Source organism: Tenacibaculum sp. 190524A05c, assembly GCF_964036595.1.
In the GTDB taxonomy this organism is placed as follows: domain Bacteria; phylum Bacteroidota; class Bacteroidia; order Flavobacteriales; family Flavobacteriaceae; genus Polaribacter; species Polaribacter platacis.
Genome location: NZ_OZ038523.1, coordinates 3,761,005 through 3,818,675 on the forward strand (window position 1 = coordinate 3,761,005; position 57,671 = coordinate 3,818,675).

Genomic DNA, 57,671 nt, shown 5'->3' on the forward strand with positions numbered 1-57,671 from the left:
TTAGGAAACTCGATATTTAGCATGCTCGAAATAGTAGGAGCGATATCGATGATTTCATATTTAGTTTTTGAAGAACCTCTTTTGATTCCATTTCCATAAAAGATTACAGGAATATGAGTATCGTAAGAATATCCAGATCCATGCGTTGATCCTTTTTTAGGATATATAATTGTTGATGGATTAGGAATCAATAATACATCTCCAGATAATTTTTGATTATAACCTTTTTGAAGAGAATTTAATATTCCGTCGCCAAAATAAGTAGATTGCATTGTTTTCGCAGTAATCGCTTTATAAATCCCAGGAAAATTAATAACTTCTTCTACAATAAAATTAGAAACTTCTTCTACAGAAAGCTTTTCCTTTTTTAAGTTTTCTTTACTCAAAAATACTTGGAAGTTTGATACATTTTCAATCAAATCATTTGACTTGAATTTTTCAGAAGTTACTTTCTTAATAAAATCCGTTAGCTTTTTCCCAGCTAAATAATTTGCAGGAATTTTTACTGATTTCAAGTATGCAGGAACTTGTACAGCAGCGTGATCGGCTGTTAAAAAGATAGTATAGTTACCTTTTCCTACTTTTTCATCTAAGTTGTTGAATAAACGCTCTAAGTCTTTGTCAAGTCTTAAATAAGTATCTTGAATTTCTTTTGAATCTACACCAAATTGATGTCCCACATAATCCGTAGAAGAATAACTTAAAGTTAAAAAGTCGGTATGTTTATTTTGACCAAGTTGTTCTCCTTCAATAGCGGCGATTGCAAAATCGGTTGTAATAGCATTTCCAGCAGGTATAGCTTTTATAATACTATAGTTGTTGTTTTTACTTCTTAAATTAGGAATATCATGCGGAAATACAGGTTTGTCTTGACCTTTAAACGTCTCTTCAAAATTGTTGTCATCCGCAATACTTTCGGTATATGTATTTATATCATATAAAGTTTCCCAAGGTTGATTTAAATATTCATCTGCCTTTCCTGAATTATTAAACTCATTAACCCAATTTGGTAAAGCCTCTAGATAAAAAGAAGAACTAATCCAATGTCCAACGCTTCCTCCGTCAAACCAATAAGCAGCATCAGCAGTATGCCCAGCAGGTAAAATAGCAGAACGATCTTTAATACCAATACCAATTGTTTTTCCTTGCATATTTTGCGCAAGTTTTAATTGATCAGTAATTGTGGTTGTAAACATTCTATAAGGAGATTTCTTTCCTCCTTTACCATCATTTCCAACAGTTTTATAATTGTCATCATCCACACAATAAATAGTTTTCTTTAAGTATTTATCGTACCAATGGTTACTAATAATTCCATGATTATCTGGCGTTGTTCCTGTAAATATAGAGGTGTGTCCAACAGCTGTATACGTTGGGATATAATTGTAATGTGCATTTTCTAATGAGAATCCATTATTCAACAATCTCTTAAATCCGCCATCTCCATATTTATCATTAAATCTAAATAAATAGTCGTAACGCATTTGATCTACAACAATACCAACAACTAATTTTGGTTTGGAAGAATTTTGAATTGCTTCATTTTGTTTGATATTACAATTTGAAAGCAATACGAATACAGTTAACAATAATAGTTTATAAGTGTACTTCATGATTAAAATATAAGTTTTCAAAATTAAGTAAACTATGCGTAATAGAATGGAAAATAATAGATGTTAATCATTTTTTAATCTTATAGAATCATGTATTCAACTAAATATTCTTTTAGTACTTTAGCAGAACAAAAAGAAAATAGATGAATTATATCGAGCACGTTGGAAAGTATTTTATGATGCTTGGTCAAGTTTTTAAAGCTCCTCAGAAATTTCGAGTTTTTTGGGAAACACTTTTTCGTGAAATAGAACAGTTAGGTCTAAAATCTATTGGAATTATTGGATTCATATCGTTCTTTATCGGAGGTGTTATTGCTTTACAAACTGCTTTAAATATTAGTGATCCTTTTATACCTAAATGGTTAATTGGATTCGCAACAAAAAGATCAGTAATCTTAGAGTTTGCGCCAACTTTCTGTTCTATTATCTTGGCAGGAAAAGTAGGTTCTTATATAACCTCAAGTATTGGAAGTATGAGAGTTACGGAACAAATTGATGCACTTGAAATTATGGGTGTTAATTCATTGAATTATTTAGTGCTTCCAAAAATCATAGCTACAGTTTTATTTTATCCTTTTTTAATAATCTTAGGAATGTTCTTAAGTATTCTAGGAGGATGGGTAGCAGGAATGGCTACAAATATGTTTTTTGTTGAAGATTATGTCTTTGGAATTCAATACGATTTCAATTCATACTTAATTGTATACGCACTAATCAAAACAGTAATTTTTGCGTTTATTATTGCTACGGTTCCGTCTTATCATGGATATTATGTTAAAGGTGGTTCATTAGGAGTTGGTAAAGCCAGTACCCAGTCTGTTGTTTGGACTATAGTAATTATTGTTATTGCAAATTATTTCTTAACTCAAATGTTGTTAACTTAATATGATAGAAGTAAACGATATACATAAAAGCTTTGGTGATACAAATGTTTTAAAAGGGATTTCTACTTCATTTGAAGAAGGAAAAACAAGTTTGATTATTGGTCAGAGTGGAGCAGGGAAAACAGTATTTCTAAAAAGTCTGTTGGGTTTACATACGCCAGAAGAAGGAACGATAACTTATAATGGTAAAGTAAATACTGAAATGACTATTGAGGAGAAAAGAGACTTTCGTCAAGAGTTAGGAATGGTATTTCAAGGAAGTGCGTTATTTGATTCTTTAAATGTAGAAGAGAATGTTACCTTTCCTTTAAAGATGTTTACTCAGCAAACAAAAGAAGAAATGCTAGAGAGAGCAAATTTTGTTTTACAAAGAGTAAATCTTGAAAATTCAAATAAAAAATTACCTTCTGAACTTTCGGGAGGAATGCAGAAAAGGGTTGCTATTGCTAGAGCAATTGTAATGAATCCGAAATATTTGTTTTGTGATGAACCAAATTCTGGTTTAGATCCTAGTACATCTATTTTAATTGATAATTTAATTAAAGAGATTACAGAGGAGTATAATATCACAACAGTTATAAATACACATGATATGAATTCTGTTATGGAGATAGGAGATAAGATTGTTTTCTTGAAAAATGGAATTAAAGCATGGGAGGGAAGTAGTAAAGAGATATTCAAAACCGATAATAAAGCAGTCGTTGATTTTGTATATTCTTCGAATTTATTCAAAAAAGTTCGTCAAGCTTATTTGAATGAGTAATTCTTAAATAATTGATTTTTAAGTTACTATTTTTTAAAGAAAAAATTATTTAAAAATTATTCATTTTTTGTTTGGCGGGAATGTATAAAGTTTCTATATTTGCACTCGCAAAACAAGACCGGGTAGCTCAGTTGGTAGAGCATCTCCCTTTTAAGGAGAGGGTCCTGGGTTCGAGCCCCAGCCCGGTCACACATAAAGCTTCTCGCTTGAGAGGCTTTTTCTTTGAAAACATTGGGGAGATTCCAGAGCGGCCAAATGGGACGGACTGTAACTCCGTTGTCTTTCGACTTCGCAGGTTCGAATCCTGCTCTCCCCACTTTTCAATGAAACACAATTTTTAATTAGGGGATAGATAAAAGACGTTTGGCAGGCAGATGATGTGAGTTGGGCGTTTTTTCGTTTAATACTGTTTCTACTTCATCATTCCCGAATATCTTTTAAAAAATCAAAAATGTTTTCAGCCAAAAAAAACTTTAGAGCTATTTCTTTTGTTGAGTAAAACTTAAAATAAGGTAATTCTAGTTTGGAATAGGTAATGTAAAATGGAATGTTGCGCCTTCACCTTCAATTGAACTCACCCAGATTGTTCCATCGAATAAATCAACAATCTTTTTTACTATAGATAATCCAATTCCTGTAGAGTTATGATGATCATCTAAAGTTTCGAAAATTCCAAATACTTTTTTGTGGTACTTTTCAGGTATTCCTTTTCCGTTGTCGCTAATTTGAAATTCCCAGAAGTTTTCATCAATAGTATCGTAACTAATAGTTACTTCACCATTTTCCGCTTTTGCATACTTAACGGCGTTACTAATTAAGTTTTGGAATAATTGATGAAGCCTAAATTTATCTCCTTTAGCTATCGGTAGCTTTTTTGGGATGTTTACCTTAACGTGTTCAGGAACGTGAATTGTATCGAGAATGATTTCCACCACTTCATTAAGATCGATCTCTTTTTTAGGGTGTTCAATTTTATCAATACTGGCATATTTAAGAATTCCATTAATAAGATGATCCATCTTATCAATCTTCTTTAGTAAAAGTTGGAAATTCTCTTTTATATTTTCGTCTTCCGTAAGTTCTAAGCAATCTTCTTGAAGCCAACTAACCAATGCATTCATGCTACGCAATGGAGCTTTTAAATCATGAGAAACAACGTGAGCAAAGTCATTCAATTCTTGATTGCTCTTTCTTAAGTTTTTAAGTAGTTGTTCTCTTTCTTTTTGGTCGTTTAATCTTTCTGTAATGTCTCTAACTACTCCTTGAGCAAAAGTTGCTTCTCCAGTTTCATCATATACAATGCTAGAATTGATCTCAATCCATCTAACTTCTTTTTTACCGTTGTAAACTCTGGCTTTAAAATTCTTGAATATCCCTTTTTCCAATAATTCATAGTAGGCCTGCATAGCGTAATCTACATCATCTGGATAAAGAGTTGAGGTAACATTAAATATTTCTTCGGAAGTATATCCAAAAAAATCAGCTGCTGCGTCATTCATCTTAACTACATTTCCATATAAATCCATAAGGATATATGGATCAACAATGGTTTTGAATAAACTTTCTAGCTGAATATCTTTTTCGTTAATTACTTTAATAAGGTTCTGATTAGCTTCTTGAAGCTCTAATGACCTTTCTTCAAGGTTCTTTTCTGCTTCAATTCTTGCGTTTTTCTCTCGTTCTAACGCCTTTTCTAATGCTTCTATGTTGTTAGTAATCACAGTATAAAAATATAAATCTAATTTAAAAGAATAGACATAAAACCACAAAAGTTTAATGTTAATCTATTTCAATGTTTTCTTTAAAATAAATGCACGGATAGTAAGGGAAAGTATTTAATATTTCAGGGGAATGAAATTATCTATTGTTTTTCAGGGTTTTAATTCAATAATTCGTTGTTTGTCCAATAATCTAGCATCGTAGTAATATTTTTTGTGTAATCTTCAAAACGAAGAGGTTTTATAATATAACCAGCAATACCGAGTTCATAACATGTTTTCAAATCGCTATGATTATCAGAACTAGATAGAATTACTGTTGGGATATATCTTAATCTATTATCAGCTTTTAAAATTTTTAAAAACTCAATACCATTCATTTTTGGCATGTTTAAGTCTAAAAAGATTAAGTCTGATGTAGGGTTCTCTAATTTAGAAAGCGCATCTTCTCCGTTTACAGCTTCTATAACAGTAGGATTAAAGTTACTGTTATTACAAACTCTAGCGAATTTCATTCTTTCTACTTCATCATCATCAATAAACAAAATGTTTAATTTCTTCACCATAAATTTATCGTTCTAAATTAATACCGGTCGAAAATTATAAAAAATATCCCCTTGTTCTTTGATAATTATGTAATTCGAAGCGGTGTTTAGATTAACGGTCATTATCTATAGACGAACGTTTTTGTCTTACTTTTCGTATATTTCGCGGCAAAAGAGAACAATTATATGGAAGAAATTAAGAAGGAAGAAATAGATAAGTCTAAAGAAGCAGTAAAGCAGGATGCAAAGGGTTTATGGGAGAGTGTAAAGACATTCATGAACGAATTACTTGATTTTAGACATGATACAGATCAAGAAGCAACTATTGAGGCAATAAAGAATGATATTCCCTTCAAAGGAGCAACTGCATGGATTTTAATATTTGCAGTATTTATTGCATCGATTGGATTAAATGTGAGTTCTACAGCGGTTGTAATCGGAGCCATGTTAATATCACCTTTAATGGGACCAATATTAGGTATAGGAATGTCTTTAGCTATTAATGATATTGATACGTTAAAGAGTTCGTTTGTAAACTTATTGGTGATGGTGATTCTTAGTGTTGCTACGGCTTATTTATACTTTTTATTATCACCGTTAACAGAATTAACTCCTGAATTAGAGGCAAGAACTCAACCTAATATATTAGATGTACTTGTGGCGATATTTGGAGGTTTAGCTTTAATTGTTGCAAGAACAAAAAAAGGAACTATTGCATCTGTAATATTCGGTGTAGCAATTGCTACAGCTTTAATGCCACCTTTATGTACTGCAGGATATGGATTGGCCGTTGGAAACATGAAGTTTTTCTTAGGAGCAATGTATTTATTTGTAATTAACACTACATTTATTGCGCTGTCTACCTTTTTAGTATTGAAAGTATTAGGATTTACAATGATTCGTTATGTAAATTCTAAAAAGAGAAGAAGAATTGCCCAATTGGCTACATTTTTTGGTTTGGTAGCAATGATTCCAGCTGTTTGGACTTTTTTAAATGTTTTAAAGAAAAGTAATTTTGATCGAGATTTAAGAGGTTTTATTAAAAACGAAATTGAAACTAATGATGATTTGTGGTTTCAAAGGCATAAAGTGAAAGAGGATGAAAATGAAATTACATTATATTTTAATGGAAAAGTTCCTCAAGCTACAATCACGGATCTTAAGAACGAATTAAAAAATTACGATAAGATCAAAAACTTTGATTTAAAAATTAATTCAAACGAGTCTAGAAGTGCAGATGATATTTCTAAATCTTTAGAAAGAGCTTACAGTAATTTAGATCAAAAAGATAATATTATTAATGGTTTACAAAAGGAAATAGAAGATTTGAAATCTGAAATTTCTAACTTAAATGTAACCATTGAAAAAACGGATAAAAACAATATTCCGTTCAGTTCAATAGCTAAAGAGGCTAAGATTAGATTTGGAGATATTAAAGAAATTCGTTTTTCAAAAGTGTTATCTACAAAGGATTTTATTAAAGTTGATACGATTCCAGAAGCAAGTGTTATTTGGAATAGTAAATTGAAGGAGAAGTACATTGCAAAAAAGCAATTGGAATTGCATAAATGGCTTCAAAAAGAAATGAAATTAGATACATTATATATCAAGTAAAAAAAAGCCCGCTGAACAGCGGGCTTTTTTTTAACTCTTTTTACATTGTTTTAAAACTTGTTGAGCTCTATCTTTTCCGTATTTCGGATAAAATTTAGGCAATTCTTCTTTATCAAATAATTCTATAGATTTCTCTACATCTTTACAGTATTGATCTACAGGTTGATTGAAAAATCTTGCAGCTCCCATATCCCATTCAGCTTTTCCTAAGACTACTCTTGGGTTATTCGGAGCAATTTTTAGCGCTTCTGCGTATAACATTGAATTCTTTCCAGATAAAGTCATACCGTATTTTTGTCCATCAAAAGCTATGTATGCTGTATTTAACAATGCTTGATTGATAATGATTTCAGGATTGTTAGGAGATAAGCTTTTAGCAATATCTAAATACTCTTGAGCTTTCTTTAGCTTGTTGTTTAATTTAGCTTCATCCTTAATTCCAAAGCTTCCTAAAATTTCTAAAGTTGCTACATAGTAAGGAGGTAACCATTCTTCAGGTTCAGCTTTTGTAATTCTTTCAAATAATTGACAAGCTTCAGTTGTTTTTTGTTGTCCCCATAACTGGAATGCTTTTTCCATTCCTTTTTCATATTTAGTTTGTGCAGCGATATTGGTAGTAATAAATACTACAAAAAGTAAGATTATTTTTTTCATGACTTTGTGTTTTTTAGTTGTTTATTTTATTGTTATGCTTAGTGAAACATCAGCGTTTACAGTAAACTTTGCGTCTTTATATTTTGGAGGACCAAAGAAACCTTTAGCATCATTTGAAATTCCGATAGGTTCTTTAGGAATTCCAAAAATCTTTGTATCCATTTTTTTATTGTCGTTTGCATCATGGAATGCAGAAACCGCATATTCTCCTTCAGGTATATTTTTAAAAACTACAGTAGCTTTTTTGTCTTTTACTTGTACGATATCTCCTTTAATCGACTTCTTTAAGAAATCGTCTTTTGAGTTGTACAAGGCTACATATAAATCACCTTTGTCAGATTTCATTCCTGTGAATTCAATTGTAATAGAATGATTTTCTTGTGCTGTGATTTGTTGAATAAAACTGAAAAGAAATAAGCTTACTGTTATAATAATTCGTTGCATGTTTTTACTTTTTTTATTTGTCCAAATATCTATTGTTTTCTCTTGATAACCTCAAAATTCTTACCGAATTGTTATTTTTTATCACTGAATTGTTGTAATCCCAGTTGAAGGTTTGTTTTCTAGTGTAACATTCAGGTTTACAAAGTGTTTTGTTTTCTGGTTTTTTTCTTAAGATTTTATAAATTATCTAACTGATTACTTTTATTATCATCACTAATAGACCAGAAGAATCCTACGAAAAAGAACTGATCGGCATTTGGACGTAAGGCTTGACGCTCAAAAACTCCATTAGCATTAGGTTGATTTTTATAATCATATCCAAAAACGTTTTCAGTACCTAAAACATTGTTTACCGAGAAATACAATATTTTTTGTTGACTAATTAAGTAAGCAACGTTTAAGCTTACCGAATTGTAATTTTTTGTTTGTTCATTTAAAAATCCGTTGATATTTGGATTCGTATAAGTTCTTCCTGTAGCGAATCTATATGAAAGTCCAACCTGAGTTTTCCATGAATCAACCCAGTATTTTCCAACTACAGAAAGATTATGTGTTGATGCAAAATTTGGGGTAGCTTTTGTTGGATAGTTTTTAAAATCACGCTCAGTATCTAAGTATGAGTAAGAAACCCAATAGTCTAAATTTTTAATATTTTTTCCATCTCGCCAGAATACATCAATTCCTTGAGCATAACCATCTCCAGTATTTGTGAAATTAGAGAATGGAGTAGCAACAGTACCATCATATTTTACAAGGTTATCATACTTTTTATAATATCCTTCTACTCTAAATTGCTGTCTATCTTTTATGAATTGATAATTGGCAATATAATGAGTGGCTTTTTCAGAAGTTAAATTATCAGCAAACTTTAAATATTCGTTTCTGGCATTCTGATAAAACTGTCCATAAGCCAAAGAGAATTGATCGTTCTTTCCAGCTTTATATGCAATAGAAGCTCTTGGTGAGAAAGTAAATTCATTTGAAAATTCATTATTCTCTAATCGAACTCCAATTTTAGTTGCTAGTTTCTTAGAAAAGAAAATATCTGCTTCCGTAAATACTCCGAAGATATTATTGTCAAAATTATAATTGAAAGTGTTAGAAGTAGCGTTTTGTAAAAAATCCTCATTAAAATCAGTAATGAAATATTCTGCGCCAAAATTGAATTTCAATCTGCTTGAATATCTCTTTTGTGCTTTTACTTTAAAATGAGCAGAATTTTCTGCGTTATCAACATTGTCGTTATCTAAATTAATATCAGAAGTATCATTTGTATAACCGATTCCGCCTGAAACTTTCCATCCATTTCCTAATCTCTGTTTATAGGAACCATTAAAGTATAAGTTTGTGTTTTGTAATCCGAAATTGAAACCATTTTCAAAATTGATGTTTTCTTGAATTAGGTCAAAATTCGAGTAACTAAATGCTCCATATAGTTTTAATAACCCGTCTTCATTCGGTTGATATCTGTACACCATCTCTCCACTTGCTCCTTCATAAGGTTGATTCCATTGATTTCTATCTGGAAATGCATACTGATATGGAGCTAAATTGATATAAGAAGTATTAATGCTGAATGAGTTCTTTCCCCAAATTTGAGTGTTTCCAACGCCTAAACCAACAGTCATAAATTGAATGTCTGTTTTTTCTTGGGTTGGTTGATCAATGGTATTTAAGGCTAATACACTTGATAATGCTTGTCCGTATTCAGCTGAATATCCACCAGTAGAGAAAGACATTCCTTTAAATAAGAACGGAGAAAAACGACCACGAGTAGGAATATTATTTCCAGTTGGAACAAATGGATTAAACACTCGAATCCCATCAATAAAAATCTGTGTTTCCTCAGCATCTCCACCACGAACAAATAATCTTCCGTCTTCATCATTTGCTGAAGTTCCTGGTAAGGTTTGAAAAGCACCAACTACATCTCCTAGTGCACTTGCTGTAGTAACAATATCTAAAGGTTTTAATGCAACAGCTCTGGCTTTTTCACCTGCATCAAAAGTTCCAGCATTTATAACAACTGCATCAAGTGTATTTACGTCTTCCTTTAATTTTATAGAAAGGTTTCTTAAATTTTCAACTTTATCAGTTTTCATAAAAGTCTCAAAAGAAACGAACGATACTACTAAAGTTTGTAAATTTTCTTCTGAAGTGGTAAAACTGAAGTCTCCATTTTTATCAGAAGAAGTTCCATCATAGGTTCCTTCTAAATATATGTTTGCGCCTTCAATTGGATTTCCTTTTGCATCAAGAACTTTTCCTGATATACTAGTCTGCGCAAAAGAAAAAAAGGTTGTTAATACTACTAATAAAGTAAAAATAGGTTTCATGTTAATTGTTGTTTTATGCAACAAAAGTCCATCAGAAGTGTGTCTTTTTAAAAAAAGAGATACCGAACTGTAAAAAAAATAAGATGAATTGTTTATTGAACAGGAATGTATACCGTTAGGTTACATAGTTTTTCTGGATGCTCATTAAAATTGTTGTGGTATTCATCGAAAGGATCGCGAGTGTCATCTACTTTAAAACCTTTGTCAAAAATCCAAACGAAAATAGCTTCATATGTCTTTTTGAATTCATGCATGCCTAAAGTAAAAGTTGCGCTAACATATTTCCCTGCGGAAATAGTTCGAGTATTGATTTCAGAAGTATCTACCGAAGTATTTTCAATACTTATACAAGCGCTCATTTTTAATTTTGATTCTTCTGTTACTTTCGGACTATCGTGATATATCGACATTATTTTGGGTTGTCCGTTCATTAAACCTTTAGGATATGCCCATTTAAGTAATTTTTCAAAAGCAATTCCAACATTATCAAAAGGACCAATATGCGGAACGTATGCAACAGAAATATCATCAATAGTAATAACTTCAATTTTTGAAGCTTTTTCGTCAATATAATTTACAAGATTTTTCATGTTGTAAATGTATTGTTCAATCTCTGTATCGACTTTTCCATTCTTGCTTTTCGTTTTACTAATCTTGCTAAATCTACTCGTGCTTTTATTTTTAAAATCGGTTGGACTTATTCCATAAAACTTTTTAAATGCTCTTGAAAATGATGAGATTGTATTGAAACCTGTTAACTCTGTAATTTCGGAAATACTTTTTTCGCTACTATGTAATAGAAAATTAGCAGCTCGTTCAATTCGTTTACGAGTAACAAAATTGGCAAAAGTTTCGCCAGTAATAGTTTTAAATATTCTATGAAAATGATAAGGAGAAAGATAGGCTTGCTTAGCAACATCTTCTAATAACAATTTTGAAGAACTATGTTCTTCAATGTACTGTATCGCATTATGTATTCTTACAGATAGATGATTATTTGAATCCTTCATTTTCATGTAAACAAATGTATAAGATTTAAAATGAACTCGTAATTATATCGTATTTTTACCTAACAAAAATGAAATAAATGTCGCAAGATTTAAGTGATTACAGAAAGTCATATGAAAAAGGGCAATTATTAGAACAGAATTGTCCGGAAAATCCATTAGAATTATTTAGAGATTGGTTTTTACAAGCCAATGAATCGGAGATGGTTGATGAAGCTAATGCAATGAGTATTTCGTCAATTGGACTTGATGGGTTTCCAAAAACTCGAGTTGTGTTGCTTAAAAAATATACTCATGAAGGATTTATTTTTTACACCAACTATAATTCAGAAAAAGGAAAGGCAATTACAGCAAACAATAACGTTTGCTTGTCATTTTTTTGGGCGGGTTTAGAACGTCAAATAATAATTAAAGGAAAGGCTGAGAAAATTGCAGAGAATTTATCTGATGGATATTTTGAGTCTAGACCGGATGGAAGCAAATTAGGAGCTTGGGCTTCGAATCAAAGTGAAGTAGTAGCTAATAAACAAGTTTTACAAGATTCATTAAATGAATTTGAAAATAAATTTAAAGGAGTTGAAATTCCAAGACCTTCGCACTGGGGTGGATTCATTGTAAAGCCTGTGAGTATCGAGTTTTGGCAAGGTAGACCAAATCGTTTACATGATAGAATTCGATACACATTATCAAAAGATTTTTCTTGGAAACTTGAACGATTAGCTCCTTAATGCTATATTTGAGAATCTTTTTTATACTGAATGAAAACCATTTATATAGTTCGTCATGCTAAGTCTTCTTGGAAGTACGTTAGTGTCAAAGATCATGATAGACCACTTAAAGAAAGAGGTATTAATGATGCACACCTATTATCTAAATATTTGGCGAAAAACATAAAAAGGCCAGATGTTTTTATTTCTAGTAGTGCAAACAGAGCTTTACAAACGGGTATTATTTTCTGTGAAAACTTCGGTTATCCAATGGCCAATTTAAAAATTAGTAAACAGCTTTATAGTTTTAGTGATGGTTATTTGGTGAAAACAGTTAAGGCTTTAGATGATAGTTTTGATAGTGCAATTATCTTTAGTCATGATCATGGTATAAATACTTTCGTAAATAAATTTGGTAGCCAACCCATTGCGCATGTTCCTACTTGTGGAGTTGTTGGAATTCAGTTTAAAGAAAAACATTGGAAAAACATTAAAAAAGGATCAACCGTTTTAGTGGAATTCCCTAAACACCATAAATAAAAACTAATTTCTTTTGGAAATAAAAAAATATGGAGCCATTGATATTGGTTCAAATGCAGTTCGACTTTTAGTAGCAAATGTAATTGAGGAGAAAGGAAAGGAAACTAAATTCAAAAAGTCTTCTCTTGTTAGGGTTCCAATTCGATTGGGAGCAGATGCATTTGTTGAAGGTGAAATTTCCGAAAATAATATAAAAAGAATGGTAGACGCCATGCAGGCTTTCAGTTTACTTATGAAAGTTCATGGAGTCGAAAAATATAAGGCATGTGCAACTTCAGCCATGAGAGAAGCCTCTAATGGAGATGAAATAGTTAAGAAAATTTATGAAAAATCTGGTATCGAGATTGATATCATAAATGGAGCGAAAGAAGCAGCAATTATTTCATCAACAGATTTAAAGTATTTGATAAACTCAGATGAAACCTACTTATATGTAGATGTGGGTGGAGGTAGTACAGAGTTTACCTTATTTTCAAGAGGAGAAATAGTCAATTCAAAGTCTTTTAAAATAGGAACTGTTCGTTTGATTAATAATTCAAAGGAAAAGAATAAAAAGATATTTTCTAAAGTCCAAAATTGGATTGTAAAGAATACTAAAGACTACAAAAGAATATCATTAATTGGTTCAGGAGGAAATATCAATAAAATCTTCAAAATGTCTGGTCTGGATCCAGGAAGACCAATTTCTTATGTCTATTTAAATGCACAATTAGAGTTTCTTAAAAAGATGACTTATGAGGAAAGAATTTCTGAATTAAGTTTAAACCCAGATAGGGCAGATGTGATTGTTCCTGCAACAAAAATTTACCTTTCAGCAATGAAATGGAGCGGTGCAAGAAGAATTTACGTTCCTAAGATTGGTCTGTCTGACGGTATTGTTAAGAGCTTGTATTTTAATACGATATAAATTTTTTTAACATCTCTTTAACAAAAAGTTTTTTCGTTATATTTGTTAGGTATGTGACTTTTTACCCCCATTAGTGTCATACAATTAGTTAAAGCTAAGTAATCAAAACACAAATTTTTATTCATTATGAAAAAACTAATGTTATCCGGTGCATTAATTGCAATCGGGCTTACGGTTTCTGCTCAAGATCTACCAACAAATGCAGAGCCAGGGAAGTGTTATGTGAGATGTAAAACACCCGAAGTATGGAAAAATCAGGATGTTACCATAGAAGTGGCTCCTGCCTATAAAAGAATTGTTTCTTACCCTGCAAAGTACAAAACAGTTACTGAAAGAGTTTTAGTTGATGAAGGAGGAGAACGATTAGTTTTAGTTCCTGCAAAATATGAAACACAAAACTTTACTGTTGTAACTAAAGAAGCTTCTAAAAGACTTGAGAAAACTTTAGGAAAACCTTCTGTAGAAAACCAAACAGTAGTTACAAAAGAAGCTTCAAAACGTTTAACAGTTGTTCCTGCAAAATATGAAATGCGTGATGTTACAGTTACGGTAAAAGATGCTTACAAACGATTAGTTTCTGTTCCTGCGAAATATGAAACTCGTGATGAAGTTGTTGTTATTAAGGAAGCGTCACAACGATTAGTTGTTGTTCCTGCAAAAATGAAAACAATTACAGAGGAAGTTACGATTAAAGAAGCTTCTAAAAGATTAGAAGTGATTCCTGCAAAATATGAAATGCGTGATGTAACTGTTACCGTAAAGGAAGCTTCTAAAAGAGTTGAGGTTGTTCCTGCGCAATATGAAATGCGCGATGTTACGGTTACAGTGAAAGAAGCTTCAAAAAGATTAGAAGTTGTACCAGCTGTTTATGGAACTGAAGTAGTTTCTTATCAAAAAAGACAGTATGGAAATAAGATGCGAGTTATTCCAGCTTCTTTCTCTAGAGATAATGAAGTAATTGAAGTAAAGGCGAAATCTGCGAAGTGGCAAATGAGTGAAAAAGCTCCTGATTGTACATCTTCTGATCCTAACGATTGTCGTTACTGGTGTTATAAAGAAGTTCCTGCTCAGTTTGAAATCGTAGATAAAACTGTTTTATCTGCAGATGCATCTGTAGTAACTACTCCAGAGTGTAACGAAGCTACTTCTTCTACGCAATGTGGAAAAGCTACTTATGTAAAAAGAGTAATGAAAACTCCACCAACAACAAGAGAAATAGATATTCCTGCGGTGACTAAAGTGGTAAAGAAAAGAGTTATGGTGACTCCGCCTTCTACAAAAACTTTTGATATTCCTGCAGTAACAAAAGTGGTAAAAAAGAGAGTTATGGTAACTCCACCTACTACAAGAGAAATTGAAATTCCAGCAGTTACTCAAACTGTAAAAAGAACAGTTGTGGATGTTCCTGCTAGTAAAAAAATCATTGAGATTCCTGCGGTTACTAAAATCGTAAAGAAAACTGTTATGGTTACTCCTCCAACAACAAGAGAGGTTGAAGTTCCGGCAGTTACTAAAGTCGTAAAGAAAAGAGTAATGGTAACTCCACCATCAACGAATGAGATTGAGATTCCTGAAGTTACAACAATTGTAAAAAAGACAATACCTGCTGAACAAGGAACAAGAGAAATTGAAATTCCTGAGGTTACAGCAACGATGAAGAAAACAGTAATGGTAAATGCTCCAACTACTAGAGTTGTAAAAATTGATCCTAAATACGGAACAGTTAAGAAAACAGTTTTAGAAAAAGATGCGTATTCTACTGAAAAATCAGTTGAGGCTAAATTTAAAACAGTTACTAAAGAAGTTTTAGTATCTAAAGGAGGTTTAACAACTTGGAAAGAAGTAGAGTGTAAATTAGTTCAAAATACTCCATTACCAATTAACTGGAATTTAGGAAGTGCTACGTTAACTTCTGGAGCTAAAAGAATTATTGATGCACGTTTATTACCAATCTTAAAAGATGGAGTTGCTGTTGCAATTGAATCTCATACAGATTCTAGAGGTTCTAAATCAAGCAACCAATCTTTATCTGAAAGAAGAGCACAAGCGGTTGTGAATTACTTAATTTCTAAAGGAATTAACGCAAGTAAGTTAACTGCCAATGGATACGGAGAGAACAGATTAACAAACAGATGTGCTGATGGTGTATCATGTACAGAGCGTGAGCATGCAGCAAACAGAAGAACTACATTTAGAGTTATCGATCAAAAATAATTCTGAGTACTAGTACTATAAAATATAGAAAAGCCCAAGCGAACTGCTTGGGCTTTTTTCATTTGCTTTTTTTAAAAAAAAGCGACAATCAAGTTGCCGCTTTCATGGTTCTAACGTACATTTCATAGCAATTTATAGAACGTATAGCAATTTAAAATAATTGGCAACCTTTGTACCGATTATTTACACTACTGTTCATAAATTGGTAAAACGTTACCCTCTTTTTTTGAAAAAAAATAAAATAATTGAAATAAAGGCTACAAAGCCTAGTAAATAGAAAAGATAAGACGTTGATGGATATGTAGGAGAGGTGTCTCCAATAAGTACAAAAGAAGCCCAATAATAAGGCGATTTATCAGAAAGAGAATGTTCTTTTAAATACTTACGTTTAGCATTATTTAATGCTTCAGATTTTGATTGATGATGATCAAGGTTAGTATAAAAATCTTTCATAATACTAGAAGTAGAAACATCATTCACATTCCATAAAGAAGAAATTACAGATTTAGCACCAGAATAGAAGAATCCTCGAGATAGACTAAATACACCTTCTCCTTTTTTGATTTCTCCCAAATTCGTTTCACAGGCACTTAACACAACCAAATCAGCATTTGTTTTATGTGTATACAATTCATGAAGCTTTAAAGTGTCTTTAGAAAAATAAATAGCAGGATTATTAGAAGAGCTGGCATGAGTTGCCAAATGTAAGATTTTATAATCTCCACTGCTGGTTAAGAAATTATTTTTAGTTGCTTTAGTTGCCGTGAAAAGATCACTATCAATTTGGTTTTGTATAGTGTTGACTTCAGATTGTGTTGCTTCTAATGATTTTTGATTTGCAAAAGTAATAGGAGCGTAAGCAGCTAAGTTTTTTGAAGTTTCTCTTTTAAGAGCATTATTGAACTCTAAAAAAGATGCTGAGTAAGCATAACTAACATTATGGTCTTCTATTAAATATTTTACATCAGAAGTATTGGTATTTAAAGCTTCAAAAGGAATGTTCTGTAAAATATCATTGGCGATAACGATAAAACTTTTCTTTTCAATGAATTGTTTAGATTCTTTTGTAGGGAAAAGGTAGTTATACAAAGAATTTGAGGTTGTATAGAATTCTTGCAATTCTGATTTTTGAATTAACGACTTGGAGATTAGTCGTTTGTAATTTTCAGCTACTTCGTAAAATGTTGAATCTATTTCCTTTTTAAAAGAATAATTACCCGTTTTAGAAGTAAATAACCCAAATAAATTATTGTTGTTTCTGTCTAAATGATAAGATAGTATAACAGATTTTGAATCTAAATTGGTTTTAATGTGTTCCAGAGCTAATGGTTGAATATTATTCCTTTTTGAAAAGTGTTCAGGATATAGAACTGTTATTGAATCTTTAAATCGCTCAAATTCTAATTTGATATTAAATAATGAATCTTTTTGTTTTTGAGAAGTTGATTTTTCCTCAAGAGAAAATATAGAGTTTTTATATGTTTTTAGCTGTTGTTTTACATTGTGAGGTAATGCAATCTCGGAATTATTTTCCTTAATACTTTGAGTCAATAAAAAAGCTTTGTTTTTTTCTATGATAGAATTTAAAAGCTCATGATCATTCAAATTGTAAGCTGCTAATACACCATAGTTATATATTTCTGATACATCGTCTCTCCACAAGAATTTGGTGTTAATTTCTGTACTATTTTGAATCGTATAATTAATAAAGGCATCACAAGTATTAACCGTTTCAATAGATTCTCTTAAATATTTTGGATCTTTAGTTTTATTATAAATTAGATTAAGAATTTCAACTTTTCCTTTAAAAGCTAGAACTACATTTCTTCTAGATATTACTTTTTCGAAGTGATGATTATTTAGTAGCAATTTTTTTTCTAATGGAATATTAAAACTGGTTTTTAGAGACTTATCAATATGCTCAAGAGCAGAATGGTATTGTCTTTTATCTTTATAACATCTTGAAAAATTCCTAAATATTTCTGAAATTAATGCATTCTTATCATAATTGTTCAATTTCAAAGAATATTTTTGACTATTCTTTAGATAGTAGAGTGAGCTATCTACATTCTTTTTTAAATATAATTCACCTAAATTTAATTGTGCGAGACTAAAGATGTAGTTGTTTTTTTTCGTTGAACTAATTTTGAGTGTTTTCAAATAATTCTCTTTAGCTTTCTCAAAGTTGTAATTATTTTCTATTTGATATAAATTCCCCAAGTTATTGTACAGATAACAACGATCATCTCCATTTTTTAAATTTATATCATTATTAATAATACTATCGCATATTCTAATGTATTTAATTCCTAGTTGAGCAGATTGCTTCGTTTTTATCTGGTTACAAGTAAGGGAAAAATTAATTATGTGGTTTACTATACTAATATTTTTTCCATGTATAAATAAAAGTTCTATGCCATTTTTGTAATAATTAAGAGATTTATGAAGTTCTCCTTTCATTCTATAACAGTGTGCAAGTTGACATAGAGATTGTGCTATTTTTTTTGGATAATAGTCTAGTTTTAGAGCTTTTTTGTAATAAGAAATAGCAGAATCTATTTGGTCATTCCACATGTAATACTTTCCTATCAGGTAATAGGATGTATGATAATGTTTTGGAAATAGATTGAATTTTTTGGAATATTTGTTTTGAATTTTAGCGTATTTAATTGCTAGTTGGAGGTTATTCTGTTTATAAAATATTCTTGAAAAATCAAATGCCTTTTTTATAATTTCAGATTCTGTTAGATTAGTTTTGAAAAGAATACTATCGGCTCGTTTCTCTGGAATCTTAAGGTCTGGTGTTTTTTTTAAGTTGTAATTGAATTCACTTTGTCCATGAAGATAGCAGGAATTAAAAAATATTACGAATAAGAAGGTCAGCTTAATTTTCATTCTGTAATTTCATGTAAAGAGTAGAACTTTTATTATATAGTAGTTCTCAAACTAAAATGTTACCTGAGCAAAAGTAGATTTTTTTATGTTTTGTTTGTAATGCTTTTCTTTAGAAGCCAGAAAGAAGTGATGGTTTTAGAGAGGTTTCAAATATCACACCTTACTAAACCACTTTGTAGTATAATGTGAAACACAATCGTTTTTGAAATATAAATACAAAAACTTCTTTTTAAATAATTTACTCTTATTGATTTTGTATACCCAAACATTTCCAAAATGATTCTTATAACATGTCCCTAAAATTTTCTTTACATAAGACTTTTGCAGGTTGATAAGTGAATCAAAATTTTTAGGAAAACTACTTGGTTTATCTTCAAAACCAACTACAGTAGTTGTCTGTAGAATTTTTTCAAAAAGACTATCATTTTCTAATTCACAGTCAGAAGTTTTGGTGAGTTGTTTGGTATTAAACATACTCTCTTTTTCTTCAGGAATTATAGGTGCTTCTGAAAGTATTGGTTCTTTTGTAATAATTTCTCCGGCTAGTTGTAAATAGCATTTTGCTCCGTCACTATTAATGTCAAATTCTAAAACACTTTGTCCGTAACCAGGAGCTTGTGTGATTTTAGAACTTCTATTAATTATGGTATTAAACACTAAATCATTAAAATAATTCTTCATGTAACTAGCAACCTGATTGGAGAGGTTTAATCTCTTATTATACATGGTTAATAGAAACCCTTCGATATAAAGATCTTTATTTAATTTCTTTTGTGTGAATCGTATTGTTTTTAAAAATTTATGCAATCCTTCCAAAGCATAATAATCACATTGAACAGGAATTATAACCGAGTTTGATGTAGTTAAAATATCAAGATTTTTAGCTTTAAAAAATGGCACACAATCAATAATCACATAATCATAAGATTTGTGAATAGATTGTAAAGCAGAATTAAACTTTGAAACTTCTGTTGTTCTTTTAAATAAGTTTAAATCTTCAATAAAAGGCAGTAAATCTACATTCGGAGAATTTGTTTTAATAATGTTGTTCCTAATCACAGAAGTAAAATCCATAAACTGTAATGACGGATTATTTAACTTCTTAGAAGAAAACCCAAAAGATGTAGAGGCATTTGCTAAAGGATCTGTATCGATAACTAAAACTTTTTTTTCAAGAACTCCTAAAGCAGCGGACAGGTTTACACAGGTAGTAGTTTTACCTACACCTCCTTTTTGGTTACAAACGGAGATTATTTTGCCCATTTTTAAGTTATCGGTACTATTTTAACATTCAACACGCTTAAAAGTACTAAAATATTTGATAATGAGCGGTTTTCATTGAAAACTTTTTTAAGTTTATGTTAAATAATTATAAATCCAACCATTTTTTAAAGTTTGAAGTTCGTTCTCTAGAAACAATTACTTGTTCTTCTTCTTTGGGTTTTAATTTCAATAATAATCTACTATTAAAGTAAGAATGAATTTCATTAACAGCTTTTACAGAAACCATGAATTTTCGATTTACTCGGAAGAAGAATATAGGATCTAAAATTTCTTCAAGTTGATCTATAGAGTATTCTATTGGGTAGTTTTGGTTGTTGTGTGTATGCAGAAAAATAGTTCCTTCATGAGATTTGAAATAGGCAATTTCTTCTACGTTAAATGTGTTAAACTGATTGCCAACTTTAATCATGAAGCGTTTTTTATATTCTTTTGAAAATAAACTCTTTATTTTCTCATATTCGTTATTTCTTTGAGTAGTATTTTCTTTGCTGTGGTTCTTACGGTATTTTTCAAGAGCTCTTTCTAAATCCTTTTTATCTATGGGTTTCAATAAATAATCAAGACCGTTGTATTTAAACCCTCTGATTGCGTATTCGTTATAAGCAGTGGTAAAAATAACTGGAGGATGATCTTCTAAAACATCCAGAATATCAAATCCGTAACCGTCATTTAATTGAATGTCGAGAAATATTAAATCTGGTAAATCATTAGAATTAAACCATTGCAAACTGTTTTCAACAGAAGTCAACTGGTCTATAATTTGAATTTCAGGAGCAATTTCCTGAATTAACTTTGCCAATCTTCTTGAGGCAATATTTTCATCTTCTATAATAACAGCATTCATAATTTAGGAAGCTTTAATTATTGAAATTTCCTTTATTTCTTTCGAAAGTAAAGGAATAGTAACAGTGAAATGTCTTTCATCCGATGTTACAATTACTTCATCTCTGGTATAAAAGGCGTATCTATTTTTAATATTTTTCAATCCTAGTTTAGTTGATTCTTCTTCTGAAGTTCTAACCTGTATGTTATTTTGAATTTGAATACTATTTTCGGAATTAGAACTAATAGTGATTAATAATGGTTTTTCTTTAGAGTAATAATTGTGTTTCAAGGCATTTTCTACTAACATTTGAAGTGTTAATGTTGGAATACTGAAATTTCTAGGTTCAATTGTGATGTCGCTTTTTATAGTTAGCGCACCTTCATGACGAACTTTCATCATGAAAATAAAGGAATCTAAAAAGTTTAACTCTTTTTCTAAGCTAACTAAATCTTCTTCTCTGTTATCTAAAATATATCGATAACAAGAAGCTAATCTTGAAACAAAATCGGAAGCTAAATCTCGATCTTCATACATCAAAGACGTTAAAGTATTTAAGCTATTAAATAAAAAGTGCGGACTAATTTGACTCTTTAAAGATTTGTATTTTGAGGTTAATGCTTCTTTCTCCAATCGATTCATTTTGTGTTCTAGCTCTCTTTTTTGATTCAGTGCAAAAGAGAACATATTAAAAAGAATTGCGGAAAGGCCTAAAACAACGGCTCGGAAAAAATCAATTCTAAATCGAAGCCATGGATTATCAGTTTCTATTTTAAAAAGATCTCCAAATTCAAAAATACCCACATAGTACACAATTGCTATTAAAGGAATACAAACTATAGTATTGATAGCCAGAATTTGCATTCCGCTTTTAACGTTGAGTCCATTGTTTACATCATTTTTTGCATACTTTCGAATCAACCAATCATTCAATTCCCAAGTGGTCATCAAAAGAAAAAAAGCACTGAAATAATAGAATATAGCTTGTGGATGAAATGCGCCATCGTGTTTAACTTTATGATCTAATGTCAGCTTCACCAAGAAAAAAATAATATTCACAATCATCCATCTTATGGCGAATACTTTTAAATAACGTTTCGATATTTTTGGAAAGCTCAACTTCATTATATAAAGATACAGAACTCATAAGACATTTAATTTATACTAACTGTAAGTTGTTATAATACTCTTTGAACTGTAATTTATTCAGGTTGATTTGTAACTCGAGTTTTTTCTGATGAGTTAACCGTTTGTCATAAAATACTTCATTCCAATAGAATATTTAACAGTTCAGAATAATTGACTTTCTATTGCAGGAGTTTCATTTGATTTTTGAGGAAACATTAAATCTTAATCGTATGAAAAATTTTCTTCTCGTCGTATTTCTTTGTTTTCAAGTTCTAGTACAAGGACAAAATAACGGGGTTATTAAAGGAAGTGTTATTGATAAACAATCTGAAATTCCTTTAGTAGGAGCAACGGTTGAATTATTAGGTGCTGAACAACCAACTGGAGTATCTACTGATATTGACGGATATTTTAAATTACAAAATGTTCCATTAGGTAGAAGAACTGTAAGAGTAAGTTTTGTTGGTTATGAATCTGTAACTATTCCAAATGTTGTAGTTACTTCAGGTAAAGATGCTGTAATCAATATTTCATTAAAGGAAGCATTTGATAGTTTAGAAGAAATCGTAATTAGTTCTGCTACCAAAAAGGACAAAGCAATTAATACCTTAACTTCTGTTTCAGCAAGGCAGTTTAGTTTAGAAGAGGTTACTCGTTTTTCTGGCGGACGTGCTGATGTAGGAAGATTGGCAGCTAATTTAGCAGGAGTTTCGTCTCCAGATGATAGCCGAAATGATATTGTAATTCGAGGAAATTCTCCTGTTGGATTATTATGGAGACTGGAAGGAATTCCTATTCCAAATCCAAATCACTTTGCTGCTTTTGGAAGTACAGGAGGTCCAGTTTCTGCTGTAAACACAAACATGCTGAAAAACTCAGATTTTATCACTTCAGCTTTTCCTGCAGAATACGGAAATGCAATTGGAGGTGTTTTTGACCTTGGTTTTAGAAAAGGGAATAAAGATGAATATGAATATACACTGCAAGCTGGAGCGTTTTCTGGTCTTGAAGCTATGGCTGAAGGTCCGCTAGGAAAAAATAATGGCTCGTTTTTAGTTGCCGGACGATATTCATTAGTTGGATTAATTGGAGCAGGAGCTGGTGGAGCTTCTTCTGCAACACCAAATTATTATGACATTTCTTATAATATAGACTTCGGTAAAAGTAAATTCGGAAACTTTTCATTGTTTGGAATCTTTGGGAATTCAGATATTGACTTTTTAGGAGATAGTATTGATGAAGATGATTTGTTTGCAGCAGAAGATGAAGATTTATTTGTGAAATCAGGATTAGGAGTATTTGGTTTGAAGCATCAAATTACAATTGGTGAAAGTTCTTATTTAAAAACTATAATTTCTAATTCGTTTACAAAAAGTGATATTTTCTCAGACCGATATATTAATAAAAACACTGCGCAAGAAAGAGTAATTAGGTATTTGGAAGCTGACAACATAGAAGATAGGTGGTCATTTTCTACATTATTTAATTCTAAGTTGAGTAATAAAAACACACTAAGAGCTGGTGTGTTGGTTGAGAGTTTTAACATCGATACAACGCTAAAGGATAGAGAAGGACAGCCAGATTTAAATAACGATTTAGATCCTGATTTAGTAACAATTCGTGATGTAGATGAGAATATGACTATTGTTCAACCATTTGTTCAAGGTCAGTTTCGCTTTACCGAGAATTTAACGTTGAACGCTGGATTACATAGTCAGTATAGTACGCTTAATGAACAATTTGTAGTAGAGCCTAGAGCTGGGGTGAATTACAAGTTGTCTAAAAATCATAGCATAAGTTTTGGATACGGATTGCATTATCAACCAATTTCGTCAGCTATTTTATTTTTAAATGAAAATGTAAACGGACAATCAGTTCAAACGAATAAAGATTTGGATTTTGTTCAAAGCAATCATTTTGTATTAGGCTATGATGCTAAGTTGGGAAGAAGTTGGAGAAGTAAAGTAGAGGTATATTATCAAGATATTTCCAATGCGGCAGTTGAGCCTTTTTCTTCAAGTTATTCGTCATTAACAGAAGGCGCAGATTTCGAGTTTGATGATAATAGAGTTTCCTTAGTAAATGATGGGACTGGTTTTAATCGAGGAATAGAATTGACTCTAGAAAAGTTTTTTAGCGATGGATATTACGGATTGTTAACAACTTCTTTTTTTGAAAGTAAATATAAAGGAAGTGATGGTGTTGAAAGAAATACTCCGTTTAATAATGGTTATGTTGTAAATCTATTAACAGGTAGAGAATTTAGTATCGGTAAATCTGGAAAAGATGTGTTGTTTTTCGATACGAGGGTTTCATTTTCTGGAGGTAGATATTATACGCCAATTGATTTGAATGCTTCAGTGCAGGCGGGGTTTGAGATTTTACAGGAAGATTTAGCGTTCAGTCAGCAATATGATGATTATTTCCGTTGGGATTTAAAGTTTGGAATTAAATTGAATAGTAAAAACAAAAAGCAATCGCATCAATTTTACTTAGATATTCAGAACGTTACGGATAGAGATAATGTTTTTGTAAGAAGGTATAACCGATTAACGAATGAAGTCAATCAAGTAGATCAAATTGGTTTCTTCCCAGATTTTGGGTATCGATTCCAGTTTTAGAAAAAGATTTATGTTTTATTATAAGTTTGTTACGCTATAAACATAAAGGAGCTTCAAGGAAACTTGAAGCTTTTTATTTGAGTTGATTCTAATGTAGATAATGAATTATTCGGTTCCGATCTTATCAATTTCTGACTTTCTTTTAATTGGAGTTGATTTATCTTTTTTGGCAAGAACAAGTAATAATATAAAACCAATTATAATCCCTGGCCAAAGCAAAAGTTTAAAAACAAGTTCACTATCGAATATTTTTGATATAAAACGACATAATACAGGGTACAATATAAATGCAATTGCAAGTGCGTATATTCTTTGATTATTTTTTTTACTCATTGTGGTAAGAGATGACGAGTTAATTTTTTATTTTGGATTTTTTACATTTTAATTTAGGTGATTTTTCAATTTTGTTTTTTTATCAAGAAATAAATGCTGCGTACAATACCACCATTAGAATAGTGATGGCTTTAGAAGCGTTTTTTGCTAGTTTTTGGTAGTCTTCTGTGATAAAGTATTTAATACAAATATCAATAATTATAGCGGTTAAGAAACCGTATAAGTAAACATAGTGATTCATTTTTGGAAGGTTGTTGGTTAATCGTTTATATAGGCTGTTGCTATCGAAATCACTTCATTTTTAAGCAAAATGAAAGATTTGTAATAGTAAAAATGTGTGAAAACGGAGGCATAAAGAAAAGCCTTGAAAAGCTTCTGGAGAAATGTTTTTCGTTCATAGTTTTTTAATGGTAAAACTAAGGAAATTAAGCGTGTAAACATAATTTTTTTAAAACTGAAGAAGATTTTAGGCTATGTTATGATTAGGTAGTCTGCAGCTAGTGAATATGTTAGATTGTGCTATGAAAACCATAACCAAAAGGGAAGTTTTAAAACTAAATAACCAAGAATCATTAGTATTACTGGAGCAATTAAGTTTTTCAACTTTTCTTTCAGAAATATGGAAAATAAAGCAAAAATTAGTGCTAAAATAAATGAAGAGATTGCAAAGGGTAAAATAGAATGAAGTAAATGTTTTAATCCGTATAAGGCTTTCGTTTTTCCTGTAGCTTTCATGAAGCCGATGTATAAATCAATTTGCATGATAATACCAAGGAAGACTGTTATGCCGATAAGTATAGTAGAAGTTTTAGTGGATTTTTTCATAACAGTATTTTTTAATGCATTTTGATCAAGAATACGGATATTAAATTTAATGAACTTGCCACAAAATCCCTAAAAGTAAAATTGTGATAATTGTACTCACTATAATAAAAATAGGAGTCAGTGTGAGGTAATACTTTTTTATGGCAATATTATAAAAACAAAAAAGCTTCAAGTTTCCTTGAAGCTTTTGCGGTGAAAGAGGGATTCGAACCCCCGGACCTGTTACAGTCAATGGTTTTCAAGACCACCGCATTCGACCACTCTGCCATTTCACCAGTCGACTAACGATTACTCGTTTGCGGGTGCAAATATAACAACCTTTTTGAATTAACGAAAAGAAAAAGACATTTTTTTGAGTTGTTTTTTTTGTTTGGTTTGTAAGGTGTTTACAATCAAATGTATAAAGAATGATTTTTTTTATGGATTATTTCAAGAGATTGTAGCTTTATTTCATAAATGGAAAATTCCGCTAGAATTATTACCATATTTATCGTTTTAAAAGCATTTGTTTTTTCTCTTAAATAGTTACCTTCGTTTTTTAATTTTTTAAAGCAAGTTTATGTTCAATTCTTTTGGAAATATTTTAAGACTTACTTCTTTCGGGGAATCACATGGTGTAGCAATTGGTGGAGTTATTGATGGCTTTCCTGCTGGTATTGAAATTGATTTTGACGCCGTTCAGAAAGAGTTGGACAGACGTAAACCGGGGCAATCAAAAATTGTAACTCAACGTAAAGAACCAGATACTGTAGAGTTTTTATCTGGAATTTTTGAAGGGAAATCAACAGGAATGCCTATTGGTTTTGTTATAAAAAACACAAACCAAAAGAGTAAAGACTACAGTCATAACACAAATGTGTATAGGCCTTCTCACGCGGATTATACCTATGATAAAAAATATGGAATTCGGGATCATAGAGGAGGAGGAAGAACTTCTGCTAGAGAAACTGCAAATTGGGTTGTTGCTGGTGCATTAGCTAAGCAAATGCTGAGTCAGATAGAAATAAATGCATTTACTTCTTCTGTAGGAGAAATCTTTATGAATAAACCATATCAAGATTTAGATTTTTCTAAAACAGAGAGTAATATTGTTCGTTGTCCAGATGAGAATTCTGCCGAAGCGATGATTGCTAAAATCCAAGAAATTAGAAAAGCTGGAGATACAATTGGAGGAACAATTACTTGTGTTGCTCAAAATGTTCCCGTAGGTTTAGGAGAGCCAATTTTCCACAAACTACATGCAGAATTAGGAAAAGCAATGTTATCTATAAATGCAGTAAAAGGTTTTGAATTTGGAAGTGGATTCTGCGGTGCTAAAATGAAAGGTTCTGAGCATAATGATATCTTTAATACAGATGGAACTACTCAATCGAACTTATCTGGAGGAATTCAAGGAGGAGTTTCTAATGGAATGGATATTTACTTTAGAGTAGCATTCAAACCAGTAGCTACAATTATGCAAAATCAATCTACAATTAACTCAGAAGGAGAAGCTACAGAAATTCACGGAAAAGGAAGACATGATCCTTGTGTTGTTCCAAGAGCTGTTCCTATTGTTGAAGCATTAACGGCCTTAGTTATTGCTGATTTTGTATTAATGAACAGAACAAGAAAAGCTTAAGAGAAGCTTTTCTATTTATTAATAACTCGTATTTTCTATTAAAAAATTAAGTAACTTTGTGTTACTTAAACGGATGATTTCGTTAATTGTAACGAGGTTGTATCGAGAAGTTATTTCTACTTTTTCTCGCTAAAATCATTCACTATTTATTGTTGAATTTTAAATGATTTTATATGGACTTTATAAAAGGTAGAGGTGCACAGCATAATACCCATAATCGATTTTTACAGCACAGTCATGAGGTTTTAGATGACTTTTTGAATTATTGTGAATCACAGAATGAAGAATCAGAAGACAATAAAACTTCTTACTTAGAAATTTTTCCTAAAACTATTCTAAACAAAGTAAATAGTCCAGATGTCGGATTTAGTTATTCCATGAATCCTTATCAGGGTTGTGAACATGGTTGCATTTATTGCTATGCTAGAAATTCTCATGAATATTGGGGATATTCTGCAGGTTTAGATTTTGAACGAAAAATCTTATATAAGTCTAATGCTGCCGAACTTTTAGAGAAAAAACTAAGAAGTAGAAGTTGGATTCCAGAACGTATAATGCTATCAGGAAATACGGATTGTTATCAACCGCTTGAAAAGAAATTAGAGATTACGAGAAGTATGCTCAAAGTTCTTTTGAAGTTGAAACATCCAGTGGGTATTATCACGAAAAATGCTTTAATCTTAAGAGATTTAGATATATTAAAAGAAATGGCTGAATTAAATTTAGTCAGTGTGAGTATTTCTATAACATCTCTTTCTGAAAAAACAAGAAGAACACTGGAACCCAGAACCGCGAGTATAAAAAGAAGGTTAGAAACGGTACAAAAATTAAGTGATAACGGAATTCCTGTTAATGTAATGATGGCCCCAATCATACCAGGAATTAATAATCATGAAATCCTTCCTATGGTTAAAAAAGTAAGTGAACTTGGAGTAACATCTGTTGGATATACAGTAGTGAGATTAAATGGAGCGATTGGAGAAATATTTACAAATTGGGTTCAGAAAGCTTATCCTGATAGAGCAAATAAAATTCTAAATCAAATTAAAGAAAGCCACGGAGGTTCATTAAACGATTCTAGATATGGAACTCGAATGAGAGGCGAAGGTAAATTTGTAGAGCAGATTGCGATGCAATTCAAGTTAGCAAAGAAGCTGTACTTAATAGATAAAGAGCCAATTAAACTTGATTACAGTTTGTTCGATAAACATCAAACAAATCAAATGAAGTTGTTTTAGGTTCTTTACTTAATGTCTAAAAATATTCCTCCTGAAAATGATGCGTTGGCAGCAATAATACGCCCATCAAATGCTGAATCAAAATTAGCAGAGATTCCAAAGCTTTTTGTGAAGTAATACGCAAGTTCAAATCCAAAACTACTAAACTCAATATTATTTGCAAAAATGCTCCCGTTACTGGTTATAGCATTTAGACTTCCATTTTTTAATGATTTTAAGATATTTAGTCTAGTTATAAACCATAATTTGTTCTCCAGGAAATTTATTCCTCCTTCCAATCCAGTTCTAAATTCATCAGAAAACCCTTCTGATCTGTTATTGTAGCCTAAATAAGATTTAGCATAAAAAGGTAAATCGTAGACTTTACCACTATAACCTAAATACGTTGAAATGTACTGGTTAAATTCACCATCACCAGTTTGAAAACTTCCATCGCTTCCCCCACTATCATTACCAGTGGGAAGTCCTAAAATAAGTTTTACAGATGCAGCCCAGTTGTTTTTTTGGTAAATATTATAATTAACTCCTAAGTCAATATCTCCTAAAGAACTTACAGTTTCTCCAGCGCTAATTACGCTCCCATTGGTTCCAGAAATTTGGTTATTCTGAGAAATACTTGAGTAAAAAGGTAAGAAAGTAATTATATCTAGTTTGCTGGTAATACCATATTCTCCATAGAGATTTAAGTTGAATTGAGTTCTAGTCACATTTGGATCAATGGCTCCAGTGTCCGTGTAGTGTTGATCTGATTGCAAATACCAAGCTCCTAATTTTAAATAACCGTTTCCTTTTCCTTTACTCCATTGAGCATTTACTTTTATAAATACTAATGAAAACAAGACTGCTAAAAATATATTTTTTCTCATGAACTTAACTTATTCTATTTCGGCTTCACCGACTTTCACACTAAAAGGCTTACACCAGTATAGTAAATGTGTAAAATCGTTTATTCCTGTATTTTCTATGATATAGGTATGACTTCCACTAAAAACAGGAACTGCGCCAACTTCTTTAGCGTTATTAATGGTACTTGTGTTGTTTGTTAAGTAGAGATACAAACCAGGTAAACTAGAGGAAGCATTATAGTCATCATTAATCACTAGTTCTAGGTTATTAGTATTTGCTATTTCTTTAATAGTAAATGTTCCTTCTAGGGTATAACTACTTGTGGTAATAATTGTACCAGTTTTTGTTGTTATATCGTTATTATTAACGGGTTCAGCTACAACAGAAATTATGTTGGAGTCAGAAATTGGGCCCGATGGAGCATTTACATTTGCTCTAATTGTTGTTTGACCATTACTCTGAGCTGTAACTAATCCGTTATTATCAATAGTTGCGATTGTGGGATCATCACTAGTCCAGGAAATATTAATGTCAACAGTTTTTCCAACATTATCGGTGTATCTAGTAGTGAATTGATATGTATCATTTATTGTTATTTCATTTATAGGGTTAGTAATTGTAAAAGCTTCATCAACTCTATCATCAATAATATCATCCTGGATACAACTCTGAAGAGCGAATACACAAATTAAAATTTGAAACCAATTTTTCATGAGTTAAAACTTCTTTGATTACGCCTTTGGTCGTTTTAATAACAGAAGATTTACAAGGGATTATAAAAAAATAATTTCGTGGGTAGTAATTTTATATAAAGTATTATTGGATGGATTACTTTATCAATTAAGGTTTTTTAAAATAAAATTAATTAGAATCATTTTTTATTTTAGTTGAAAATTTGTCGGAAAGTTATGTTTGATAACCCAGTGTTATTTTTTGTTTGTGGATTAGGAGTGTTTAATGGATTTCTAGTAGCATTATATTTTCTGTTTTTTAATAGAGAAAGAAGAGTGCAAAACTTCATATTTGGGTTGTTAGTTCTTTTTTTAAGTATGAGAATAGGTAAATCCTTATATGTGATTTTTACGCCTAAAGAAGAACGAAATATTACATTAATACAAATAGGTTTATCTGCATGTTTCTTGATAGGCGTAAGTTTATACTACTACATAAAGTCATCCCTAGAAAATAAAAAAGAGATTCCTGTAAAGTGGAAATTGAACTTTGCGTTCATGACAACAATTATGGTTGTTTTGGGATTGGTTTTTCCATATGAAAACTCAAGAGGTTTATGGAATTCATATATAGTTTATATTATCTATTTTGTTTGGGGAATTTATATTCTAGCTGCAGGATATGTCTTGAGAAATACAATTCAAAAATTAATTGCTAAATCGAAAGAATGTACTACTTCGGAAATTTGGTTGATTTGGGTGTATGCTGCGAATCTGTTAATTTTCATAGCCTATTTAATTGGAATGTTCTATTTGTATTTAGTTGGCACAATTACATTTTCAATTGTTTTTTATGTCTTGTTGATTTTCTTTATGTCTAAAAAGAATAGAGAAGTAATTTTTAAAGAATTGCCCGAGAAATATGCTTCAAAAAAGATAATCGATACAGAGGCAGAACTATTATTGAAAAAACTAAATGAGTTAATCTCTACAAAAGTGTTGTATAAAAATACAAGCATAAAAATTTCTCATGTTGCTAAAGAAATTGGAATAACTCCACATAAATTGTCACAATTATTAAATGATAATCTCGGAAAAAGCTTCACTGCTTTTATGAATGAGTACAGAATTGAAGAAGCTAAAAAATTACTTCAAGAAAGAAAAGAATTAACATTAGAAGCTATTGGGTTTGAGGCTGGTTTTTCTTCAAAATCAAACTTTTATGCGACGTTTAAAAAAGTGGTAGGTCAAACGCCATCACAGTTTCAACAACAGTTTTTATAGTCTTGTTTTATAATTCAGGACACCTGAATTATAATTAATCATCTTCTTTGAAAAGAGTTTCAAGAGTTTTGAGTCAAATTTAAATTCAAAACGATGAAACAAGTTTTAATAGCCTTGATCTTAATTGGATCCCAAGTTGTCAACGGACAATCAGAACTTCAAAATGTAGAAAAAACACTTCAAAATTATATTCATGGAAGTTCATATAATGAGTTGGATCAGTTAAAAAGTGCATTTACCGAGAATGCAACATTATACTTAACTACAAAAAGTGGATTCCAAAGATTTACACCAGAAGAGTATGCAGGATTCTTTAAGAATAAAACTAAGGGAGAATTTAATGGACGAGTAGGGAAGGTGTTATCAATTGATGTGGTATGCGATATTGCATCTGCAAAAGTTGAAATTGCTGGTCCAGACAGAAAATGGGTTTATATTGATTTGTTCTTGTTGAAGAAGCAAGGTGAAAATTGGAGTATTATTAGTAAAACGGCAACGAGAGTAGATGAAAGTAAGTAGAATGAAGTATGTTGCGGTAATCTTATTGTTGTTGTGGAATATGATATCATATTCTCAAGATTCATCAATACAATTCAGAGATGTAAACGTTGAAATTGATGGGAGTTTAAATGAAGAGGTTTGGAAGTCGATACCTGTACATACTAATTTTCATAATCTGCTACCAACGGATGAAGGTTTGGCAGATAATCAAACAGAAGTTAAAATTTTTCATAATGGGGAATATCTTTTTGTAGGGGCAATTTATCATGATACAACATCGAAACAACAAGTGAGTTCATTAAAAAGAGATGTTTCAATTGGTATAAGTGACGCTTTTATAATGGTTTTAGATACCCAACATCAACAGCAAAATGGAAACTTATTTGCGGTGAATACATACGGAACACAAGTAGATGCTTTAGTAGAACGAAATGAGACGGGATATGGCTTAAATTTCAGTTGGAATGCTGTTTGGAGAACAAAAACGACAGTAGTGGGTAATGATAAGATTTATGAAATCGCAATCCCGTTTAAAGCATTAAATTTTGATAAAGAAAAATCCACTTTTGGTGTCCAATTTTATGTGCGAGATATCAAAAATAACTCGTGGACAATACTTACCGATTTAAGTAGAAATTACCTCACATTTGATTTACGCTTTACTAAACCTTTTAGACTAGAAAAAGTTCCAGAAACAATCCGTTCTCGATTTGCGGTTTCACCATCGGTTACCTTAAATTATCAAAATGTGGATAGTGATGATGAAACTACTTTTAGACCCAGTTTAGATGTTCAATACAACCTTTCTTCTTCGTTAAAGTTGGATGCTACAATTAATCCTGATTTTTCGCAGATAGATGTCGATCAACAAGTAACAAACTTGTCTCGTTTTTCTGTTTTCTTTCCAGAGCGTAGAAACTTCTTTTTAGAAAATGCTGATTTGTTCGCAAACCTAGGAACTTCTGATGTAAACCCGTTTTATTCTAGAAAGATTGGAGCGGAGAATGAAATTCAATTCGGATTAAAATTATCTGGGAATGTTGCTCAAAAGACTAGAATAGGAGTATTGAATGTTCAAACCAATAAGAATGAAAATATAAATGCTCAAAATTATTCAGTGGTAGTTGGAGAGCAGCAGTTAACGAAACAGCTAACTGCTACTGCGTTTATGATTAATAGACAAGAAACGGAAGGTTTTAGTTTTATTGATGATTATAATAGAGTTGCAGGTGCGAACTTGAATTTTAAATCAGGAAATAATAAGTGGATTGGTTTAGCTAATGCTGCGATGAGTTTTAATCCAGAAATTTCAGGAAAGAATAAATTCTTAAATCTTGGAATAGATTATAACGATCGAGGTTTGCAAGGAGGTTTCTCGGTTAAAAAAGTAGAAGAAAATTATATTACAGATGTTGGTTTTACTCCAAGATTATTTACCTACGATGCGGTTAATGATGTTGTAGTTAGAGAAGGTTATTATCAAACTTCAAGTTATTTACAGTATACAAAGTTTTATGATAGTTCAAGAAAATTGAATTCAATTCGATATTTGAATTACAGTAACAATACTTATTTTGATGTTGATGGAAGTGTAAATCAAATGAGTCATTTTTTAAATTCTGCTGTTTTCTTTAAAGATTTATCTGCAGTTTATTATGTACTTAATTATGATGAGATTGATTTAAAATATGGATTTGATGTTTTGGGAAATGGTAATGCTTTGTCTACAAGTAATTACAATAATTGGAATTTGAAAGTCGGATATAATTCAGCAAATAATCAGCAATTACGTTACCGTGTTAATATTCAAAAAGGAAGGTTTTATGAAGGTGAAAAAATTTCTGGAGGAATATATGTCAATTATCAATTATTACCTTTTGCCAATTTGGAATTATCGCATGATGTTAATTCTATTGATTTAAATGAATTAGGAAAAGAAACATTTCATTTAAGTAGGTTTACGGGTCAAATATTTTTTAATAATAGATTGAATTGGACAACTTATGTTCAATACAACAACCAACGAAATAACTTTAATGTGAATAGTCGATTACAATGGGAGTATAAGCCTTTAAGCTATGTCTATTTAGTAGTGACAGATAATTTCGATAAAAACTTTAATAGAACAAATTGGGGAGTTGCTTTTAAAATGAATTATCGATTTGATTTTTAATATGGTTATAAATAAAAAACTCGGAGTGAAAGCTCCGAGTTTTTTTATAAATATTGAATCTAGTTACACTAACATAGTAACTGGATTTTCGATAAACGTTTTTAATGTTTGTAAGAACTGAGCTCCAACAGCACCATCAACAGTTCTGTGGTCACAAGCTAATGTTAACATCATTGTGTTTCCAACAACAATTTGTCCGTCTTTAACTACAGGTTTTTGAACAATAGCACCAACAGATAAAATTGCTGAATTTGGTTGGTTTATAATTGAAGTAAAACTTTCAATTCCAAACATTCCAAGGTTAGAAACTGTAAAAGTACTTCCTTGCATTTCGTCTGGTTTAATTTTCTTACTTCTTGCTTTACCAGCTAAATCCTTAACAGATGCTCCGATTTGAGTTAAGGTCATAGCATCAGTATGTTTAACTACAGGAACAACTAATCCTTCATCAACAGCTACAGCAACACCAACATGAATATGACTATGGTATTTAGTAGTATTATCTGTCCAAGAAGTATTTACTTGTGGGTGCTTTCTTAATGCCATTGCACAAGCTTTTACAACCATATCGTTAAAAGAAACTTTAACATCAGGAATAGCATTAATAGTTTTACGAGAAGCAATTGCGTTATCCATATCTACTTCAATGTTTAAGTAGAAGTGAGGTGCAGAGAATTTAGAATTACCTAAACTTCTTGCGATTGCTTTACGCATTTGAGAGTTTTTAACTTCTTCAGTTCTCTCTTCTCCTGCAACAACAAAATTAGTTACAGCAGCAGTTGGTGTACTTGTACTTTGAGAAACAGGAGCAGAAGCTTCAGTTTTCGCAGCTGGAGTATAGTTTTCTACGTCTTTCTTAACGATTCTTCCATTTTCACCAGAACCTTTAACATCTGCTAAATTAATTCCTTTGTCTTTAGCAATTTTCTTAGCTAAAGGTGAAGCAAAAATTCTTCCTCCAGAATTAGAAGTTGTAGTGTTTGCTACAGTTTCTTGAGCAGCAGGAGCAGCTTTTTCAGCAGGCTTTGATTCTGTTGGTTTTTCTTCACTGGGAGTTGCAGTAGCTAATCCGCCATTTTTCTGAGCTTCGATTACAGCAGAAATATCAGTTCCTTCAGCTCCAATAATAGCTAATAAACTATCGACTGGTGCACTTTCTCCTTCGTTAATTCCAATGTATAAAAGAGTTCCTTCATAAAAAGATTCGAACTCCATTGTAGCTTTATCAGTTTCAATTTCAGCTAAAATATCTCCTTCTTCAACTTTATCTCCAACATTTTTCAACCAAGACGCTACTGTACCTTCAGCCATAGTATCACTAAGTCTAGGCATAGTTACAACTTGAACTCCATCTGGAATTGAAACAGAAGTATTACTTGAAGTATTCTCTTCTTTTGTTGATTCTTTAGCTTCTTCCTTTTTTGGTTCTTCTGTAGAACCTTGACTTAAAAGTGCAGAAAAATCTTCACCTTCTTCACCAATAATTGCTAATAAAGTATCTACTGGAGCTCCTTCACCTTCATTAACTCCAATATGTAATAAAGTACCTTCATGGAAAGATTCAAATTCCATTGTAGCCTTATCAGTTTCAATTTCAGCTAAAATATCTCCTTCCTCAACTTTATCACCAACTTTTTTTAACCAAGAAGCTACTACTCCTTCTTCCATAGTGTCGCTTAAGCGAGGCATATTAATTACTGTTGCCATTTTTCCTAAGTTTTAGTAGGTTATATTTATTTGATAAAAGGATAATCTTCTTGTTCGTAAACTACATCGTGTAAGATATTTAAATCTGGGAATGGAGAATCTTCTGCGAATTTCTCACATTCTTTAACCATGTCTTTTACTTCTTTATTAATAGCATCAATTTCCTCATCAGAAGCGTATTTTTTATCCTTAATGATATCTAATACTTGAGTAATTGGGTCTATTTTCTTGTATTCTTCTACTTCGTCTTTCGTACGGTAATGTTGTGCATCAGACATTGAGTGTCCTCTGTATCGGTACGTTTTCATTTCTAAGAATGTTGGACCATCACCTTTTCTTGCACGTTGAATAGCCTCATCAACAGCTTCTGCAACCTTTACAGGATTCATTCCATCTACAGGTCCACAAGGCATTTCATATCCTAATCCTAACTTCCAAATGTCTTCGTGATTTGCAGTTCTTTCTACAGAAGTTCCCATTGCATAACCATTATTTTCACAAATGAAGATTACAGGTAACTTCCAGTTCATTGCCATGTTAAAAGTTTCATGTAAAGAACCTTGACGAGCTGCTCCATCTCCAAAATAACATAAAGTAACTGCGTCACTGTTATGGTATTTGTCACCAAAAGCAATTCCTGCTCCTAATGGAATTTGACCACCTACAATTCCGTGTCCACCGTAAAAACGGAACTCTTTTGAGAAAATATGCATTGATCCTCCAAGACCTTGAGAAGTACCGGTTGCTTTACCATATAATTCTGCCATTACCCTTTTAGGATCAACTCCCATTCCGATTGGCTGAACGTGGTTACGATATGCAGTAATCATTTTGTCTTTAGTAAGATCCATAGCATGTAAAGCTCCAGCTAATACTGCTTCTTGACCGTTGTATAAGTGTAAAAAACCTCTTACTTTTTGTTGTATGTAAACTGCCGCAAGTTTGTCCTCAAACTTTCTCCAAAATAGCATATCTCTATACCAATTGATGTAGGTTTCTTTAGTGACTTTTTTCATTCTAAATTGTTGTTTGTTTCTTTTATGCTTAATAAAAATGCAACAACAAAAATAACGGTTTTTTACAGAATAAAAAACGCATTATCGATGATTTATCTCAAACGTTTTCGTGAGGTTATTTACTCTTAGCAACAACAAGTGTTGCTTTGGCACCTGTAGCTAGGTTCCACTCGTTAGAAGAAAGCAGCATTCCGGCATCGTTATATACCTTAAAAGCAGCAGTGTTAGGTCCTGAAGTTCCTTGGTTTAGTGCAACAATTTTTATTTTATTTACACCTTCTTCCAAAGGAATATTAAAAGATTGATAGCGTCTTTTTAGTGTAATATTAGATACAACAGGAATATTATTTACATAAATTGTAACTCTATCTCCATCAGGATATTGAAAATCTCTACAAATAATGTTTACACTTTCAGAGTCAGTACTAATACTTCCTAAGTCCTGATCAATGACAGGATAATTGTATAAACCATTAATTTTTTGGAAACTTTTCAAGTAGCGTTCTTCCGAAATTTTAGCTTTGGTAAGAATTCCTTTGTTTTTTAAATCTTCTTCTTCCTTTTGCTTCTGCTTTTTCTTTTCTAACTTTTTATTGGCAGTTTTGAATCCATTATCATTTCCAAATCCTAAAGATTTAGGTTTTGAAACTATTTTAGCTGGAGCCTCAATTTTTCCTATTGAAGTACCTTTTGTAGTTCCTCCGTTTGACTTATCTACTTGAGAAAATGCGGTAAAACTACCTAATGTAAAAATTACTAAAACTGTTTTAAAATAATGTTCCATCATAATCCAATAAGTAACAAATATAGTGCCGTTTGCTATTTAAAGTCGATATAAAATGTTAATTCTTACTTAATAGGAAAATCAAAATAAGTTTTTGGAAATGGTTCGTTATTCAAAGTGAAATGCCACCATTCATTTTTGTATGGTCTAAATCCATTAGCCATCATAACTTTTCTAAGTAAATAACGATTTGCTTTTTGCTGTTTGGTTAGATTAGGATAACTAGGATGTGAAATTTTTCCAAAAAAATCAAAAGGACTTCCCATATCTAGTTCAGTATCAGTTCCAACGTGAACAATGGTTAGGTCAACAGAACTTCCTCTGGAATGACCTGATTTTGATGCAATATATCCAAGTTTAAATAGATTTCTCTTATTTAATTTAGGGTAATAATCTTTTTTAGTGAGTGTGTCATTTGGAACTCTGGCCCAACGCACAAAATGATTTACCGCTGATTGTGGTCTATATGCATCGAATATTTTTAAACTGAGTCCTTTTTTTTCTAATTCTTTTTGAACCTTCGCTAAAGCTTTTGCAGTTTTGGTTGAAGTAATTAAAACTGGTTCTTCATAGCCATCTACAGGAACACCTAAGAAGTTGTTGTGCGAACAATATCTTAATTCTTGCTGAATTGTTGGAGCAAAATCTTTAACGTAAGAAAAACCTTTAGGTAATTCTTGTGAATAACTTTGTAAAGTTATTGAGGCGAGTATAATTGAAAAAATCCATTTCTTCATGATGGCATAAAAATAAAGAAATGGATTTAATTTTACATTTGAGTATCATAAATTTGAGGGAATTGTTTAGGAATTTCCTCGTTTGTCTCTCCTAAATTTTGTCTTAAGTCGATTTCAATTCCTCTAGCAATTGTAGAAATAGGAACGTCATTCGCTGATCCTTCAAAAGGATTATCACCTGTTCGTCCAATGCGTTCCATGGTGTGGAAAATCCAAGCAACAATAACATAAAACGGTACAGAAAGCCATATAAAGAGATTACCAATAAAAGGTAATGATTTACTTATTTGTTCTCCGATTTCAGAAAATTGAGGAACTAAAGCAATAGGTAATAAGAGCACAAATAACCACATGAAATAATGATTCAAAGAAGCAAAATGTCTAGGGTAGGGGAAGTTTTTTATTCGTTCAGATTTTCCTTGTAAAGTGAATAGTTCTTCTAAAACATTTTCAAGTTGTAGAAACGAAAACTCCCAGATTTTACCTTGGTTTTTCAATTCTTTTAAATGATGAGATTGTAAGTATAAAAGTGCCGTTTGTTTGTTGTTCTTAGATAATGTATACGCTAAATCTTCTTCTGATAAATACGGTTCTAAATCTTTTTCTAAGGTTGAACTCCATTCAGGAGGAGAAACAACTTTAACCCATTCTTGATTTGACTTTTCATCGATAACTGTTTCCCAGCTTTTACGTGTTCTCATGGAATGTCTTAAAGCTGTCATCCAGGCAATATGCCTGTAGGTTAGTGTTTTTATATTTTCTTGTATTTCTTCTTCAGGATAATTATTATTTGAATGTTCATTTCCAATCATGTCTTGAACAAACATTCCGAAGGTGCGCGAAGTGTTTACAATTCCGCCCCATATTTTTCGTGCTTCCCAAATTCGTCCATAAGCTGAATTGTTTTGAAAACCAATTACAAAAGCAACGGCTGTACCTATTAAGGCAAGTGGTGTCCAAGGAATTTTAAACCATTGAATATTTAGGAAGTAATAAATACTAACAATAATAACAATGAAAATAAAGAAAAAAAGTGTCTCGAAACGAGTCCACTTTGCCATGTCTTTTGCTTTGAAAACTTTTTTAGTATACATGTGTGTTTAGATAGTTTGAATGAGTAATTTAATTAAAATCAATAAACTATCAAATTAAAAAGGCCAAAGCTCATTGAGCTTTGGCCAAGTAAACCAAGTATTAGTTTAGAAGTTAGCTAACTAGTAAACTAATTTTTTAATGCAGACTTATTACTCTCGTAATTGTCCACTTATTTTTTTCTTTCTTCCACAAGGTTACGAATCTGCTTGGAATGGATTTTTGGTTAGGTTCTAGCTTATTAAAGAATTTGTGATAACCCATTTGAACAGCACCATATCCTGGAATAGCATAAACTTCGGTACTTCCTTTTATTAAAGTACGTTTAACTTTATTACAAATGTTTTTTTTTAGTGCTGCAAGAAGCTCTTTTTTAGAAGTTGAAAGTCCGCCATTATCATGATAAAATTCAAGATCTTCGCTTATTAACTCTTCTTGTACTTTCAAATCACAAGTATTGTAGGCGTTAAAAAAGATACTATCCATTTTAACAATTTCTTGGTGAAGTTTTACATCTTTTGCTTCGTATGGTTGGATTTCATTTACTTGCGCTTGTGTAAATAGAGACGTAAGTAAAGACCATAAGTATACTACTATTTTCCAGAATAAGTTTCCGTCAAAAAAGAAGTCGGTTAGTTGTTTCATAGTTTTTCAGTTTGTTTTTCAAGTCGTTTTTCAATTACCAAATTTTAAAAGCCATGGCTTTATCTTCTTCATCGTATAATCTTCTAAATCCTTTAGGAATGTCTTCTAAAGTATTATTAGAAATACGTAATTCTCCCTTAAATCCATCATTACAATCTATGTCTAACAGAACTTTTTCAATCTTGTTGTTACTACTGTATTTAGATTCAATGATTTTAATGTCGATGTTTCTTCTGTCTTTAAACCATCTAACAAGTTTTCTTAGCTCATTTTTAGTTGTTTGTTTAGAGATAATAAACTCAGCTTTTAAATCATTAATAGTACTATCAAATAAGAAAGATACATCAGAATCGTTATTATTGTCGTTATCATCGTCGTTGTTATTATCGTTGTTCCAGTTTGAGTTATTTTGATCTTTATCGTCTTCTTCAGTTTCACAGTCTAAACATTCCAATCCTCTAGATGTCATTTTAAAATGATGATTAGCCATATTTCTATCGTAAATGTCATCTGTGTTTTCTACGTTATATAAAAATCTTTTAGAAGAGTTTTCAAAATAAATAGTAGTTCCTTCTGGAATATGCACTGTTAAATAAACTTCTTCATCTTTCCATAAGTTTTTGAACTCACTTAAGAAAAAAGCATCGAATACAATTTTGTTATTATCTAACTTAAATTTGTAATTAATTTTTTCTGCATTTTCCAAAGCATCCTTTCTTTTTCTTCCTTCAGATTCTTTTCTGATTTCGATAAAAGCTTCGTCACTATCGCTTCTTTCAACATCGATTTTAATGTCATTAGAGTACTTTAATTTTTGATCATCTACATAAACTTCTTCTGCATTTCTTCTTCTTTTAAGGTTGTGTTGATAGTAAATTTCATCATCATTTTGAACGCCTATTTTAAGAGGTTGTTCAGGATTAAATAAAATAGATTTCTTACTAAGCTTTATAGCACTTTGTGCTTTTGATGTTGCAAATTCAATTCCAGAGAATCCAATGAATAATAAGGATACTAACCAAACTCCAAATAAGGATAATGACGTGGTAGTTGAAAGTCTTTTTAAGTTGGGAGATAAAATTCTTAACCCTAAAATTAAAAGCGCGATTATAGGTACAGCAACTACTAGTAATCCAAATATTGACAATAACCAATTTGGAAATACAGAATCATAAAAGAACGGAGGGTAGTGAATAAAATCTCCTTCAAATCCTAAGATTTCTAGACTACTTATAGAAAATAATGCGAATAGTAAAGATATAAGTGTTACTCCTGCTACGAATATCAATAAGATACCTATAAACTTACCGAATACTTTAAATAATGCTGATAATATTTTACCAACGGTGTCTAAAAAATCTTGAAACCCAGATTTAGTTTGGTTACGTAATTTATCATAATCTGCACTAGAGATTTTCTCAGAAATTTCACTAGCTCCGTCTTTTAACTTCGTGGAGAGATATTCAAACTCGTTACGAATTTTTTTTTCAATGTTATCGATGTTTACAGCTTCACCTTCCATCTGTAACTTCTCGGATGTGGTTTTAGCTTCTGGAAGTAAAACCCATAGAACAATGTAAATTAATAGTCCAATACCAGTTGTTACAGCTGCCAAGATGAAAAACAATCTTACCCAAATCGTATCGATATTAGTATAGTGAGCTAAACCAGAAGCAACACCTCCTAAGAACTTATCTTCACGATCTCTGAATAACTTTTTATTCGAACTTCTTGTTCTTTTGTTATAGTTATAACTAGAACCACCTGCATAATCCTCTTCACTTTCCGTGTAGTCTTCAGGTTGTCCCATGATAGCGATAATTTCATCGATGTCACCTTCGTTTACAACCTGTCTAGCATCAGTAATTCTTTCTGATAATAATTCGCTAATACGTGCTTCGATATCAGCGATGATTTCGTTTTTACCTTGCGGATCATCACTTAATGAACGAGCGATGGCGTCTAAGTATCTTCTTAGTTTTTGATACGCATTTTCATCTATATGGAAGAAAAAACCGCCTAAATTTATATTTATTGTCTTATTCATTTGATGTTGATTTTGTACTTGTTACTTGATTTACTGCATTTACTAAATTATTCCAAGTTTTGTCTAATTCTTTTAAAAACATGGTTCCATTTTCTGTTAATACGTAATATTTACGTGGTGGCCCTGAGGTAGATTCTTCCCATCTATACGATAGTAATCCTGCGTTTTTTAGGCGGGTTAAAAGGGGATAAATTGTTCCTTCAACCACAATCATTTCTGCGCTTTTTAATGTGTTCAGGATCTCAGAAGTGTAAGCATCTCCTTTTTGTAAAATAGATAAGATGCAATACTCTAGAACTCCTTTACGCATTTGCGCTTTTGTGTTTTCTATCTTCATTCAGCGTGGTTTATTTATTTTATAAATTTTATTGTAAATGGGTACTTGTACTGTTCGCCATTATTTGCTTTCATAGAAGCGATGATAACAAGAGCAATTTTAATTAATGTAACAAGCCCCACTAATGAAGCAATACCAAAGAACCCAAACAAGTCTCCACTAAAAGAAACACTATGTCCGAAATCTAAATGGTCTATTCTATTAATATTTCTAAATATATCTCCAAAAAAGAAAGAGAAGAATGACGCGCTTAAAATAAAAATGTATAAAGCAAAGCTTACATTAAAATTAACAGCTTCTTTTCCGTGTTCATCTAAAAATGTACTTCTGTCTTTTTGTGTTTGCCATAATATTAATGGTGTTATAATACTTCCTAATGGAAAGAAGTATCCGGCAAAAGATGATATGTGTATTAAAAATGCGTTGGTATTTTCGTTATTATTTCTCATAGTAAAATGATTTATATAATACTTGACTATGCAAATATATGTCTAAAAAAAGGTATTATGCAATACATAGTACTAAAATTTAACAAATTTTAACAAAATAAGATTCCTTGAATATTAGTTGTTTTGCGGTTATAAAAGCTTTAAATTGCCCGTAAATACTGGTTTTTATGAAGTTTACACCATCAAAAATTAATTTTTTCTTATTATTTAAATTGCCATCAGCTTTTTTTACAGGAATTAGTGTAAAATCGATTTCTGATAAAAAAGCAGTTGCTCATGTGAAGTTTAAATGGATCAATCAAAATCCATTTAAATCGATGTTTTGGGCGGTGCAAGGAATGGCAGCCGAGTTTACCACGGGAATTTTGGTAATGCAATCTATTGACAAGTCGAATAGGAAAATTTCTATGCTGGTTACGAATATGAATGCAACTTTTACGAAAAAGGCTGTAGGTAGAATTCATTTTGAGTGTAATCAAGGAAAAGATATAGATGCAGCTATTCAAAGAGCGGTTGAAACTGGAGAAGGACAAACCGTTATATTAACTTCTGAAGGAATAAATGAAGATGGGATTTCAGTTTCTAAATTTGAATTTGAATGGAGTTTAAAGGTTAAACCGTAACAAAAGGTAAAAGATTGAGTCTAATCAAATAAAAACTAAAATTATGTTTCTAGAACAAAGAGCAAACGAAATAGATTATCGTATTTACGGCGAAGAAATGCAATATGTAGAAATTGAATTGGATCCAGATGAAGGTGTTGTGGCAGAGAGTGGAAGTTTTATGATGATGGATACCGATGTTAAAATGAATACAATTTTCGGTGATGGATCTAATCAGGAAAAAGGATTATTAGGTAAGATCTTTTCAGCTGGTAAGAGAATACTAACAGGTGAAAGTTTATTCATGACAGTTTTTACGAATGTTGGTCATGGAAAAAAGCAAGTTTCTTTTGCTTCTCCATATCCGGGGAAAATTATTCCTATTGATTTAACTGAATACGGTGGTAAATTTATTTGTCAAAAAGATGCTTTCCTTTGTGCAGCGAAAGGAGTTTCTATAGGAATAGAGTTTTCTAAGAAATTAGGAAGAGGATTGTTCGGAGGAGAAGGATTTATGATGCAGAAAATGGAAGGAGATGGATTAGGATTTATTCATGCCGGTGGAACAATGGCAAAGAAAGTTTTAAAACCTGGTGAAGTTTTAAAAGTAGATACAGGATGTATTGTTGGTTTTACAAAGGATGTTGATTATGATATTGAATTTGTAGGAGGGATTAAGAATACCATATTTGGAGGAGAAGGATTGTTTTTTGCCACACTTCGAGGTCCAGGTACAGTTTATATACAATCGTTACCATTTAGTAGATTAGCAGGAAGAGTCTTGTCTTCAATTCCAAGAGGAGGAAAGAGTAAAGGTGAAGGCAGTATTTTGGGTGGTTTAGGAGATTTACTGGATGGAGATAATAGTTTTTAACAAGAACAGAATAGTATAAAGAATAAAAAAAGCTCAGTTTAAAACTGAGCTTTTTTTATTCTTTATAATTGAGACTTCAATTAGATTCCTACTTCATCAAAAATATCTGTTAACTTGTCTCCTTCACTTGGTCTAGGAGCATTTGCACTAACAATCTTTCCGTCAGGATCAATTAAGATAAATCTCGGTAATCCTTTAATTAAGTAATCTTTTGTAAAGTCTAATTCATCTTCCGATTTACCAGCAAATAATTGTACTCCAGTCATTTCTCTGTCAACAATTGTTTGCTTCCACTTTTCTTTTAAGCTAGACTTATCAACACTAATACTTACGAATTCAATATTCTTGTCGTGGTATTGTTGCTCAAGTCTTTTTAATAATGGAATTTCTTTTTTACAGAATCCACACCAAGTAGCCCAAATGTCAATATAGATGTATTTTCCTTTACCAACCAAATCGTCTAAAGAAGTTTTACCTCCTTCGTAGTTCTCTAAATCAGTAAATTTAGGAGAAGGCTGACCTTTAGCTGTTAATTTTAACTTATTATATAAGTCGCTAATTTCTTTTTTATTCGCAGCATTTGTAGAGTACTTCATGTACTTGTCATAAAACTCACCTAAATTTTCAGTGAACGTAATACTCTTTTGTGCGATTTTGTGAATTAAGTCATTCTTAATTAACGTGTCTACAACTTCTGTATGAACTGTAGTTAATAAAGTTAAATCAAAGTCACCATCTTCTGGTTTTCTTTTATTTGCACGCTTATCTAAGAATTCTTTCATCAACGTTCTGTAAGAGAAAGAATTTACATAATCTACAGGATTATTAAAATCAATTTTCTTAACGATATCTGATGGATAAGTACTTGATACTTCAAATTCCTCATCTCCATATAAAATTCTATGGTATGCTTGATAGTTGTTAATATTTCTTGCAAACTCGTAGTAAATATTTCTCTTTTCCTTTTCTAAATAATCTGGAGGTAACTGAGCTTCAGATGCTAAATCTTCTAATGTAGATTTATACTCATCCATCTTACTTAAAAACTCGTTTTCTTCTAAAGAGAATAACTTATTTGCGTTTCCTAAAATTAGACCGAATTTCTTATAACGTTCAGTTAAATAATTATTAATCGCTGCATTTGGTCCCTCAAAAGTTGGATCTTGAGTTCTCTTCTTAGCATCAACGATTAATTTTAAATCTTCAACTGAAGTCAAATAAACATTAATTGGACGTTTACCAATAATCAATGTATAATGACCTGGTGTTAAATTTTTAAGTGTATCAGAAAATGTTTTTGACTTTCTATCAAACTTGATCTTTTTCTCGAAGTTATAACCTTTAAGAGTTATATTTCGCTTTCTAAAATTCTGAACTTCACCAGAAATTAGAGAATAGTCTTTCGGTTTTGGTTTCTCACCACACGCGGTAAATAATAGTACACTTACAGCTAACAGAAACAATCTTTTCATGATTTTCTATATTTTGGGGTAAAATAAATTATGTTTATAAGTCTCGAAATTAGCTTATTTTTAAAAGACCTCAAAATCTTTAACGAAAAAATTTGCAAAAAAAGCTTTGTTTATAGACTTTTGAGTCCAATTTTTGACAATTTTTTGAGTTGTTTTTACATTTTTTGAAATGTTTGAGGAAAATTTATTTGGAAACAAAACAACTTTATTTTAGTCTTTTAACACTTATATCTTAACCAAACATGTCTAAAGTAATATTAATCACTGGTGCTTCCTCAGGAATAGGTAAGGCAATAGCAGAATATTTAACGAGTAAACAACATATTGTTTATGGAACGAGCAGAAAACCAGAAAAAGTTAAAGATGTTGATTTTTCAATGGTGGCTTTAGATGTGTTACATGTAGACTCTATTGATGCTGCTGTGAAAGAGGTTGTGAAAAAGGAGGGAAGAATAGATGTTCTTATTAATAATGCTGGGCGAGGATTAATGGGAGCTGTTGAAGATATACCCACAGAAGAACTAAAAGCTGGTTTTGATACGAACTTTTTTGGACCAATTGAGGTAATTAAAAAAGTGATGCCACATATGAGAAAACAAAAGAGTGGATTAATAATTAATGTAACTTCTTTAGCTGCTTATTCTGGATTACCATTTAGAGGAGCATATTCTGCAAGTAAGGGAGCGTTGGAATTATTAACAGAATCAATAAGTATGGAAGCAAAGAATTTTGGAGTTAATGTAACCAGTATTGCTCCAGGAAGTTTTGCTACTAGTATTTCTGCGGGTAGATATTATACTCCTGTACTAGAAGATTCAGCGTACAAAGAAGCTTACAGTAAGAACTTAAAAGTTTCTGACGATTATGTAGATGAAGGTTTAAATCCAATTTTAATTGCGAGACTTGTCGATAAGATTATCAATACGAAAAAACCTAAACTGCACTATAAAATTGGAGCTTTCATGGAGCGTTTTTCAGTCTTTTTAAAGAGAGCTTTACCAGATCGTGTCTATGAAAAATTAATTATGAATCATTACAAATTGTAATTTTCCTTAATTACTTTCTTTTTCATTTATTAATAACTCGAGTATTTTCTCAACTCCGAAATCATCATTACTATGAGTAGAGTAGTTCGCGGTTTGTTTTACTAAAGGATGCGCATTTTCCATGGCATAACTAAAATGAGCTTTTTTAAGCATTTCAATGTCGTTGTTATAATCACCAAATACCATTGTTTCATCCGGTGAAATATTGTATTTGTCCTGAATAAGTTCTACAGCGTAACCTTTATTGGCATTGTTTTCTGAAATATCAACCCAATGATTAGCGCTTACTTTAACTTTAAACTCACTTTCTAAATGTTGCAAGTGCGGGTATAAATGTTTTTCAGAACTGATTTCATGAAACAAAGCAATTTTATAAATCGGAGCAGTTATGCTCTCAGGAGAATCTATGCGTTCGTGATTTTTATAATATTCCGATAAAAGTTCAAGTAACTTTTCTGATGTGCTAGTTGTGTAAGCTTTGTCTTTTGTACAATAAACTGCGTTTACATTCTCTATTGTGTTCAAAGCTTTATTAATCTTTTCTAAATTTTCCTTCTGAATTTCTGTGGATAGTAAAACTTCATCATTCTTCAGAGCTAACCCTCCATTTTCAGCAACAATAAGGATGTCGTCTTTTATGGTAGATAATTTATCTAGAATTCCATATAATGGTCTTCCACTTGCAGCACAAAAAAGAATGTTATGTTCTTTTAACTTGCGAAATAAATTGAAGAATTGATCACTCACCTCATGATTGGAATTCAACAGCGTTCCATCCATATCAGTAATTACAAGTTTTACATTTGAAAGTTTCATAGTACAATAGTTAAGAATGTAAAAGTAGTTTTTTCTCTCGGTTTAACTTATATGTGTACTATTAAGTAATTCATAAGTTTTGATAGAGTGATGAGGTTTGGATTTAGAAAGTTTATATTTCGTTTTTTCCTCTTTAGGACTGCATAGGTAACAACTACAAGGTTTTCCTGTAGTTTTTAAAATATAGTTTTCTGAATTTTTGAGATTATAGTTTCTTAAACGTTTTTTGTATTTGTAGAAACCTTTTAAACGTCTTTCGAATTTATTCATAACAAATTTCAAACATTTTTGATAAGTCAAATATAAACTAATTATAAAACACTAGTTTTGCAAAATAACGCAACAGTAAAACAAAAATTAGATGAAGTTTTTTATTGATACAGCCAACTTAGATCAGATTCGTGAAGCACAAGCTTTAGGAATTTTAGACGGAGTAACTACTAATCCATCTTTAATGGCTAAAGAAGGAATAACAGGTGCAGAAAATATTAAGAATCATTATAAAGCTATTTGTGAAATAGTTGATGGTGATGTTTCTGCTGAGGTTATTGCTACAGATTTTGAAGGAATGGTTAAAGAAGGAGAAGAGTTAGCTGCTTTACATCCTCAAATTGTGGTAAAATTACCTATGATTGCTGACGGTGTAAAAGCTTGTAAATATTTTTCTGATAAAGGAATAAAAACAAATGTAACTTTAGTTTTTTCTGCAGGACAAGCATTATTAGCAGCTAAAGCTGGAGCAACTTATGTTTCTCCATTTATTGGTCGTTTGGATGATATTTCTACTGATGGATTAAACTTAATTTCTGAGATTCGTCATATTTATGATAACTATATGTTCGAAACAGAAATTTTAGCTGCTTCTGTTCGTCACACAATGCATGTGATTGATTGTGCTAAAATTGGAGCTGATGTTATGACTGGACCTTTATCTGCTATTTCAGGATTATTAAAGCATCCATTAACTGATATTGGTTTAGAGAAGTTTTTAGCTGATTATAAAAAAGGAAACTAAATTATAATCGATTTAAATATATAAGAAGTCCACACCCATAGTGTGGATTTTCTTTTTTAGTGATACTTTTGCAAACTGATGTATCCAAAAAAACAACTTGCACAATTAGTAATTTCAGCTTGTCAGTATTATAATATTGATAAGGTAGTTATTTCTCCAGGTTCAAGAAATGCTCCTTTAACTATTGGTTTTTCAAATTTAGATGAAGTAGATACTTTTAGTATAGTTGACGAAAGAGCAGCTGCTTTTTTTGCATTAGGTATTGCACAGCAAACAAAAAAGCCAGTAGCTATTGTTTGTACTTCAGGTTCGGCATTGTTGAATTATTATCCAGCAATTGCAGAGGCTTTTTATAGCAAAATTCCTTTACTAGTTATTACTGCAGATAGACCTAAACATTTGATAGATATAGGAGACGGACAAACAATTCGTCAGGAGAATGTTTTTCAAAACCATATTTTATATTCTGCTAACTTAATTGAAGAAGACAGTAAAGTTGCATATAATAAAACTGAAGTTTCAAAAGCAATTGAAGAGTGTGTTTTTAATTCGGGTCCAGTTCATATAAATGTACCTTTTAATGAACCGATTTATGAAACTGTTGAAGCAATGGAATCTTTCAGTTTTAGAAAGTATAAAGAAAAACCATCAATAAGCACTGTGAATTATGATGAGCTTTCTGAAATATGGAATGCTTCAAAAAGAAAAATAGTTTTAGTTGGAGTTTATAATAAGTGCGAAAAAACTCAAAACCTTATTAATAGATTAGCTGAAGATTCTTCTGTGTTAATTATGACAGAAACGACTTCAAATCTTTATCATGATAATTCGATCAATTCTATTGATAAATTAATTTCGAAATTATCTACTGAAGAATTTGAAGAACTTCAACCTGAATTGTTAGTAACATTCGGTGGAATGGTTGTTTCTAAAAGAATAAAACAGTTCTTAAGAAAATATCAACCCCAACATCATTGGCATATAGATGAGTATAAAGAAATGGATACTTATTTCTGTTTGTCGGAATATATTAAGGAAAAACCAGTTCAGTTTTTTGATGAATTATTTCAAAAGACATTAGTTATAGATTCTGAATATCAAGAGAACTGGATAAAAGAGAAAAGGTCTCGTAATGAAAAACATGAGGTTTTTGCTAAAAAGACTCAGTATTCAGATTTTAAGGTTACTGAAAAAGTATTGGATGCTATTCCAAATAACGCTCAAGTTCAAGTTAGTAATAGTTCTTTGATTCGATATATGCAGTTGTTTGATGTAAATTCAACTTTTAGTGTTTTTTGTAACAGAGGTACAAGCGGAATTGACGGAAGTACATCTACAGCAATTGGAGCTGCTTTTGCTTCAGATGAACCAACAACACTACTTACAGGAGATTTAAGTTTTTTCTATGATAGCAATGCATTATGGAATTCTTATATTCCTAATGATTTTAGAATAATTATAATGAATAATTCGGGAGGTGGGATTTTTAAAATCATACCTGGTCCGAAATCAACAAATGCACTCCAGTATTTTGAAACACCACATCAATTAACTGCAAATCATTTAGCAGAGATGTTTAATTTTGAATACGAGAAAGCCACTTCGTTAGAAGAATTGAAAGAAAAGTTAGAAGGTTTTTATCAGGATAGTAAAAAACCTAAAATTTTAGAGGTATTTACACCTTCAGAAATAAATGATCAAGTTTTAAAGGAATATTTTAATAGTTTATAATGGAATTAAAAGAAGGAGATAAGGTTGAGTTAATCATAGGAGTTAGAACTGCATTAGGTTATACAGTTTTAATAGAAGAAACATATGAAGGTTTATTGTATGCTAATGAAGTATTTTCTGATCTTGAAGAAGGAATGAAAACAGTTGGTTACATTAAGAAAATCAGAGAAGATGAAAAGATTGATGTTTCGTTAAGGCCTCAAGGATTTAGAAATGTTATCGATAAAGATGTAGAGATAGTTCTGAACAAACTTGAGGAAAAAGGGTTTCTACTATTAACAGACAAAAGCTCTCCTGAATCGATTAAATTTCACTTGCAATTAAGTAAAAAAGCATTCAAAAGAGCTATTGGTAGTTTGTATAAACAGAAAAAGATAGAATTAAAATCAGATAGAATTGAGTTAATTAAAAAATAAGTAACTCTTATTCGTCTTCTTTTTCTTCATCCTCTTCTTCAGGATTTTCATCGTTGTTTTCCTCTTCCTCTAAAGGTAATTCTTCAAGAGGTTGATCTTTAGGAGCATTTTTTATAGCGTTTTCAATACGAATAATGTTTTCATAAAATAATTCTGTATTAGAATCTGATAGTTCCATTTTACCATAAGCTTCTTTATAGTAGAATAAAGCTTGTTCGTAATCTTTTCCTAATTCATGATACATTCCAACGTAATATTCTCCTAAATGAGATTCTGGGTGTTTAATCATAACAAAATCACCAAGCACTCTAAGGTAATCACCATCCTGACGATCAATTACAATTCCTTCAATGGCATAAATATCTTCGAATCTAACGTTTAAATTAGTTCCGTATAAATATTCAATTTCAATATATTTTGACTCTAAGTACTTAATAGCTTCAAGTGGATCAAGATCTTTAATTTTTTCATCGTACTCTTTCTTAGAAATCCTTGGATACAACTCGAAAATTGTACTAAAAATATCCGTTGGAGCTTTTACAATTGCTGCAGGTTTATTAGGAACGTCCTTATAATCTTTAAAAGCTAAATGAAGGTTTTTAAGTTCTAATGATTCCAATCCTTTTTTAGCTTGTTCGAATAAATCTTTTCGCTCTTGTTTTTCAAAAGCATTGGAACTCATATACAAGTAAAACTGATTATCTAATTCGTCTAAACGTTTTAAATTGTATGTCGTTAACAATCGAATACTTTGATCTGTAATTCTTGGAGAAATACATACATAAGCATTAAAAATAGGTTTCTGTTCTTTTAAAAAGTGAAGTAAAAAATTAGCAGCATCACCATCTCCCACAATTGTTAAATATGGAGAGGTTTTATAGTTTGCTTCTAAGTATGGTATTAATTCACTTTTAATGTAGTTGTAAAACTTTTTACTCTGAGTTGTTAATCCACCACTTTTTCCTACCGTGGAAACATCTTTATTTCTTCCAAAATCAACATCAACACCCACTACAATTTGTTTAGGAGTTAAATCTGCTGCAGCATATATTTTCGAGTTTCCTAAATAAATATCAAATAAATAATCATTATTCAACACGATTGCTACAGGATACTTTCGAATTGTATCTGTATCATGACCTTCAGGTAAGTATAATTTTATATCGCGATCAGCATTAAACTGAATTGAACTTACTTTTTTATTATAAATTTTCTGAGCAAAAGCCACAGAATTAAGTAATAAAAAGGCTGCTAAAATTAAATTTCTCATCGATTATTTTATGTTTGGGGTTTACCTATTAAAAATGCTAAAGTATAATATACTATTTTTGTTTTTCTAAATAACGATATTTTTTTCAAATTATGATGAATATAGACTGGAAAACTGCAAAAGAGTACACCGATATCACTTATAAGAAGTGTAATGGTGTTGCTAGAATTGCATTTAACAGACCTAATGTGAGGAATGCTTTTAGACCTCATACTACTGCGGAATTACTGGATGCATTTCATGACGCTCATGAAGATACTTCAATTGGTGTAGTTTTATTATCTGCTGAAGGTCCATCAACTAAAGACGGAATTTGGAGTTTTTGTTCTGGTGGAGATCAAAAAGCCCGAGGACACCAAGGATATGTTGGTCAAGATGGTTACCACAGATTGAATATTTTAGAAGTTCAACGATTAATTCGTTTTATGCCAAAAGCAGTTATTGCTGTTGTTCCAGGTTGGGCAGTTGGTGGTGGACATAGTTTACACGTAACTTGTGATTTAACTTTAGCAAGTAAGGAACATGCCATTTTTAAACAAACAGATGCAGATGTAACGTCATTTGACGGTGGTTACGGTTCTGCTTATTTAGCTAAAATGGTTGGGCAGAAGAAAGCTAGAGAAATCTTTTTCTTAGGAAGAAATTATTCAGCTCAAGAAGCTTACGAAATGGGTATGGTAAATGCTGTTATTCCTCATGATGAATTAGAAGATACAGCTTATGAATGGGCACAAGAAATATTAGCAAAGTCTCCAACTTCAATCAAAATGTTAAAGTTTGCAATGAACTTAACAGATGATGGAATGGTTGGGCAACAAGTATTTGCTGGTGAAGCTACGCGTTTAGCTTACATGACAGATGAGGCAAAAGAAGGAAGAGATGCATTCTTAGAAAAAAGAAAGCCAAACTTTGATAAAAAATGGATTCCTTAGAGAGGAATTCATTTTTGCTATGTAAAATTATAAATTCTCCATTCTATCCAAATTTCTAATGCAATCACAAATAGTTACATTTTTAATTAAATGTCCAGACCAAAAAGGATTAGTAGCAAAGTTTACTAGTTTTTTTTATGAAGAAGGATTCAATATTGTTAGTTGTCAGCAATACGTAAATGCTATTGCAGATAGCTATTACATGAGAATTCGATTAGATGCTGAAGATGCTAATATCTCAAAGAAAGATTTAGAAGATAAGTTTTTAGTATTAGCTAATGAGTTAAATTGTACTTGGTCTGTACATTATGAAAAAGAAAAACAAAATGTAGCAATCATGGTCTCTCATACAAGTCATTGTTTATATGATTTATTAGAAAGACATCGAGAAGGTAAAATTGATTGCAATATTAGTTTAATTATTAGTAATCATAATAAGTTAAAGCCGATTGCAGATATGTTTGGTGTTCCTTATTATCATTTGCCAATAACGAAAGAAACAAAAAAAGAACAAGAAGGTCAGGTTAAAGATTTGCTTACAGAACATAATGTAGATTTGATTGTAATGGCTCGTTATATGCAAATTCTTTCTGAAGACTTTATAAATACATATCCACAAAAAATAATAAATATTCATCACTCTTTTTTACCAGCTTTTCAGGGAGCAAATCCATATCAAAGAGCTTATGAAAGAGGAGTTAAATTAATTGGTGCAACAGCTCATTATGCAACTGTTGATTTAGATGAAGGACCAATTATAGAGCAAGATGTTGAAAGAATAACTCATGAAAGTACTCCTAAAACTTTAAAAGGTATAGGAGCAGATATTGAGCGTTTAGTTTTAGCAAGAGCAGTAAAAAGTCATTTACAACATCAAATAATTGTTTCAGATAATAGAGCAATTGTATTTCCAGAATCGGGAGAATAATTTGAAACATAATTTTCTATTAAAGCATTAAAATGAAAATAATTTGTATCGGGCGCAACTATGCCAAACATATAGAAGAATTAGCCAATGAACGACCAGAGAATCCTGTGGTATTCATGAAACCTGATTCTGCAATTTTACCTAAAAGAAATCCATTCTTTATACCTCCATTTTCAAATGATGTACATTATGAAGTTGAGGTTTTGGTTAAGATTAATAAAGTAGGAAAGCATATTTCTACTAAGTTCGCTCACAAATATTACGATACAGTTGGGTTAGGAATTGATTTTACCGCACGCGATGTACAAGCAGAGTGTAAGAAAAAAGGATTACCATGGGAAAAAGCGAAAGCATTTGATGGAAGTGCTATAATCGGGGAGTTTTATCCAAAGGAGGAGTTTAATTTAGGAAATCTGTCTTTTCAATTACATAAAAACGGAGAGGTTGTTCAGGATGGAAATACAGAATCAATGCTTTGGAAGATTGATGAATTGGTAAGTTATGTTTCTCAATTTTTTACACTAAAAAAAGGAGATATTATTTTTACAGGAACTCCAGCTGGTGTTGGAAAAGTTGTGGAGAATGATTTGTTAACAGGTGTTATTGAAGGAAGAAAAGCATTTGAAATAAAAGTGAAGTAAAATTGACATTATTTTTAATTGGAATCATCGTAATTACTATAGGCTGGGCCTATTATAGTCTGGCAAAAAAATATAAAAAAAATACTATTCTTTATTCTATTGTTGGAGTTATATGTTTTTTGTTTGTAATGATTTCCTATGTTTTTATATGCGCTTTTTTAGATGGGTTTGAAGAAAAAGTGATGAATCCATATCATAAATTTATTTCTTTTATTGTTGGTGTTTTAGTTTCGTTTTTTTTACATCTACATTTAGAAAAAGAATGTAAAAAAGAAAATAATATAGAAGCGGAAAAAGCTATTGATGAAATAGGAAAAGACTAATATATGGAAGCAATAATTATAATAGGAGTGTTGTTTGTTGGATATCATTTTTTGAAGCTCTCTCAAAGATTCTTTAAAAATCCATTTATCTACATCGGTATTGGAATTTTAGTTCTTCTATTATCATATTATGTTTCAACTTTAGTAATGATTATGTTTTTGAATATTGGACTCAAATTCCCTTATTCAAATACGATTATTACTAATTGCTTCTCAATACCGTTTGCTGTATTTATATCGGGAATTACCTATAAAGGTTTTGAAAGAAAGTTTAAGAAGGATAATAAAATCAATGAAATTGGAAAAGATTAAAAATTGAACAGATGTTAGCATTAATACTATTATATTTTATTGGAAAAAAGTTTTATGAACTTGCAGATAAGTTTGAGAAAAGTAAATGGGGATATGCAGTTGCAGGAATAGCAATTTATTATGCAGGCGCTATTGGTATTGGTACAATTATAGTAATCATTTTAGAGTATTTTGAATTGTTTAATGTTGATTCAGTAAGTGATAATTTATTAGGAATCTTAATCGCTCCCTTCGGTTTTATTAGTTGTTATGTGTTATATATCATGCTAGAAAAAAAATGGGAAAAGGAAAAACCTCAGTTGGATAATATAATTGAGGAAATAGGAAACAAGGAGTAATTTATGAAAGCAGAAATTATAACTATTGGAGATGAAATTCTAATAGGTCAAATTATAGATACAAATTCACAATGGATTGGTAAGGAACTAAATAAAATTGGAGTATCAGTTTATCAGATTACTTCTATCCAAGATGAAAGGCAACACATCCTAAACGCTTTAAAAGAAGCGCAAAATAGAGTAGATGTTGTGATTATTACTGGAGGTTTAGGACCAACAAAAGACGATATTACAAAAAAGACTATTGCAGAATATTTTAACGATACAGAAATTGTTGAGTATCCAGAAGTAATAGATAATATTAAATATTTATTCAAAAAGATTAATCATCCATTTAACGAAGTTCAAAAGTATCAAGCACATTTGCCATCCAAAGCAACTTTGTTAATGAATAGGTTAGGAACTGCTCCTGGTATGTGGTTCTATGAAGACGAGACAGTTTTTGTTTCGTTACCTGGAGTTCCTTATGAAATGAGAGGTTTAATGACCTATGAAGTGCTGCCTAAAATTCAAGAACAATTCGACTTACCGTATATATTACATAAAACGATTCTAACTTATGGACAAGGAGAAAGCGTTATAGCAAGTACAATTGAAGATTTTGAGAATAATTTACCTCATAATATAAAATTAGCCTATTTACCTTCTTTTGGAAAGGTGCGTTTGCGTTTAAGTGGTAAAGATGATAATCTTGAAAATTTAAAGAGCGTCTTAAATAAAGAAGTAGAGAAACTGACAGCATTAGTCTCTGATATTTTTGTCGGTTATGAAGATGAAGGAGCAATTGAAAGTCAAGTTGGTAAATTTTTGAAGGCTCATGACCTTACTATTTGTACAGCAGAAAGTATGACAGGAGGAAAAATAGCTTCAACTTTGGTTTCAGTTCCAGGTTCTTCATCATATTTTAAAGGAGGTTTTGTGGTATATACTTCTAAGTTAAAAGAAGATCTTTTAGATGTTCCAAGTTCATTGATCGTGGAAAATACGGTAGTAAGTAAAGAAGTTGCTGAAGTGATGGCACTTAATGCAAGAAAAAAAGTGAACACAGATTTTGCAATTTCAATAACGGGGAACGCAGGACCAACAACAGATCATAATGATAAGGACGTAGGATTGGTATATATTGGTATTGCTGATAAAAATGGAGTAGAGGTGCATGAATATAACTTTGGTAAGCCAAGAGAAAAAGTAATTAATAAAACCGTTAATAAAGCTTTAGAATTGATTCTGAGAAAGAATATGAAAAATTAACGTAAATATATTTTGTTTTATATGGTTTAAAATACGTATATTTGCACCTCGTTTAGAAATAACACCAAAAACTGTCAAGAAGATGTCTAGAGTTTGTGAATTAACAGGAAAAAAAGCGATGGTAGGGAACAATGTATCTCACGCTTTAAATAGAACAAAAAGAAAATTCAACGCTAATTTAATGACTAAGCGTTTTTATATTCCGGAAGAAGATAAATGGGTAACATTAAAAGTATCTGCTTCTGCATTAAAAAATATTAATAAGAAAGGAATTTCTGCTGTAATTAAGGAGGCTCGTGAAAAAGGCTTCTTAACAAAGTAATTTCCTACTAGATAAAGATATATAGAGATGGCAAAAAAAGGAAACAGAGTTCAGGTTATTTTAGAGTGTACTGAGCACAAAGCTTCTGGTCAACCAGGAACTTCTCGTTACATCACAACAAAGAATAAAAAGAATACTCCAGATAGAATGGAATTAAAGAAATTTAATCCAATCTTGAAGAAGATGACAGTTCATAAAGAAATTAAATAATTAGTAGGTCATGGCAAAGAAATCAGTAGCAACGTTACAAACGGGTTCGAAAAGATTAACTAAGGCTATCAAAATGGTTAAGTCTCCAAAGTCTGGTGCTTACACTTTTGTTGAGGCTATTATGGATCCTACACAAGTAAATGACTTTTTAGCAAAAAAGTAATTCTTG

General features: G+C 31.2%; 55 protein-coding genes and 3 tRNA genes (1 of these 58 running past the window's edge). 31 read left to right on the forward strand and 27 right to left on the reverse strand.

The features are described from left to right. Positions 1-1,613: the 5' portion of an alkaline phosphatase PafA gene (pafA, locus tag ABNT61_RS16880; protein WP_348744069.1), read on the reverse strand. The gene continues 40 nt to the left of window position 1, outside the view; the window shows 1,613 of its 1,653 coding nt (coding positions 1-1,613); it begins with the start codon at positions 1,611-1,613; the stop codon falls past the left edge of the window. Positions 1,614-1,756: 143 nt separating this feature from the next. On the opposite strand from pafA, the gene ABNT61_RS16885 reads away from it, so the two are divergent. The 4 genes from ABNT61_RS16885 to ABNT61_RS16900 all read left to right on the forward strand — a co-directional run bounded on the left by ABNT61_RS16885 (position 1,757) and on the right by ABNT61_RS16900 (position 3,576). After that, positions 1,757-2,497, forward strand: a complete 741-nt coding sequence (locus ABNT61_RS16885) for an ABC transporter permease (protein WP_348709565.1) — start codon at positions 1,757-1,759, stop codon at positions 2,495-2,497. Between the two features lies 1 nt (position 2,498). Then, on the forward strand, positions 2,499-3,260 hold the full coding sequence (locus tag ABNT61_RS16890) for an ABC transporter ATP-binding protein (RefSeq protein ID WP_348744070.1): 762 nt from the start codon (positions 2,499-2,501) through the stop codon (positions 3,258-3,260). 116 nt (positions 3,261-3,376) lie between these two features. Further along, positions 3,377-3,449, forward strand: a tRNA-Lys gene (locus tag ABNT61_RS16895). 44 nt (positions 3,450-3,493) lie between these two features. Continuing rightward, positions 3,494-3,576: transfer RNA gene (locus ABNT61_RS16900), tRNA-Tyr, on the forward strand. Between the two features lie 202 nt (positions 3,577-3,778). Here the strand turns inward: ABNT61_RS16900 and ABNT61_RS16905 are convergent. Then, on the reverse strand, positions 3,779-4,981 hold the full coding sequence (locus ABNT61_RS16905; RefSeq protein ID WP_348744071.1) for a sensor histidine kinase: 1,203 nt from the start codon (positions 4,979-4,981) through the stop codon (positions 3,779-3,781). 158 nt (positions 4,982-5,139) lie between these two features. Further along, on the reverse strand, positions 5,140-5,544 hold the full coding sequence (locus ABNT61_RS16910) for a response regulator (protein ID WP_348709562.1): 405 nt from the start codon (positions 5,542-5,544) through the stop codon (positions 5,140-5,142). A 165-nt stretch (positions 5,545-5,709) separates the two neighbouring features. On the opposite strand from ABNT61_RS16910, the gene ABNT61_RS16915 reads away from it, so the two are divergent. Continuing rightward, a complete protein-coding gene (locus ABNT61_RS16915; RefSeq protein ID WP_348744072.1) occupies positions 5,710-7,137 on the forward strand; it encodes a DUF389 domain-containing protein in 1,428 nt (475 codons plus the stop codon). Between the two features lie 30 nt (positions 7,138-7,167). On the opposite strand, the gene ABNT61_RS16920 is transcribed toward ABNT61_RS16915, so the two are convergent. The 4 genes from ABNT61_RS16920 to ABNT61_RS16935 form a co-directional block, all read right to left on the reverse strand. Continuing rightward, positions 7,168-7,791, reverse strand: a complete 624-nt coding sequence (locus tag ABNT61_RS16920) for a hypothetical protein (protein ID WP_348709560.1) — start codon at positions 7,789-7,791, stop codon at positions 7,168-7,170. A 21-nt stretch (positions 7,792-7,812) separates the two neighbouring features. After that, positions 7,813-8,235 carry a DUF2141 domain-containing protein gene (locus ABNT61_RS16925; protein ID WP_348709559.1) on the reverse strand — a complete coding sequence of 141 codons (423 nt, stop codon included), beginning with the start codon at positions 8,233-8,235 and terminating at the stop codon, positions 7,813-7,815. Between the two features lie 176 nt (positions 8,236-8,411). Continuing rightward, positions 8,412-10,571: a TonB-dependent receptor gene (locus tag ABNT61_RS16930; RefSeq protein ID WP_348744073.1), complete on the reverse strand. Its 2,160-nt coding sequence runs from the start codon at positions 10,569-10,571 to the stop codon at positions 8,412-8,414. Between the two features lie 92 nt (positions 10,572-10,663). Next, positions 10,664-11,587 carry an AraC family transcriptional regulator gene (locus tag ABNT61_RS16935; protein WP_348744074.1) on the reverse strand — a complete coding sequence of 308 codons (924 nt, stop codon included), beginning with the start codon at positions 11,585-11,587 and terminating at the stop codon, positions 10,664-10,666. Between the two features lie 71 nt (positions 11,588-11,658). Between ABNT61_RS16935 and pdxH the strand changes: the two genes are divergently transcribed. From pdxH to ABNT61_RS16955, 4 genes are all read left to right on the forward strand, one after another. Then, complete coding sequence (gene pdxH / locus ABNT61_RS16940) at positions 11,659-12,306, forward strand: pyridoxamine 5'-phosphate oxidase (RefSeq protein ID WP_348744075.1); 648 nt, start codon at positions 11,659-11,661, stop codon at positions 12,304-12,306. Between the two features lie 30 nt (positions 12,307-12,336). Beyond that, positions 12,337-12,825 (forward strand): histidine phosphatase family protein, encoded by a 489-nt coding sequence (locus ABNT61_RS16945; RefSeq protein WP_348722394.1) that lies wholly within the window; start codon positions 12,337-12,339, stop codon positions 12,823-12,825. A gap of 13 nt (positions 12,826-12,838) precedes the next feature. Continuing rightward, entirely contained in the window at positions 12,839-13,732 is an 894-nt protein-coding gene (locus tag ABNT61_RS16950; protein WP_348744076.1) for an exopolyphosphatase, read from the forward strand. Between the two features lie 126 nt (positions 13,733-13,858). Beyond that, a complete protein-coding gene (locus ABNT61_RS16955) occupies positions 13,859-15,946 on the forward strand; it encodes an OmpA family protein (RefSeq protein WP_348744077.1) in 2,088 nt (695 codons plus the stop codon). Positions 15,947-16,159: 213 nt separating this feature from the next. On the opposite strand, the gene ABNT61_RS16960 is transcribed toward ABNT61_RS16955, so the two are convergent. The 4 genes from ABNT61_RS16960 to ABNT61_RS16975 form a co-directional block, all read right to left on the reverse strand. Next, on the reverse strand, positions 16,160-18,841 hold the full coding sequence (locus ABNT61_RS16960; RefSeq protein ID WP_348744078.1) for a CHAT domain-containing tetratricopeptide repeat protein: 2,682 nt from the start codon (positions 18,839-18,841) through the stop codon (positions 16,160-16,162). Between the two features lie 153 nt (positions 18,842-18,994). Beyond that, positions 18,995-20,104 (reverse strand): ParA family protein, encoded by a 1,110-nt coding sequence (locus ABNT61_RS16965; RefSeq protein WP_348744079.1) that lies wholly within the window; start codon positions 20,102-20,104, stop codon positions 18,995-18,997. Between the two features lie 106 nt (positions 20,105-20,210). Then, positions 20,211-20,969 (reverse strand): LytTR family DNA-binding domain-containing protein, encoded by a 759-nt coding sequence (locus tag ABNT61_RS16970; protein WP_348744080.1) that lies wholly within the window; start codon positions 20,967-20,969, stop codon positions 20,211-20,213. A gap of 3 nt (positions 20,970-20,972) precedes the next feature. Continuing rightward, entirely contained in the window at positions 20,973-22,073 is a 1,101-nt protein-coding gene (locus ABNT61_RS16975) for a sensor histidine kinase (RefSeq protein WP_348744081.1), read from the reverse strand. A 233-nt stretch (positions 22,074-22,306) separates the two neighbouring features. Here ABNT61_RS16975 and ABNT61_RS16980 point away from each other — a divergent pair, with 233 nt between their 5' ends. Next, positions 22,307-24,697 carry a TonB-dependent receptor gene (locus tag ABNT61_RS16980; protein WP_348744082.1) on the forward strand — a complete coding sequence of 797 codons (2,391 nt, stop codon included), beginning with the start codon at positions 22,307-22,309 and terminating at the stop codon, positions 24,695-24,697. Positions 24,698-25,549: 852 nt separating this feature from the next. Here ABNT61_RS16980 and ABNT61_RS16985 read toward each other — a convergent pair. After that, positions 25,550-25,855, reverse strand: a complete 306-nt coding sequence (locus tag ABNT61_RS16985; protein ID WP_348744083.1) for a hypothetical protein — start codon at positions 25,853-25,855, stop codon at positions 25,550-25,552. A 190-nt stretch (positions 25,856-26,045) separates the two neighbouring features. Then, positions 26,046-26,130: transfer RNA gene (locus tag ABNT61_RS16990), tRNA-Ser, on the reverse strand. Positions 26,131-26,414: 284 nt separating this feature from the next. On the opposite strand from ABNT61_RS16990, the gene aroC reads away from it, so the two are divergent. Together aroC and ABNT61_RS17000 are read left to right on the forward strand one after the other, a co-directional pair. Next, complete coding sequence (aroC, locus tag ABNT61_RS16995) at positions 26,415-27,476, forward strand: chorismate synthase (RefSeq protein ID WP_348744084.1); 1,062 nt, start codon at positions 26,415-26,417, stop codon at positions 27,474-27,476. A gap of 173 nt (positions 27,477-27,649) precedes the next feature. Then, the gene (locus ABNT61_RS17000; protein ID WP_348744085.1) at positions 27,650-28,714 is read left to right on the forward strand and encodes a PA0069 family radical SAM protein; all 1,065 of its coding nucleotides are present in this window, start codon (positions 27,650-27,652) and stop codon (positions 28,712-28,714) included. 5 nt (positions 28,715-28,719) lie between these two features. On the opposite strand, the gene ABNT61_RS17005 is transcribed toward ABNT61_RS17000, so the two are convergent. Together ABNT61_RS17005 and ABNT61_RS17010 are read right to left on the reverse strand one after the other, a co-directional pair. After that, positions 28,720-29,580, reverse strand: coding sequence for a hypothetical protein (locus ABNT61_RS17005; RefSeq protein WP_348744086.1), 861 nt, complete (start codon positions 29,578-29,580; stop codon positions 28,720-28,722). 9 nt (positions 29,581-29,589) lie between these two features. Beyond that, positions 29,590-30,273 carry an Ig-like domain-containing protein gene (locus ABNT61_RS17010; protein ID WP_348744087.1) on the reverse strand — a complete coding sequence of 228 codons (684 nt, stop codon included), beginning with the start codon at positions 30,271-30,273 and terminating at the stop codon, positions 29,590-29,592. Between the two features lie 336 nt (positions 30,274-30,609). Here ABNT61_RS17010 and ABNT61_RS17015 point away from each other — a divergent pair, with 336 nt between their 5' ends. From ABNT61_RS17015 to ABNT61_RS17025, 3 genes are all read left to right on the forward strand, one after another. Next, complete coding sequence (locus tag ABNT61_RS17015; protein ID WP_348744088.1) at positions 30,610-31,515, forward strand: helix-turn-helix domain-containing protein; 906 nt, start codon at positions 30,610-30,612, stop codon at positions 31,513-31,515. Between the two features lie 93 nt (positions 31,516-31,608). Continuing rightward, a complete protein-coding gene (locus tag ABNT61_RS17020; RefSeq protein WP_348744089.1) occupies positions 31,609-32,034 on the forward strand; it encodes a nuclear transport factor 2 family protein in 426 nt (141 codons plus the stop codon). Further along, positions 32,021-34,189 (forward strand): DUF5916 domain-containing protein, encoded by a 2,169-nt coding sequence (locus ABNT61_RS17025; protein WP_348744090.1) that lies wholly within the window; start codon positions 32,021-32,023, stop codon positions 34,187-34,189. The genes ABNT61_RS17020 and ABNT61_RS17025 overlap by 14 nt, the downstream gene beginning before the upstream one ends. Positions 34,190-34,252: 63 nt before the next feature. Here the strand turns inward: ABNT61_RS17025 and ABNT61_RS17030 are convergent, their stop codons facing one another. The 9 genes from ABNT61_RS17030 to ABNT61_RS17070 form a co-directional block, all read right to left on the reverse strand. Beyond that, on the reverse strand, positions 34,253-35,896 hold the full coding sequence (locus tag ABNT61_RS17030; protein WP_348744091.1) for a pyruvate dehydrogenase complex dihydrolipoamide acetyltransferase: 1,644 nt from the start codon (positions 35,894-35,896) through the stop codon (positions 34,253-34,255). 26 nt (positions 35,897-35,922) lie between these two features. Further along, positions 35,923-36,912, reverse strand: coding sequence for a pyruvate dehydrogenase (acetyl-transferring) E1 component subunit alpha (gene pdhA, locus ABNT61_RS17035; protein WP_348709533.1), 990 nt, complete (start codon positions 36,910-36,912; stop codon positions 35,923-35,925). A 115-nt stretch (positions 36,913-37,027) separates the two neighbouring features. Then, positions 37,028-37,699, reverse strand: a complete 672-nt coding sequence (locus ABNT61_RS17040; RefSeq protein WP_348744092.1) for a hypothetical protein — start codon at positions 37,697-37,699, stop codon at positions 37,028-37,030. A gap of 62 nt (positions 37,700-37,761) precedes the next feature. After that, positions 37,762-38,433 (reverse strand): M15 family metallopeptidase, encoded by a 672-nt coding sequence (locus ABNT61_RS17045; RefSeq protein ID WP_348744093.1) that lies wholly within the window; start codon positions 38,431-38,433, stop codon positions 37,762-37,764. 32 nt (positions 38,434-38,465) lie between these two features. Beyond that, positions 38,466-39,527: a bestrophin family protein gene (locus ABNT61_RS17050; RefSeq protein WP_348744094.1), complete on the reverse strand. Its 1,062-nt coding sequence runs from the start codon at positions 39,525-39,527 to the stop codon at positions 38,466-38,468. Between the two features lie 136 nt (positions 39,528-39,663). Further along, a complete protein-coding gene (locus ABNT61_RS17055; protein WP_348744095.1) occupies positions 39,664-40,170 on the reverse strand; it encodes a nuclear transport factor 2 family protein in 507 nt (168 codons plus the stop codon). 34 nt (positions 40,171-40,204) lie between these two features. After that, a complete protein-coding gene (locus ABNT61_RS17060; RefSeq protein ID WP_348744096.1) occupies positions 40,205-42,217 on the reverse strand; it encodes a PspC domain-containing protein in 2,013 nt (670 codons plus the stop codon). Then, positions 42,210-42,554, reverse strand: coding sequence for a PadR family transcriptional regulator (locus tag ABNT61_RS17065; protein ID WP_348709526.1), 345 nt, complete (start codon positions 42,552-42,554; stop codon positions 42,210-42,212). The genes ABNT61_RS17060 and ABNT61_RS17065 overlap by 8 nt, the downstream gene beginning before the upstream one ends. A 14-nt stretch (positions 42,555-42,568) precedes the next feature. Then, positions 42,569-43,003, reverse strand: a complete 435-nt coding sequence (locus tag ABNT61_RS17070) for a DUF4870 domain-containing protein (protein ID WP_348709525.1) — start codon at positions 43,001-43,003, stop codon at positions 42,569-42,571. A gap of 167 nt (positions 43,004-43,170) precedes the next feature. On the opposite strand from ABNT61_RS17070, the gene ABNT61_RS17075 reads away from it, so the two are divergent. Continuing rightward, on the forward strand, positions 43,171-43,626 hold the full coding sequence (locus tag ABNT61_RS17075) for a DUF4442 domain-containing protein (RefSeq protein ID WP_348744097.1): 456 nt from the start codon (positions 43,171-43,173) through the stop codon (positions 43,624-43,626). 43 nt (positions 43,627-43,669) lie between these two features. Further along, entirely contained in the window at positions 43,670-44,479 is an 810-nt protein-coding gene (locus ABNT61_RS17080) for a TIGR00266 family protein (protein ID WP_348740533.1), read from the forward strand. Positions 44,480-44,559: 80 nt separating this feature from the next. Here the strand turns inward: ABNT61_RS17080 and ABNT61_RS17085 are convergent, their stop codons facing one another. Then, positions 44,560-45,951: a TlpA disulfide reductase family protein gene (locus tag ABNT61_RS17085; protein WP_348722256.1), complete on the reverse strand. Its 1,392-nt coding sequence runs from the start codon at positions 45,949-45,951 to the stop codon at positions 44,560-44,562. Between the two features lie 242 nt (positions 45,952-46,193). Between ABNT61_RS17085 and ABNT61_RS17090 the strand changes: the two genes are divergently transcribed. Then, positions 46,194-46,997 (forward strand): SDR family oxidoreductase, encoded by an 804-nt coding sequence (locus ABNT61_RS17090; protein WP_348744098.1) that lies wholly within the window; start codon positions 46,194-46,196, stop codon positions 46,995-46,997. Positions 46,998-47,003: 6 nt separating this feature from the next. Here the strand turns inward: ABNT61_RS17090 and ABNT61_RS17095 are convergent, their stop codons facing one another. After that, complete coding sequence (locus ABNT61_RS17095; RefSeq protein ID WP_348744099.1) at positions 47,004-47,813, reverse strand: HAD family hydrolase; 810 nt, start codon at positions 47,811-47,813, stop codon at positions 47,004-47,006. 361 nt (positions 47,814-48,174) lie between these two features. On the opposite strand from ABNT61_RS17095, the gene fsa reads away from it, so the two are divergent. The 3 genes from fsa to ABNT61_RS17110 all read left to right on the forward strand — a co-directional run bounded on the left by fsa (position 48,175) and on the right by ABNT61_RS17110 (position 50,975). Then, the gene (gene fsa / locus ABNT61_RS17100) at positions 48,175-48,828 is read left to right on the forward strand and encodes a fructose-6-phosphate aldolase (protein ID WP_348709517.1); all 654 of its coding nucleotides are present in this window, start codon (positions 48,175-48,177) and stop codon (positions 48,826-48,828) included. A gap of 78 nt (positions 48,829-48,906) precedes the next feature. Next, positions 48,907-50,559 carry a 2-succinyl-5-enolpyruvyl-6-hydroxy-3-cyclohexene-1-carboxylic-acid synthase gene (gene menD / locus ABNT61_RS17105; protein WP_348744100.1) on the forward strand — a complete coding sequence of 551 codons (1,653 nt, stop codon included), beginning with the start codon at positions 48,907-48,909 and terminating at the stop codon, positions 50,557-50,559. After that, positions 50,559-50,975: a DNA-binding protein gene (locus tag ABNT61_RS17110; protein WP_348722251.1), complete on the forward strand. Its 417-nt coding sequence runs from the start codon at positions 50,559-50,561 to the stop codon at positions 50,973-50,975. The genes menD and ABNT61_RS17110 overlap by 1 nt, the downstream gene beginning before the upstream one ends. Before the next feature lie 7 nt (positions 50,976-50,982). Here the strand turns inward: ABNT61_RS17110 and ABNT61_RS17115 are convergent, their stop codons facing one another. Further along, on the reverse strand, positions 50,983-52,245 hold the full coding sequence (locus ABNT61_RS17115) for an alpha/beta hydrolase-fold protein (protein WP_348744101.1): 1,263 nt from the start codon (positions 52,243-52,245) through the stop codon (positions 50,983-50,985). Between the two features lie 92 nt (positions 52,246-52,337). On the opposite strand from ABNT61_RS17115, the gene ABNT61_RS17120 reads away from it, so the two are divergent. The 10 genes from ABNT61_RS17120 to ABNT61_RS17165 all read left to right on the forward strand — a co-directional run bounded on the left by ABNT61_RS17120 (position 52,338) and on the right by ABNT61_RS17165 (position 57,665). Next, the gene (locus ABNT61_RS17120) at positions 52,338-53,177 is read left to right on the forward strand and encodes a 1,4-dihydroxy-2-naphthoyl-CoA synthase (RefSeq protein WP_348722247.1); all 840 of its coding nucleotides are present in this window, start codon (positions 52,338-52,340) and stop codon (positions 53,175-53,177) included. A 58-nt stretch (positions 53,178-53,235) separates the two neighbouring features. Then, positions 53,236-54,105: a formyltetrahydrofolate deformylase gene (gene purU, locus ABNT61_RS17125; RefSeq protein WP_348722245.1), complete on the forward strand. Its 870-nt coding sequence runs from the start codon at positions 53,236-53,238 to the stop codon at positions 54,103-54,105. 32 nt (positions 54,106-54,137) lie between these two features. Then, positions 54,138-54,746, forward strand: coding sequence for a fumarylacetoacetate hydrolase family protein (locus ABNT61_RS17130; RefSeq protein ID WP_348744102.1), 609 nt, complete (start codon positions 54,138-54,140; stop codon positions 54,744-54,746). A 2-nt stretch (positions 54,747-54,748) separates the two neighbouring features. Next, the gene (locus ABNT61_RS17135; RefSeq protein WP_348744103.1) at positions 54,749-55,069 is read left to right on the forward strand and encodes a hypothetical protein; all 321 of its coding nucleotides are present in this window, start codon (positions 54,749-54,751) and stop codon (positions 55,067-55,069) included. A gap of 3 nt (positions 55,070-55,072) precedes the next feature. Then, on the forward strand, positions 55,073-55,381 hold the full coding sequence (locus ABNT61_RS17140; RefSeq protein WP_348744104.1) for a hypothetical protein: 309 nt from the start codon (positions 55,073-55,075) through the stop codon (positions 55,379-55,381). 11 nt (positions 55,382-55,392) lie between these two features. Then, positions 55,393-55,719 carry a hypothetical protein gene (locus ABNT61_RS17145; protein ID WP_348744105.1) on the forward strand — a complete coding sequence of 109 codons (327 nt, stop codon included), beginning with the start codon at positions 55,393-55,395 and terminating at the stop codon, positions 55,717-55,719. A 3-nt stretch (positions 55,720-55,722) separates the two neighbouring features. Beyond that, on the forward strand, positions 55,723-56,970 hold the full coding sequence (locus tag ABNT61_RS17150) for a competence/damage-inducible protein A (protein WP_348744106.1): 1,248 nt from the start codon (positions 55,723-55,725) through the stop codon (positions 56,968-56,970). A gap of 82 nt (positions 56,971-57,052) precedes the next feature. Next, complete coding sequence (gene rpmB / locus ABNT61_RS17155; RefSeq protein WP_020082122.1) at positions 57,053-57,292, forward strand: 50S ribosomal protein L28; 240 nt, start codon at positions 57,053-57,055, stop codon at positions 57,290-57,292. 27 nt (positions 57,293-57,319) lie between these two features. Then, positions 57,320-57,502, forward strand: coding sequence for a 50S ribosomal protein L33 (rpmG, locus tag ABNT61_RS17160; RefSeq protein WP_013070733.1), 183 nt, complete (start codon positions 57,320-57,322; stop codon positions 57,500-57,502). Positions 57,503-57,512: 10 nt separating this feature from the next. Further along, positions 57,513-57,665, forward strand: coding sequence for a DUF4295 domain-containing protein (locus ABNT61_RS17165; protein WP_086030136.1), 153 nt, complete (start codon positions 57,513-57,515; stop codon positions 57,663-57,665). The last annotated feature ends 6 nt before the right edge of the window (positions 57,666-57,671 follow it).

What these genes read in the sequence shown, in the direction of transcription:
- ABNT61_RS17015 (WP_348744088.1), top strand. Translation starts at nt 30,610, where the DNA reads ATGAGAATAGGTAAATCCTTATATGTGATTTTTACGCCTAAAGAAGAA.
- ABNT61_RS17010 (WP_348744087.1), bottom strand. Translation starts at nt 30,273, where the DNA reads ATGAAAAATTGGTTTCAAATTTTAATTTGTGTATTCGCTCTTCAGAGT.
- ABNT61_RS17000 (WP_348744085.1), top strand. Translation starts at nt 27,650, where the DNA reads ATGGACTTTATAAAAGGTAGAGGTGCACAGCATAATACCCATAATCGA.
- ABNT61_RS17060 (WP_348744096.1), bottom strand. Translation starts at nt 42,217, where the DNA reads ATGAATAAGACAATAAATATAAATTTAGGCGGTTTTTTCTTCCATATA.
- ABNT61_RS17045 (WP_348744093.1), bottom strand. Translation starts at nt 38,433, where the DNA reads ATGAAGAAATGGATTTTTTCAATTATACTCGCCTCAATAACTTTACAA.
- ABNT61_RS16890 (WP_348744070.1), top strand. Translation starts at nt 2,499, where the DNA reads ATGATAGAAGTAAACGATATACATAAAAGCTTTGGTGATACAAATGTT.
- ABNT61_RS17070 (WP_348709525.1), bottom strand. Translation starts at nt 43,003, where the DNA reads ATGAGAAATAATAACGAAAATACCAACGCATTTTTAATACACATATCA.
- ABNT61_RS17080 (WP_348740533.1), top strand. Translation starts at nt 43,670, where the DNA reads ATGTTTCTAGAACAAAGAGCAAACGAAATAGATTATCGTATTTACGGC.
- ABNT61_RS16970 (WP_348744080.1), bottom strand. Translation starts at nt 20,969, where the DNA reads ATGAATGCTGTTATTATAGAAGATGAAAATATTGCCTCAAGAAGATTG.
- ABNT61_RS16945 (WP_348722394.1), top strand. Translation starts at nt 12,337, where the DNA reads ATGAAAACCATTTATATAGTTCGTCATGCTAAGTCTTCTTGGAAGTAC.
- ABNT61_RS17120 (WP_348722247.1), top strand. Translation starts at nt 52,338, where the DNA reads ATGATGAATATAGACTGGAAAACTGCAAAAGAGTACACCGATATCACT.
- ABNT61_RS17020 (WP_348744089.1), top strand. Translation starts at nt 31,609, where the DNA reads ATGAAACAAGTTTTAATAGCCTTGATCTTAATTGGATCCCAAGTTGTC.
- ABNT61_RS16885 (WP_348709565.1), top strand. Translation starts at nt 1,757, where the DNA reads ATGAATTATATCGAGCACGTTGGAAAGTATTTTATGATGCTTGGTCAA.
- ABNT61_RS17055 (WP_348744095.1), bottom strand. Translation starts at nt 40,170, where the DNA reads ATGAAACAACTAACCGACTTCTTTTTTGACGGAAACTTATTCTGGAAA.
- ABNT61_RS17065 (WP_348709526.1), bottom strand. Translation starts at nt 42,554, where the DNA reads ATGAAGATAGAAAACACAAAAGCGCAAATGCGTAAAGGAGTTCTAGAG.
- ABNT61_RS17025 (WP_348744090.1), top strand. Translation starts at nt 32,021, where the DNA reads ATGAAAGTAAGTAGAATGAAGTATGTTGCGGTAATCTTATTGTTGTTG.
- ABNT61_RS16980 (WP_348744082.1), top strand. Translation starts at nt 22,307, where the DNA reads ATGAAAAATTTTCTTCTCGTCGTATTTCTTTGTTTTCAAGTTCTAGTA.
- fsa (WP_348709517.1), top strand. Translation starts at nt 48,175, where the DNA reads ATGAAGTTTTTTATTGATACAGCCAACTTAGATCAGATTCGTGAAGCA.
- purU (WP_348722245.1), top strand. Translation starts at nt 53,236, where the DNA reads ATGCAATCACAAATAGTTACATTTTTAATTAAATGTCCAGACCAAAAA.
- ABNT61_RS17005 (WP_348744086.1), bottom strand. Translation starts at nt 29,580, where the DNA reads ATGAGAAAAAATATATTTTTAGCAGTCTTGTTTTCATTAGTATTTATA.
- pdhA (WP_348709533.1), bottom strand. Translation starts at nt 36,912, where the DNA reads ATGAAAAAAGTCACTAAAGAAACCTACATCAATTGGTATAGAGATATG.
- ABNT61_RS17040 (WP_348744092.1), bottom strand. Translation starts at nt 37,699, where the DNA reads ATGATGGAACATTATTTTAAAACAGTTTTAGTAATTTTTACATTAGGT.
- pdxH (WP_348744075.1), top strand. Translation starts at nt 11,659, where the DNA reads ATGTCGCAAGATTTAAGTGATTACAGAAAGTCATATGAAAAAGGGCAA.
- menD (WP_348744100.1), top strand. Translation starts at nt 48,907, where the DNA reads ATGTATCCAAAAAAACAACTTGCACAATTAGTAATTTCAGCTTGTCAG.
- ABNT61_RS17115 (WP_348744101.1), bottom strand. Translation starts at nt 52,245, where the DNA reads ATGAGAAATTTAATTTTAGCAGCCTTTTTATTACTTAATTCTGTGGCT.
- ABNT61_RS16965 (WP_348744079.1), bottom strand. Translation starts at nt 20,104, where the DNA reads ATGGGCAAAATAATCTCCGTTTGTAACCAAAAAGGAGGTGTAGGTAAA.
- ABNT61_RS17090 (WP_348744098.1), top strand. Translation starts at nt 46,194, where the DNA reads ATGTCTAAAGTAATATTAATCACTGGTGCTTCCTCAGGAATAGGTAAG.
- ABNT61_RS17165 (WP_086030136.1), top strand. Translation starts at nt 57,513, where the DNA reads ATGGCAAAGAAATCAGTAGCAACGTTACAAACGGGTTCGAAAAGATTA.
- ABNT61_RS16960 (WP_348744078.1), bottom strand. Translation starts at nt 18,841, where the DNA reads ATGAAAATTAAGCTGACCTTCTTATTCGTAATATTTTTTAATTCCTGC.
- ABNT61_RS17050 (WP_348744094.1), bottom strand. Translation starts at nt 39,527, where the DNA reads ATGTATACTAAAAAAGTTTTCAAAGCAAAAGACATGGCAAAGTGGACT.
- ABNT61_RS16925 (WP_348709559.1), bottom strand. Translation starts at nt 8,235, where the DNA reads ATGCAACGAATTATTATAACAGTAAGCTTATTTCTTTTCAGTTTTATT.
- ABNT61_RS17110 (WP_348722251.1), top strand. Translation starts at nt 50,559, where the DNA reads ATGGAATTAAAAGAAGGAGATAAGGTTGAGTTAATCATAGGAGTTAGA.
- ABNT61_RS16935 (WP_348744074.1), bottom strand. Translation starts at nt 11,587, where the DNA reads ATGAAAATGAAGGATTCAAATAATCATCTATCTGTAAGAATACATAAT.
- rpmB (WP_020082122.1), top strand. Translation starts at nt 57,053, where the DNA reads ATGTCTAGAGTTTGTGAATTAACAGGAAAAAAAGCGATGGTAGGGAAC.
- ABNT61_RS17145 (WP_348744105.1), top strand. Translation starts at nt 55,393, where the DNA reads ATGTTAGCATTAATACTATTATATTTTATTGGAAAAAAGTTTTATGAA.
- ABNT61_RS17075 (WP_348744097.1), top strand. Translation starts at nt 43,171, where the DNA reads ATGAAGTTTACACCATCAAAAATTAATTTTTTCTTATTATTTAAATTG.
- ABNT61_RS17085 (WP_348722256.1), bottom strand. Translation starts at nt 45,951, where the DNA reads ATGAAAAGATTGTTTCTGTTAGCTGTAAGTGTACTATTATTTACCGCG.
- ABNT61_RS17095 (WP_348744099.1), bottom strand. Translation starts at nt 47,813, where the DNA reads ATGAAACTTTCAAATGTAAAACTTGTAATTACTGATATGGATGGAACG.
- ABNT61_RS17140 (WP_348744104.1), top strand. Translation starts at nt 55,073, where the DNA reads ATGGAAGCAATAATTATAATAGGAGTGTTGTTTGTTGGATATCATTTT.
- ABNT61_RS17030 (WP_348744091.1), bottom strand. Translation starts at nt 35,896, where the DNA reads ATGGCAACAGTAATTAATATGCCTCGCTTAAGCGACACTATGGAAGAA.
- aroC (WP_348744084.1), top strand. Translation starts at nt 26,415, where the DNA reads ATGTTCAATTCTTTTGGAAATATTTTAAGACTTACTTCTTTCGGGGAA.
- ABNT61_RS16920 (WP_348709560.1), bottom strand. Translation starts at nt 7,791, where the DNA reads ATGAAAAAAATAATCTTACTTTTTGTAGTATTTATTACTACCAATATC.
- ABNT61_RS16985 (WP_348744083.1), bottom strand. Translation starts at nt 25,855, where the DNA reads ATGAAAAAATCCACTAAAACTTCTACTATACTTATCGGCATAACAGTC.
- ABNT61_RS17130 (WP_348744102.1), top strand. Translation starts at nt 54,138, where the DNA reads ATGAAAATAATTTGTATCGGGCGCAACTATGCCAAACATATAGAAGAA.
- rpmG (WP_013070733.1), top strand. Translation starts at nt 57,320, where the DNA reads ATGGCAAAAAAAGGAAACAGAGTTCAGGTTATTTTAGAGTGTACTGAG.
- ABNT61_RS16975 (WP_348744081.1), bottom strand. Translation starts at nt 22,073, where the DNA reads ATGAAGTTGAGCTTTCCAAAAATATCGAAACGTTATTTAAAAGTATTC.
- ABNT61_RS16910 (WP_348709562.1), bottom strand. Translation starts at nt 5,544, where the DNA reads ATGGTGAAGAAATTAAACATTTTGTTTATTGATGATGATGAAGTAGAA.
- ABNT61_RS16930 (WP_348744073.1), bottom strand. Translation starts at nt 10,571, where the DNA reads ATGAAACCTATTTTTACTTTATTAGTAGTATTAACAACCTTTTTTTCT.
- ABNT61_RS16915 (WP_348744072.1), top strand. Translation starts at nt 5,710, where the DNA reads ATGGAAGAAATTAAGAAGGAAGAAATAGATAAGTCTAAAGAAGCAGTA.
- ABNT61_RS17150 (WP_348744106.1), top strand. Translation starts at nt 55,723, where the DNA reads ATGAAAGCAGAAATTATAACTATTGGAGATGAAATTCTAATAGGTCAA.
- ABNT61_RS16955 (WP_348744077.1), top strand. Translation starts at nt 13,859, where the DNA reads ATGAAAAAACTAATGTTATCCGGTGCATTAATTGCAATCGGGCTTACG.